Raw genomic sequence first — 57,671 nt, 5'->3', positions numbered from 1 at the left:
AAGAGGGCGATGTGATGGAGCTGACCATCGCGGGGCTTGGCCAACAACGGCAGAAAGTGGGGCAAGATGCCTGATCTATTGCAAATCGGTGGCATCACCGACGAAATGCGTGAACGGCTCGAAGAGGCATTCACCATCCACCAGATCGACGATTTCGACGCAGAGGCGATCACCCATGTGATCACCAACGGCCACGATGGGGTGAGCCCCGATCTGATGGCCAAGCTCACGAACCTCAAGGCGATCAGCGGCTACGGCGTGGGCTATGATGCAGTCGACGCGGAGGAAGCCGCGCGGCGCGGCATCCTCGTGACCCACACACCCAATGTCCTGAACGAAGAGGTCGCGACAACGGCAGTGCTGCTGATGCTTGCGTGCTACCGCGAGCTTTTGCGGGACGACGCGCACGTGCGGTCTGGCAACTGGGAGGCGAGGGGCGGCGCGCCGCTGACGCGCTCGGCGGACAATCAGACCATCGGGATCGTGGGCCTTGGCCGCATCGGGCAAGCGATTGCCGACAAGCTGGCGCCGTGGACCCCCACGATTGTCTACCACACCCGTACACAGAAAGATGTCGCCTACCGCTATTACGACAACCTTGTGGAGATGGCGCAGGCCTGTGACACGCTGATCTGCATCACGCCGGGTGGCCAGGCGACGGAAAAGCTGATCAATGCGGATGTGATCGCCGCCTTGGGGCCGCAGGGCACGCTGATCAACGTCAGCCGTGGCTCTGTCGTGGATGAGGCGGCGATGATTTCCGCGCTGCAAAACGGCACGCTGGGCTGGGCAGGCCTTGACGTGTTCGCGCAGGAGCCGAAGGTGCCGCAGGCGTTGCGCGATCTGCCCAACACGGTATTGCTGCCACACGTCGGCAGCGCCACGCATGAGACGCGGGCGGCCATGGGCGCGCTGACGGTCGACAACCTGCTTCAGCATCTCAAAGACGGCACGGTGCTGACCCCCGTGCCCGAATGCGCGCATCTGTGACCTGTAGGCGGTAACGGATGATTGAATTCGTTATCGCCGTTTTCTTTCTTCTGATCACACCGGGGCCGGGTGTGCTGACGACTGCGGGGATCGGCGCGGCCTACGGGTTTCGCGCAGGTTTCGGGTTTTTGGTCGGGCTGTGTTTGGGCGGTTTCATCACGATGATGGTGGTGGTGTCTGGGCTGGCGGCGGTTGTGTTCTCGGTGCCGTGGTTACGCGGCGCGCTGCTGATCGCCTCGGTGGCCTATCTGCTCTATCTCGCGCTGCGCATCGCCCTTGCGGGATCACGTATCGGCTTTGCGCCCGCACGGCAGCCGCTGGGATTTCGCAACGGGCTGGCGCTGCAATTCGTCAATCCCAAGGCATATGTGGTCGCGACGACGCTTTTTTCCGGCTTTGCCTTTCTGCCGCAGGCGCCGGGGTGGGAGATTACGGTCAAGGTGGTTGTGTTTCATGCGATCTGGGTGCCGGTGCATCTCATCTGGCTGCTGGTCGGTGTGCGGCTGCGACAACTTGATCTTCGCCCGGCGTCACAGCGCGCGATCAACATCGCCATGGCGTTGTCGATGGTGATCGTCGTTGCGGTGGCGCTTCTTGCGCAGACATAAATCGCTTGGCGCAGGGGGTGGTCCGGGCCTAGGATTTGGGCGCAGGGGGAGGAGATCAGGATGAAAGATGCACCGCAAAGTTTTGCAGATCGCTACGCCGAGGCGGGGTTTGTCGCCCCGATTGATATCCTGGACGCCGCCGACGCCCGTGCACTGCGCGACGACTACGAGGCAGCCGAGACGGAACTGGAAGGCGATGCAGAACGGCTTGGCCTGCTGAAATCCTACCCGGACCGTTTGCTGCCTTCCTTCGATGCTATCATCCGTCATCCCGCATTGATTGCCGCCGCATCAGAGGCGCTTGGCCCTGATTTGATGGTGTGGAGCGGCGCATTGTTCATCAAGGAGCCGCAGTCGGAGAAGATCGTATCGTGGCACCAGGACCTGACCTATTGGGGTCTGGATGATGCAGAGGAGACAACGCTGTGGCTGGCCCTGTCACATGCATCCGAACAAAGCGGCTGCATGTCCTTTGTGCCCGGCAGTCACAAACAGCGCATCGTGCCGCACCGCGATACGTTTGACGCAAGAAATCTTTTGTCACGCGGGCAGGAGATCGCCGTGGAGGTGCGTGACGATGAGGCTGTTGCAGCACCGCTGCGGGCCGGACAGGCGTCGATGCATCACGGGCATCTGTTCCACGCCTCCGGCCCGAACCGCACCGATGACCGGCGCATCGGGGCGGCAATCCGGTTTATCAAACCCGCAATGCGTCAGCAAAACGGGGCGAAGTCGCTGGTGACGCTGGTGGCCGGGCGCGATGACTACGGCCATTTTACCCTTGCGGACCGCCCACGGGGGCGCCTGCACCCGGAGGATTTTGCCCTGTGTCGTGAGGATGCGGCGCGGCGCCACGAGATCCTGTTCGAAGGGGTCACGCAGGCGTGAGTGTCCCTCTGCGTCGCATCACTCTACCCTGTGACCGTCTGAAAGAGGAAGTTCGACATGACCGATAAACCCCGCGTGGGCGTTGCAATCCCGAAAATGACCTTTGCCCGTGTGGACGGTTCAAGCCGCGCCATCGGTTCACCGACGGAACGCTGGACGATGCTGTTTGTCTACCGTGGCAAACACTGCCCGCGCTGCAAACGATACCTCAACAAGCTGGACGCGGCGCTGGCCGATTGGACGGCCAAGATGGATGTGATCGTCGTTTCCGCCGACACGCTGGAAAAGGCGCAGGCCGATCTGGCGGAGTTCGGCTGGTCGTTCGATCTGTGCTACGGGCTGACCGAGGACCAGATGCGCAGCCTTGGCCTCTACGTCTCTGATCCGCTGTCTGAGGCCGAGACGACCGACCGCTTTGCGGAGCCGGGCACATTCGCGATCCAGCCCGACGGCACGCTGATGCTGGTCGATATCTCGAACGGTCCGGCCTCACGCCCCGATCTCGAAGAGTTGCTGGACGGCATGATCTTCAACATCGACAACAACCGTCCCGTGCGCGGCACGGCCTGAGCCTGCAAATCGGGCGCCGGATCACCGTCGCCTGCGCGGGCCGTTCAAATTAATTGCAAATGCATCTAAATCTGCCTAGCCTGACCTGATACGCCAAAACGGCACATCAGGGAGAACGGGACATGAGCGCATCGGATATTGTCAGCGGGTTGGGGGCGATGCTGGCCTTGGGCGGGGTGGAGGTTGTGGATTGTTCGGGGGTTCTCGGCCCCGAGACGCCGATCCTGCAACTGCCGCCGGATTTCGCCAAAAACACGCCCAAGGTCGAGATTCACAAGATTTCGGAATACGACGCGGACGGCCCGTTCTTTGCCTGGAACTGGATGAAGCTGGGTGAGCATTCCGGTACCCATTTCGACGCGCCACACCATTGGATCACCGGCAAGGACTACGACGACGGCTATACCGATACGCTTGACGTGCAGCGTCTGGTGGCCCCGGTGAACGTCATCGACTGTTCTGCGCAGGCGGCGGAGGACGAGGATTTCCTACTGACCGCCGATGCCGTGAAGGCGTGGGAGGCCGAGCACGGCGAGATCAACGCCGGCGAGTGGGTCGTGATGCGCACCGATTGGGATGCCCGCGTGAACGATGAGGACAAGTTCCTCAATGCCGATGAGACCGGACCGCACAGCCCCGGCCCCACCCCCGATTGCATCGAATACCTGCTGAGCAAGAAAATCGTCGGGTGGGGGACGCAGTGCATCGGCACCGATGCAGGCCAGGCCGGGGGGATGGAGCCACCGTACCCCGCGCACAATCTGCTGCACCGCGACAATTGCTTTGGCCTCGCCTCGCTTGCCAATCTCGACAAGCTGCCGGCAAAGGGCGCGATCCTGATCGCCGCGCCGCTCAAGATCAAACGCGGCACCGGCTCTCCTATCCGTGCGCTGGCGCTGGTGCCATCGGGCGCATGAACCAGTCCACGCAGATTGATCCGCTGCCGGATCTGGCCGACATCGGGCTGGAGGCTTTTGCCCCCTATCTGATGAACCGGATCATGGGCCGCTATAACGCGGCGCTGCAGGCAGAGATGACCGCGCTGGGGCTGACAACCCCACAGATGCGCGCTTTGGCCGTGCTGTCGGTGGTTGATGGCCCGCTGATCCGCGAATTGGCGGTCTACACGGTTGTGCAACCCTCCACGCTCAGCCGTGCGCTGGATGCGTTGGAGGACGCGGGCCTCATTCGCCGCGATACGGATGCCGCCGACGGGCGCGGGCTGCGCGTGCATCTCACGCGCGACGGGGCGGCGGCCTTTGCCCGGCTCTGGCCGCTGATGTCGGGGGCAGAGGCGCAGATGTTCGCGGGCGTTCCCGAAGCTGAGCGCGCGGCCTTCATCGCCACCTTGCAAACCATCCTGCGCAACGTGCGCAAACATGACTTCTGAGAGGACCGAAGATGGCGGAGCGTTCGTTCAAGGCCGAGGTGGAGCACCTGCGCAAAGGGGACGGGGAGACCTTCACCGGCGAAGGGATTTTGGCGATCACCAAGGCGCTGCTGGAGAACGGTGTCGGCTATGTTGGCGGCTATCAGGGCGCGCCGATCAGCCATCTGATGGACGTGCTCGCCGATGCGCAGGAACTGCTGGGCGAGCTGGGCGTGCGCTATGAGGCCAATGCGTCAGAGGCGGCAGCGGCGGCGATGTTGGCGGCGTCGGTGCATTACCCCATCCGCGGCGCGGTGACGTTCAAGGGGCCGGTGGGCGTCAATGTCGCCTCGGACGCGCTGGCCAATCTGTGCTCATCGGGCGTGAACGGGGGCGCGCTGATCATCGTGGGCGAGGATTACGGTGAGGGATCGTCGATCATGCAGGAACGCTCTCACGGGTTTGCGATGAAATCGCAGTTCTGGATGTTGGACCCGCGCCCCAACCTGCCCTCGATCACCAAGGCCGTGCGCGATGGGTTCGAGCTGTCGGAGGCGTCGAACACGCCGGTGATGCTGATGGTGCGCATTCGCTCGTGCCATGTCACCGGTAGTTTTCAGACCCGCGATAACGTGCCCCCGCCCTTGAGCGTGGCAGAAGCGATTGCCAATCCGCAATCCGATTTCAACCGCGTCGTGCTGCCGCCGATGAGCTATATCCACGAGCGGGACAAGATCGACAATCGCTGGCCCGCGGCTGAGAAATTCATCGTTGAAAACGGGCTGAACGAGGTGTTCGGGCCTCAGAATGCCCCGCTTGGTATCGCGGTGCAGGGTGGCATGTACAACGGTGTGATCCGCGCGCTGCAACGGCTGGGTCTTGCCGATATCTACGGCGATACCGAGATCCCGATTTATTGCCTCAACGTAACCTATCCGCTCGTGCGCTCCGAATTCGACGAATTCACTGCCGGAAAGGATCATCTGTTGGTGGTCGAGGAAGGCCAGCCCGAACATATCGAACAACAGCTTGCCGCCTTCCTCTATCGGGGCGGCGCCAGCCTGAAGCTGCACGGCAAGGGCGTGCTGCCGATGGCTGGGGAGTATACCGGTCAGGTGATGCTCGACGGGGTGACGGCCTTCCTGCGCGAAGCGGCGCCCGATCTGCTGCCCGACCAGATCCGCGCGCCCAATCAAGAGGCGCCGCAGATCCCTGACCTCAGCAACACCGTCCCGATCCGCCCGCCGGGGTTTTGTACGGGCTGCCCCGAACGCCCGATTTTTGCCGGCATGAAGCTGGTCGAACAGGAACTGGGCAAGCACCAGATCACCGCAGACATCGGTTGCCACCTGTTCGGTTCCCTGCCACCGTTCGAGATTGGCGGGGCGACGATGGGCTACGGGCTGGGGCCAGCGGCCAACGCGGCATTTGACGGCGGCGGGGAGCGGCGCGCCATCAGCATTCTTGGCGACGGGGGGTTCTGGCACAACGGGCTGTCGAGCAGCATCGGCAACATGGTGTTCAACAAGTCCGACAACGTGGTGATGATCGTCGACAACTACTATTCCGCTGCCACTGGCGGGCAGGACATCCTGTCGTCCCGCGCTGACAATGCGACCAAGGCCACCAACAACCCGATTGCCAAGGCGCTGGAAGGTGTGGGCGTCGAATGGATCCGCCAGATTGACCGCACCTATGACGTGGCAAAGGTGCGCGATACGCTGCGCGAGGCGCTGACGACGGATTTCAAAGGGCCCAAGGTGATCGTGGCCTCGTCGGAATGTATGCTCAACAAGCAGCGGCGCGAAAAGCCCATTCGCAACGCGGCGATCAAGGAGGGGCGCCGCGTGGATGTGCCACGCTTTGGCATCGATGAGGATATCTGCACCGGCGATCACGCCTGTATTCGGCTGTCTGGCTGCCCGTCGCTGTCGCTCAAGAAACTTGACGATCCGCTGCGCGATGATCCGATCGCCCATATCGATCAGACCTGCGTGGGCTGCGGCAACTGCGGTGAGGTGGCGGATGCCGCCGTGCTGTGCCCGTCGTTCTACCGCGCGGATGTGGTGCATAATCCGGGTGGGTTTGAACGCTGGCGGGCGGGTATGCGCACCCGTGTGGCGGGTTGGCTGCAAACCCGCCGCGACGCACGGCGGATGCGGCTGACGGGGGCGGCGCCATGAATATGATGACGCCAGAGACTCCCGATGCCGCCAGCGCGCAGATCATCAAGCTTGCCGTGATGGCCGTTGGCGGGCAGGGCGGTGGCGTGCTGACCGGCTGGATCGAAGGGCTGGCCCGCGCGCAGGGCTATGCCTGTCAGGCCACCAGCGTCGCGGGTGTCGCACAGCGCACCGGGGCCACCATCTACTATATAGAAATGACGCCGGATACGGGCCGCCAGCCGGTGTTCTCGCTCGCGCCTGCGGGCGGGGATGTCGATATCCTGATCGCGGCCGAGATGATGGAGGTCGGGCGCGCGATCATGCGCGGCTTTGTGACGCCGGACCGTACGGTGCTGATCGGTTCGACCCACCGCGCGCTTGCGGTATCCGAGAAAACCGTGCCCGGCGATGGCACCGCCGACGCAGGCGAGGTCCGCGCCGCGGCAGAGATCGCCGCGCGCCAGTTGATCCTGGGGGATATGGAAGCGCTTGCGGTCAGCGCGGGATCGGTAATCTCTGCAAGCCTCTTCGGCGCGCTTGCGGGATCCGGTGCCCTGCCATTTGAACGACACGCCTTCGAGGACGCTATTCGTGCGGGCGGAAAGGGCGTTGAGGCATCGCTGCGCGCCTTTGCCGTGGGCTTTGACGCGGCGATCAACGGTCCTCCCGCCGCGCCTTTGGCACAAACACAGGCAGCGCCGCGCCTGGTCGGTCCCGCCTCGTTGCAACGCGATTGGGACGCTCTGATCGCGCGCGTCGACACGCTTCCAGCGCCGGCCCAGGATATGATCCGGGCCGGGTTGCGCAAGGTCGTTGATTTTCAGGACCTGGCTTACGGTTCGGTCTACCTTGACCGGGTGGCGCAGGTTGCCAGCCACGACAGCGCCGGGCAGGAATACGCTCTGACCTTTGAGGGCGCAAAACATATCGCGAACGCCATGGCGTATGACGATATCATCCGCGTGGCCGATCTGAAAACGCGTGCCAGCCGTTTCGACAGAATCCACGATCAGATGAACGCCAAAGATGGGCAGATTTTGGCGCTAACAGAGTTCTTTCATCCCCGGGCCGAAGAAATCGCCAGCCTTTTGCCCGCCGCGATGGGCGCCCGTTGGGAAGCCTCACCGCGCCGGATGGCGCTGCTTGGCAGGCTTTTTGGAAAGGGCCGGCGACTGCGCACGCATAGGCTGCGGGCGTTTGCCACTCTTTACCTTCTAGGCGGGCTGAAATCCTACCGGCTGCGCACCCGTCGGCATGAAATTGAGACCGCACACCTCGACGCGTGGCTCACCACCTGTCTCGATACGGCGCAGGCTGACTATAAGCTGGCCGTTGAGCTGGTGCGCAACCGGCGTCTGGTCAAGGGGTATTCCGATACACACGCGCGCGGGCTCAGCAAATTCGCGCGCGTCATGGGGGCGCTTGAATTGCTTGCCGGGCGCGCGGATGCGGCCGAATGGATGGCGCGCTTGCGCGAGGCCGCATTGCAGGACCCCGAAGGCCGCGCGCTGGAGGGGGCTTTGCGCACGATCCGCAGTTTCACGGATTAGGCCGCCGGGGGCTCTGGCGGGCTAAATCATCCTCTGCGGCTGTTTTCGTAGGGTTAGGATTGATCCATGCGGTGAACTGGGCAAGATGGCCGTCAGTCAAAGAAAGAAGGTCACATGATTTTCGTAGAGATCCAGGATAACATCGCGTTCGTGCAGATGGACGACGCAAAGTTGAACGTCGTGAACCCCGCCTTCATTCAGGGCATGAATGCCGCGCTGGATGAGGCTGACGCTGCGAAAGCCAAGGCTGTCGTTCTTGCGGGGCGCGGCGGCGTATTCTCTGCGGGGTTCGATCTGCGCGAATTCAGCAAGGGGGCCGATGCGACCCGGGCGCAGGTGCTGGGCGGGTTCGACCTTTTGCTGCGCTTGATGGCGCACCCACGTCCGACAATTGCCGCCTGTACCGGACATGGCATCGGCATGGGTGCATTTTTGTTGATGGTTTGTGACTATCGGGTCGGGGCAGAGGGTGATTTTAAGTTCAGCATGCCCGAAAGCCGCATCGGTCTCGATCTTGGTGCGTTTCTGATCGCGATTGCACAATCGCGCATCACGCCAAAATATCTGACGCGGATGGCCGTCCTTTCGGAAGAATTGGACATCGCGCAAGCTCGGGAGGCCGGGTTGCTGGACGAAACCGGCGCGGCGGATACTGTCGTTGAATTGGCCATGGCCCACGCAAAGACCTTTGCCGCGATGCCGGCCGTATTCAGCAAGAACAAGCGCGAAATCAAGGCAACGACGTTGGCCCACATGCGCGACGCGCTTGCAGATCTGAAAAGCGCCTGAAGCGCCGGATCGCAATTGAAAACAAGCGACATTTGCGTGACGCGTCGTACTGCGGGGGCGTTCAGAAAATTTGGAACTGCCTTTAGCCGCGACAAGTTCAAAAGGGAGACCCCGCAAGTTCCTTGCCCTCCTGTGCGGGCGGGGCCACAGTCGCGAAAATGAATTGAATATCGAGGACCCCGATGTCTCAACCCACCTTGCGTAAACAGCTGACCACCCAGACCACACCCGACGATCTGATCCGCCTGATCGAGGATATCGCCAGCGCCTGCCGCCGGATCGGTGATGAGGTCCGGCACGGCGCCTTTGCCGGCATTCTGGGTGCTGCGGACAGCAAAAACGTACAGGGTGAGACGCAAAAGGAACTCGACGTGATCTCGGATGAGATCTTTGCCGATATGGTTAGCTCTGGCGTGGCGGCACTCGTGTCGGAGGAGGTCGAGACCGTGAATTGGCTGGTGGACGCGCCCAATGCCGGGCAGTTCATCGTCTACTACGACCCGCTTGATGGATCGTCCAATTTAGATGTGAATCTGTCGGTCGGCACGATTTTTTCCATCGTTCGTCTGACCACGGATGTGGCGCGCGATGACACCACCACACGGATCCCGGGCACCGAACAGATTGCAGCGGGCTACGCCATTTACGGCCCCTCCACACAGTTGGTCGTAACGGTGGGGCAGGGCGTGCAGGCCTATACCCATCATCCCGGAAGCGGGGAATTCCTGCTGACGACCCCGCAGATGCGCATCCCTGAACAGACCAGCGAATTTGCGATCAATGCGTCGCGCTATGATATGTGGGAGCCACCCGTGCGCGCCTATATCGACGATTGCCTGCGCGGTGCCGATGGTCCCCGGGGCCGCAAGTTCAACATGCGGTGGTGCGCCTCCATGGTCGCCGATGTGCACCGGATCCTGACCCGGGGCGGGGTTTTTCTGTATCCCAAGGACAGCGGCAACGCCGAACAGGGTGGCAAGCTGCGGCTGATGTACGAAGCCAATCCGATGGGTCTGCTGGTCGAGGCAGCAGGCGGCGCCGCATCAACCGGCGCGGGGCGTATTCTGGAGGTCGCGCCGACGGGTCATCACCAGCGGGTCGCGGTCATTCTGGGATCGCGTGACGAGGTTGCGCTGATTGACGACTACCACAGCCGCTGACGCCAAGGCGCGTTTTCAGCCAGCTTCCAGCGCGCGGGCGATATGCGCGTGGCCTTGCAGGATATCCTGGTGGATCGCCTCGCCAACCGCCTCTGCATCGCCGTCGCGCAGGGCTGAGATCGCGACCTGATGCATGTCCGGCATGACCTCGGTGCCTTCTTGCGCGCAGACGGCGCGCAGGGACGGGCCGACCCGCAGCCACAGCGCGGCAGCCACGGTCTGCAAGATCTCAGCTTCCGCGTGGCTGTAGAGCGTCATGTGGAACGCGTGATTGTGGCGTAGATAGGCACGAATGTCCCCTGTATCGAGCGCGTCCGTGACGAGCCCATCAATCCGGGCCAGCGTCTCGATATCTTCGGCTGCCATATCGACGCCCGCCAATCGGGCCAGTTGTGGCTCGATCCCGGTGCGGGCGTAGGTCAGTTCCTGCAACTGCTCCATCGTCAAATGAGGGACCAGCACGCGGCGATTGTCCTGCGCTTGCAGGGCGCCCTCTGCGGTCAGGCGGCGGATCGCCTCGCGCGCGGGTGTGACGCCGGCGTCCAGACGATCGACAATGCCCTGAATGGTGACAGCCTCGCCGGGAAGCAACTCTCCGAACAGGACCAGATCACGGGCGCGGCGGTAGGTGATCTCATGGGTGGGCAGGGGGACGGATGCTGACATGGCAGACCTTCGCAGAAAGAACCGACAGGCTTATGACAAGATTCTCTGGGCTTGGCTATGGGCCGTCCATCAATCGATCCACTGCATCGAGGATGGTTCTGGGCTGCGCATAGAACAGGAGTTGGCCTGCATCCTCGACACGGGTAAGGCACGCGCGTGCGCCAAGTGTCTGCGCGAATGCCTCGACAGAAGCGATCGAGACGACCGGATCATGGATGCCGTGCACCAACTCGACCGGGACACTGCTTTGCGTGACCAGTTCGGACCAGTCCCGCACCACATGATAGCTGTCGATTTCGAACGCGCGATGCCCCTGTGCGATGGTAAAGTGGTACCCGGCAATCACCGTCTCGCGCAGCTCGGGATCGCGCAGTGTCGCCATGTCCACCGGGGCATGTTCGTAGAGCGATTGCAGGAACTGTTGCTCACCACGATTATCGAGCTGCTGCATGCCCGCACGGATGACAAAGGGCAGCACGCGGGGCGTATAGCGCGCGGTCAGCGCGACGATGCGCTGGCGCACGGACATGGTCGCGAATTGCGCGGCGGAATGAATCGGAACACCGCCCGCGACATTTACGATTCCACGCACCCGTCTGCCGAGGCGTCCGGCGGCGGCAAAGCTGTAGACCGCGCCGGCCATGTGCCCCATCAACACCGGCGCCTTGATCCTGAGTTGTTTCACCATCGCTTCAATGTCGCCTGCAAGACGTTGGGGGGCATCCTCGATCCCCGCGCCGTCGTCGGGTTCAGCCATACCGAAAAAAGGCCGCACCGGCGCCAGCAGATAAAAACCACGTGCAACCAGTTCGGCGCGCATTTCTCGTGTCATGGTGTTCCCGTCGAGCATTCCGTGGAAGAAAATGATCGGCCGCCCCTTGGGGTCTCCGAAGGTTTCAACCGGCATCCGCCGTTCGGCAAGCTGTACGTTGATGACGCTGTCGGGGATGCGGGCCTGCGGCTGCGCGGGGGGGGCTTCGTTTTCGGCCAACCGCATCGTCGCATGCAACAGTCCCACAAGTTCGACCTGTGTGGCGGAGCCGGTTTTATGCAGGATTCGTTTGATCTGCGTGCGCACCGTTCCCAGGGCAGCCCCGCGCGCGCTGGCGATGTCAGAGGCGGCATGCCCTTCGACGATATGCGAGCAGATATCGATTTCGGCCTCGGTTAGCGCGAACCCTTTTGCCAGAAGCGCGCCTGTGCTTTCGGGCCAGCGTTGACGCACTTCGGTGGCCATGAAAAGTGCTTCGCCGCCGTCGTGCGGGCTGGGTTGAAACGCGATGGGCAGCGGCGGGCTATCCGTGCCGTGCGCCAGTTTGACCAGCACGACCCGCGACGGCGATTGCCCGGAGAACAGCGCGTCAAGCTGGGCGCGGTGCGGGACCGACATGGTGAAATCGTCCAGCATCCGGCCGGGCCGCAGATCGAACGCGGTGCGCGCGGCGTTGTTATGCCAGACGACTGCACCGCTTCCCGAAAACATCATCTGTGGCAAACGGGTACGGTGTGCCGGATCGACCTGTCGGGCCTCGGGTCGGCCCGCCTGCTCCAAGAGCCGCAGGGCGATGCCGAAATGGTTCTCGATCTCCGTATTCTCGACGGTATTTTTCCGCGCGGTATTTGTGTGCAACTGGTGCAACCGGTCGATCTGGCCCTGGATGAAGTCGTCCCACTGGCCCATGAAATCATCGTAGGTTTGCGGCTCCAGTGCGATACGGTAGATGCTTTCAATCAGCTCCGACGTGTCAGAGCTATTTTGATCCGGGGCAGGAGGGACAGGGCCGGACATGCGATCACTCGGGTGAAACGGGCGTATCACGCAGCCGCTCAAGGGCCGCAATGACGGTTTCGGGATGCGTATAGCAGATCAACTGCCCCGATTCGGGCATCGTTGTCAGTTGCGCCCGCCCGCCCAGCCGGTCGTGAAATGCCTTGACCGAGGCGTAGCTGATGACCGGGTCGTGCACCCCGTGCACCAGTTCAATCGGCTGGGCGCTGGCGGAAACGCTGGCGGACCAGTCGCGGACCACGTGATAGCTATCGGTCTCAAACGCGCGGTGCCCCTGTGCGACGGTAAAGCGATAGCCGGAAAAGAGCAGATCGCCGATGTCGGGATCGGCGGCGACGTTCAGATCCGCAGGGCAGGTCTGGTAGAGCGAATTCATGAATTGCCGTTCGCCCTTGTTGTCGAGCTGGCTGATACCCGCGCGGACCACAAAGGGCAGCAATTGTGGGGTGTAGCGCGCGGTCAGCGCGACAACCCGCTGGCGGGCGGACATGGCGCGAAACTGCGCACCCGAAACCAGCGGCACGGCACCTGCAACAGATAGGACGCCCCGCGCGCGGGTGCCCAGGTGTGCCGCGGCAGCGTAGGCGTAGATCGCCCCGCCCATGTGGCCCAGCAGGATAGGGTCACGCTGTCCGGTCTGGTCCAGCAGCGTGGCGATGTCGCGGGCAAAACGCGTGGGCGCTGTCTGGATCGGGCCGCTGTTGTCCGGTGCAGCGGTGCCGAAATGGGGGCGCACGGGACAGATCAGGCAGAAGCCATGCCGTTCAAGCAGGGCGCGCATGGCGTGGGTCATCGTGTTGCCGTCCAGCATCCCGTGAAAGAAAATCACCGGGGTTCCATCGGGATCGCCAAAGGTCTCAACGGGCATGGTGCGGCCAGGCAGATCAATTGACAGAACCCTGTCGGGAATGCGCGCCGTGGGCACGGTGCGGATCGTCTCCCGTTCGGCAAGGCGCATGGTGGCGTACAAAAGCCCGACAAGCTCGACCTGACCCGCGCAGCCGGTTTTTTGCAGGATGCGTTTGATCTGGGTACGCACGGTGCCCACCGCGCTGTCACGCTGGGTGGCGATTTCAGACGCGCCGCGTCCAGCGGCGATATGCGCGCAGATCGCAGTTTCCGAGGGGCTAAGACCAAATCCCTGCTCCAACAGGGCATCGGTCGCCTTTGGCCAGTGCTGGCGCATCTGGCGCGCCTCGATAAGCCGGTCCGTCCCCCTTCCAGACGTGCAGCGAAAGGCCATCGGCAACTGCGCGCCCTTCCGCGTTGGCATTTGCACGATCCTGACAGCGTCATCGGTCTTTTTCGGAAGGGACAGAATATCGGTGCAGGCTTGCGCCCCGAGTTTGAGATCCTCAATCGACATGCCGCTGCGCGCGCCGAGCTGGCGCTCGGCGGAGGCATTGCTCCACAACAGCGTGCCGTCTCCCGCCACCATCATGCGCGGATGCGTGCCGGTGTCGGCATCCCGAATCTCGGGCCGACCTGCCTGCTCAAGCAGCTGCATCGCGAGGGTGAAATGCCCCGCCACCTCATCTGTGTCGAGTGCCCCTTCCTCGGTGCTGGCGCGCAGCGTGGTCAGATCGTCGAGCCGCTTGCGGATGAAGGTGTCCCATTCGCCGATGAAATCATCGTAGCTCTGCGGCTCAAGCGCGATGCGATAGATGCTTTCGATCAAATGCTGACGGTTATGCGGGTCTTTCTGGGTCATGGGGTCCGCTTGGTTGGTGGGGTGGGCAAAGCCTAGGGCGCGCGGGCGTCTGCGTCCAGTTACAGCCCGGCGGATGCCAGCAGCCGGGCCATATGAGCGTGATGATCGGGGTCGCGAAAACACGGCGCCCAGGCCCATGTTTCGGCGGTGAAATCGGGCTCAAGCTCAAGGATCCGTCGGGCGTGGCGACGCGCGAGCGAGGTGTTTCCGGCCTCGGCCGAAAGGGCGCAAAGAACCATACGCGCACGTACGTTTCCGGCGTCATTGCGTAGAACGTTGTGCGCATGATGCCAGGCGGCCTTGTCCCCCACCTGCGCCATGGAGATCGCCAGATTTGATTCGATCCAGATCGGTGGGTGCGGCGTCAGGGCGAGGGCCTTTCGGCAGACCGCGATTTCGGCCTCATAGCGCCCGTCGTATCCCAAAAGCGTCCCGTAGTATCCCAGCAATTCGGGACTGTTCCGCCAGCGGTCGATCACGGGGCGCATCAGTTCGCAGGCTTCCTCGGTGTGCCCTGCGACGTTATGCGTGAACGCCTCGAGGGCGATGCAATAGGCGTCATCGGGATGCTCCGCCCGAAGGCGCGCCGATAGTGTCTGCACTTCCGAGAGAAAACTGTCGGGATCGCGGGCCATGCCAAGGCGGATGAGGTCCAGCTTGCAAAACCCGATCGCGACCTGCGCGGGCAGATATTCGGGGTCATGTGTCAGACAGTGTTCGTAGTGCCTGATCGCCGTGGAGAGCCCGTCGTAGGTGGTATGACCTTCCTTGACACGGCCGCGCTGGAATTCGGTCCAGGCTTCGGTCGATGTGGCGCGCGCGGACCAGATGTCGGCCCAGTGCCCGTCGCGCAGACGCAGTTGTAGCGCTGCGACAAGCTCCATCGCGATTTCTTCGACGGCGTCGAAACTGTCACCCTGCCGGAAGCGGAAGCGGCCATTCCACAGACAACTGTCATCGGCGGTTGACGTCAGCTGCGCGCCCACCCGCAGCGTATCTGCCCCCACCACGCTGCCGCTGAGGATATAGCCTTCGACGGGGGCGGTCTGGCGGCGGGCATCGCGGAGTTCGATTACGTCCGAAAGCGTGCCCAGCAGGAACATCAGCTCGTCGTGGATGGCGGCGGCGGTGATGGCGACGTCCGCAGTGTCGCCCACCGTCTCCATCGGCTCCAGCACGAGGATGGGGCGCTGGCGGCCCCAATGGGCGGGGCGTTGTGCGGGAATCGGGGTGTCGTCGCCTTCGCCTGTGTCGACGCTCCAGAAGGCCTGCCGCTCGATGGCGAGCCAGTCCTCGAACTCGGGATCCCCTACGTCGAGCCCTTCGAGCAGCTCGGCCCGGTCGGGGGGGAGGTCAGTGTCAAATATGTCGACCTCGACCGCGCCCAGATCAATACTGACGGTATCGCGTGCGATGGTGAACCAGGACAGATCTTGCGCCCCGAAAAACTTACTCAGACGGCTGAGTTCCTTTCGCAGGGAGGCCGCCCCCTGCGCGGGGGCGCTGGTGCTCCACAGGTGGTCTTGCAACCATGCGCGGCTGCGTACCGCGTTTTTGGAAAGGACGACGAGCGCAAGCAGCGCCTTGGCCTTGGTGCCAGGCGGCGTTGCGTCGCGCCCGTCGTCGCAGATAATTTGCAGCGGGCCGGACAGAAATATCTTGGTTTTTGCCGCGGCCATGCGGTGTCTCTAGGAGACGCGTTTACCGGCCGCAGCCGTAGACCACGATCTGGCCCATCGCCTCGCCCGCAAGCTCGTCCGCGTAGCTGCCCGCACCGCCGCCATCGGGCAGATAGGGGATCACGATATGGATAAGGTCCTTGGTATCGCGCACGAATTTGATCGTGGGCCTGCGCTTTTCTTCGGGGAACATGCCCGTGATACGTTCCTCGGCCTCTTCCGCGATACTGATGTCGCCCGCCGCGGCTGCGCGGCCAGCATTCAGGACCTCCTTGCCAAGGTCCTTGAGTTTGAATTCTGGATTTAGCTCTAGTCTCGCCATCTGGCGTTCCCCCTCTTGGTGTTGTGCCCCGTGGTACTATAGGGCGGTGTATGTCATTTATGAAAGTGAAATGACGGATGATTGGATTGATCTGGCCGAGCAGCGCGGGCTGATTTCCGGCGCGCAGGCCCTCGCTGTGCCGCCCAATGCGCCGTTGAGTGCTGCGGTGCGCATCGTGCATCTGCGCGCAGGCGCGCGGCCGCCCGAGGATGCGGTGGGCCTGCGCGTCGCGTTTGGCTGTGGTGCCACGGCGCCGGCTGCAGCGCGGCTCGCCGGGTTTGAGGCAATCGAACGCTATGCCCTGCAATTCAGCAGCGATGCCAGCGAAACGCTCGAAAGTGTGATGGCGTCCGATGGCGAGATCTACAGGATGCCGCGTACTGCGCTTGCGCTGGGGGCTCCGGGGACGGCGGGAACTGTGTCCTCCAAAGGGGCGGCAGCCGGTCCCTCGCCGGAAGCGGCGGCGATGTGGGCGGTATTGGAATGTCTCGAACACGGGCTGGAGGCACGGGGGCTCACCCACCGGCTGACGGGCTGGCAAAGCCCGCTCGCCGATTGGCTTAAGACGCATTTGCGCGGGATTGATCTGCACGTAACGCCGTATGCGGGGGTCGGGGTACTGGTGCGCGCGGTTTGCGCGGATTTCGACGGCGGGCGTCCGACCTACGGCAGTGCCTTTGGGGGTGCCCTTGAAGAAACCGTGCGCCGCGCAATCGAGGAGGCGATCGTGTCCTGGCGCAACATGGCCGCGCTGGAGCATCGCGGCGTGTTGGCACAGGGCCTGGCCCAAACCGAAGCGCGGCTTTTTGCCCTTTACCGTGGGGCCCGTGCGGATCGCCCAGCCTGCCCCGATGCGGACACTGAGGCGAGCGGGATTAGCCCTGCCAATCCGAGCCTTGGTGATGCGCTGCGCGCGGCTGCGGATGTGCTTGGCCAACCCGTGGCGGTGTTTGACATGACGGCACAGGAGCTGCCGTTGCCGGTGTTCAAGGCCGTACCGGTCGAACAGAGGACGCTCAGCCAACCCGAAGCACTCCGTTGAGGTGGTTCCAATCGGGTGGCATCTCGAACAGATCGGCAAAAGCCGCGAGTGTCCGGCTGCGCGGGCTGTCGGGCAGGCCGCAAACCAGCGTGCCGGGCGCGCAGGCGGGTACGTGGGTGCGCGGCGCCTCTTGGCAGGCGCGCCCTTCGACGCACAGGATGGGCCCAACGGAGATTGCAGCGGCCAGATCGTAGCCGCGCAGCGGTGGTGCTCCGGTTTGCGTGCCCACGCGAATATCATCCAAGAAGAGAGGTTCGGCATCCGTCGGCCCGAATTCGAGACGCATGAACCGCCCGTCGCGCCCCCGGCTAAAGCGTGTCCAGCTTCCGGGCAGGGGGGCGCCGCCGAGCGTAAAGCGCTGGGTATCGATCCCGTGCATATAAATGCCGAACGGTTCGGCCATCGCCGCGCGGCGTGCAGGCCCAGTTGGGTCCGGGAGGATCAGATCACGGATCCCGCGTGTCAGGGCCGCCGGGGCAGCCCGGCAATAGGCGTCGGCCCGGTCGGTCGCGGCGAAAACTTCCTCGATGCGCGCGCGGCGCGGGCGGTCTGCAGTGCCACTCACGAAGGCGCGCGCGCCCGCATGCACCATTTCGAGAAAAGCGATCAGCGAATTTGCCGGATTGCTCAGAAACAGGGCGTGCTGCACGTTCAGCGGATGTTCAGGTGGCTGATGTGGCCCGCGCCCGATCAGCCGCCGGTCAAAAAGCGCGGTCCGGCGGTCGATTGACAGACCACGCCAGCAATCGGCACTGATCCCGAAAAGTGCTGCACAGCTGTAGCGCTGGCGCAGGGTGCGGTGAATGCTGCGCAGAAATCCGTCGATGTCGTGCAGCGCCATCAGCCGCCACCACTCAGCCAGCTCGGTCGTGGCGACAAATCTTTTCGGGCGCAGGGTGCCGGAGGCATCAGGGCGCATCAGCAGGGTATACTCCAGATGCTCGTTTTGCAGTTCGGCCCGGCCCGGCCATCCGCAATCCGCAAGCTCTGCTGCGAGCGTGTCGCCGAGGCAGTCGCGCGCGTCGCGTGGGCTGCCGGACCATGTGACAGGAATTGCGGGACCCCGCGCCTCGAGGTCGTGCGGATCGACGCAGAGCAATGGATTGGGGGCCGCAGCGTCCAGCTGCGCGAGCGTCCGCGTGATCTGGCCCTGCCAAGCAGCAAGCGTATCCGGGTTTATGCCGGGATCGGCCTGACCGGGAGAGAAGGAGTAGGGCATGTAGCGTTCCGGTTCTATGATGGAAAAAGAGGGACCGCGGAGGGGAGTGCACCGCGGTCCCCCAGTGGCAGGGCAGCGTCAGGTGTGAGGGAAGAAGCTCACACCCAGTCTTGCCCCGTCATGGGAATACGTGCGCAAAAGGTCGGGAACGCACGAAATGAGGTAGAGGATGACAAGGGCAATCAGCCCCATCATCATGAGGATCAGCACGGTTGAGAGCGCATGCCCCAGCGACCGGACAGTCGGCGCCTCGACACGTAGGGGCAGGCGGGTGGGCAGAACCTTGAGCATCGATTACACTCCCGCGGGGGATTGCGGCACGTGGCGCAGCCGCCAGCTGTCGTAATCGCCCCCAGCCACGTCGACGCCAAACCCGCCCAGCCCGTCACCGTGGATCTTGAGTGCGTCCCCGTCAAAACTGTCGAGCGAGAGGGTCACACCTTCGGTATAGGTTACCATCTGCTCTGCCAGGATGCCGACGGCGATACGCTCGCCCAGCCGCAGACTGTCGAAATAGTCGCTGTAGAAGTGCACACCGGCCATGTTGCGCCCGATGGAGATGTTGGCGGCGAGCTTGTTGAGTTCTCCCTCCAACGTAAGCGCTTGCGTGGTGTCGCCCTGCCGCGTGCATTCGCTCAGCGCCAGACCGCCCGGCGCGGGCACGAACACCGCAGGCGCGCCAGCCTGTTCGAGCGTCAGCGCGCTGCCGTCGGTGGCGCGTGTGGCAAAAAACGCCTTGAGCACCGTGACGCAAGCGCCCGCCACCGTCGCGTGACCGGCCCCGTAGGAAGGATGCATGGGCGAGCCTTCGGGGTAGGCCATGGGGAGCAACAGATTGCAACCGTTGTCGGGCAAACCGCCCCACGCCCCTTCGCTTTGGGCAAATTGCGGGGATTCGTCAGCCTGTGCGATGGCGTGCAGCAGGTCGAAATCGTGGTGCTTTGCCGCACCCAGCTTTTCCAGGTGTGCCTGCGCCGGATCACTCGCCAGCCCCAGCGTGTCGCCGTGACCGTTGGCGACAAGGCTTGCTACCTGACCCAGCTTTTCCGGGCGGGCACGGTTGTGGATCTGAAATTTCTGACGGCGCACGGCGCGCAGCGCGCGGGTGGCGACCTCTGTCACCAGCGTCAGGATATGTGGCCCGCCCCATGTGGCAAAGGGTGTGCGGCTGAGCGATGTGTTCGGCTCGGGCAAGCCCGGATCCATCGGCGTGCCCCAGCTGAGCATCAGCAGGCAGGCGTTGAGATAGGCCTGATAAAGCGCATCGAAATGCACGTAGCTTGCCAGATCGCGTGGCGTTTCAATGAACTTGAGCGGGATATCGGGATCGAACGCCTGTTCGTTCTTGGTGTTGGCGCCGTTCTGGACGTCGAGCCATTCGGCCCAGTCGCGCAGATAGTCGACGCCGGGCGTCTGCGGCTCGATCCGCTGATCAATGCGCTGCGCGCCAAACAGGATCATCCCGTCGCGGGCGCTGATGCGGGTGCCGTCACTGCGCCGGGCGCGGCCGTGGATTTGCTGCACAGCTTCCATTTGTGCCCGACCGCCGCCGCGGCTGTCGTGGCCCTGCAGTATGAATTGCGACAGATACGGCCCCGCCGCACAGCCGGGGCTGGAACCGCGAAAAAGCGTTTGTGTGCACAGTGGGCCACCGTCGCGGGCCCGCCGCGCGGTCGAGACAGGATCAAGCGGTGCGCCATCCGCGTCGCGCGCATCGCCGCCGGGCTGGAACCAGGGCAATTTGCACAGCGCATCGGTGACAACACCGGCATCACCCGCCCCGTCGCGCATATCCTCGAACGACAGATCGCGCAGATGCGCCATGGCATAAAGCTCGGCCATCTCGCCCGCAAGCTCATCCGAGCCAAGGCGCGGCGCGGGTGCCATGCCGACGGCGGCAGGGCCGGGACCTTCGAGCGTGAACTGATGGCCTGCGAGTGGGCTTTCCCAGCCGCGCCAGTCAAATGGGGTCTCGCCGCGGGTGGGTGCCGTGCGGAACGAGCCCGTGTAGCGCGGCACATCGAACGCGGCGCGGCGTTGCCCGTTCGGGCTCGTGTAGGTCGGCCGCGCAACCTCGCGAAAGAACGTGGCATAGGCCGTCGGGTCGACATTGCCGTAGCAATCGTGCGGCAGCCCTTTGGTAAAATTCGTAGGCCAGCTTTGGGCAAAATCCTCGGCCTCGCCGTTGTGCGCCGACACCAGCGGTGTGGCGGCGTGATCTGCCGCCTGTGCGCGCCGTGCGTGACCTTCGGCCACATGCGCGCGTGCATCAGGCGAGGGTGTCGGCTGGCTATAGGGGCAGTGATCTTTCATGGCGTCCTCCTGTCTTTGGTCTAAAAGACAGGAGCGGCGTGACCGGATCGTGACCGCTGAGGCAGGGCCGCGTTAACTATTTGTTAAGGTGCAAGAATTGCATCCGGATCGCGCGGCGAATCAGCGGTATGGGATCGGAAATGTGACCGCCAGGGCCGCAATCTGTGTGGTCAGAGGGTCAGATTGACCTTGATCGCCTGTGTGCGGTCCGATGCCATGGCGAAGGCGGCCTGCGCCTCGTCGATGGAATAGCGGTGCGTGATCAGTGGCGCCGTGTTCAGCCTGCCGCGACGCATCATCTCGACCCCCGTGAAAAACTCCGCGTGAAAGCGGAACGAGCCCTTAAGCTGAAGTTCCTTGGCGGTCATGGCTTGCAGGGGCAGTGTCATGTCTCCGCCAAGGCCAAGCTGCGCGATCGTCGCACCGGGGCGCAGGACGGGTACCGCGGCGGCAAGCGCGGAGGCCACGCCAGAACATTCGAACAGCGTATCGAAATACCCTTTGCCCGCGCTGAATCGATCCAGGCTTTGATCCTCGCGCGCCACGTTTACTGTCGCATCCGCCCCGACCTCGCGCGCTTTGGCAAGCGTGAAGTCTGAAATATCGGTCGCCACGATCTCGACCGCGCCTGCGGCGCGCGCGACCAGTACGGCGAGCAGGCCAATCGGCCCGCAGCCCGTCACCAGCACCCGACGCCCCATCAGATCACCGACTTGCCGCGCGGCGTGCAGCACGACGGCGAGGGGCTCGGCCATTGCGGCCTCACCGGGCGTCAGCGCGCCCGCATCCGCACATTGCGCCGCATCCGCCACGATGTACTCCCGAAACGCACCCTGAATATGCGGGAACGGCATCGCGGAGCCGTAAAAGCGCATGTTCAGGCAGTGGTTCTGACGACCCTCGTTGCAAAAGCTGCAGCTGCCGCAAGGTCGCGAGGGCGAGACGGCGACAAGCGTGCCGGGCATCAGATCCGCGACGCCCGCGCCCACGCTTTCAATATGGCCCGCAACTTCGTGGCCGAGGATCATCGGCTCGCGTAGCCGCACGGTGCCGAAGCCACCGTGATTGACGTAATGCAGATCTGATCCGCAGATCCCGCCTGCCGCCAGCTTGACCAACACCTGACCGGGGCCGGGTTTGGGCATCTCGCGGGTCTCAACACGCAAATCCCGCGCGGCATGGACAACGACGACTTTCATGGCAGACCTTTCAGGGCCAGGAAGGCTGCCGGGTGAGTTGACAGCATGGGGGGGCGTGACCAAGGTATCGACAACTGTCCGGCGGTCAATCCCGCTACCTCATTCCGGAGCCGTCCATGTCCAGCCTTTTTGATCTCACCGGGCGTCGCGCCCTGATCACCGGATCCTCGCAGGGGATCGGGTATGCGCTGGCGCGCGGTCTTTCGGAGGCGGGCGCGGAAATCGTTTTGAACGGGCGTGACGCCGAAAAGCTGACGGATGCGGCAGAGACTTTGCGGGCGGATGGGGCGACGGTGCATGAACTTGCCTTCGATGCGACCGATCACGCGGCGGTGCGTGCCGCCGTGGACCGCTTTGAGGCTGAGACAGGCGCGATCGACATCCTGATCAACAATGCCGGGATGCAGCACCGCAGCACGCTTGAGGATTTTCCAGCCGACGCTTTCGAGCGTTTGTTGCAAACCAATGTCGCAAGTGTTTTCCACGTGGGACAGGCCGTCGCGCGTCACATGATCGGGCGCGGGGCGGGCAAGATCATCAACATCGCGTCGGTGCAGACCGCGCTCGCGCGGCCGGGCATCGCGCCCTATACCGCCACCAAAGGGGCTGTCGCGAACCTGACCAAGGGGATGGCGACGGATTGGGCGCGCCATGGGCTGCAGTGCAATGCCATCGCGCCGGGCTATTTCGAGACGCCGCTGAACGCGGCTCTCGTCGCCGATCCCGAATTTACCAACTGGCTGGAAAAACGAACCCCTGCGGGCCGTTGGGGCAAGGTTGAAGAGCTGGTTGGTGCGGCGGTTTTCCTGTCGGGTCCGTCATCGAGCTTTGTCAACGGGCACACCCTTTTTGTCGACGGTGGGATCACCGCGTCTCTCTAGACTTTGCGAGGAACACTTATTTCGACGGGCCGCAACGGGCCGCCGGTCAGGGCAGGGGGCCCTGCAAAACGCAAGATCCGGTAGCGATTGGATGATCCAGCCGCTATCTCGCGACCTGAACCGGCGTGTCGGGCATCGCAAGCGGCGCAAAGGCAAGGGTCCCTGCGGCTGTTAATTTGCGGATTTCGTGACGGGCGAGGATCGGTGCGGCCCGCGGCCCGTATCCCGTCTCCCCGGCACCTGGCCGCACCGTCGGGACGGCCCGCAGGAGGCGGCCAAGATCGGGCTCTGGCAAGCTGCGCAGCGCCCAGCGGCCGGGATAAAAGCTCTCACTCGGGCGGCCCTCGCAAATCAGGATGTCATGCCGCGCGAGACAAAGATGCACGTAGCTTACGCGCGGGCGGCTCAGGGCATAGGAGGCCAGTTTGGTTTCTTCGGCCAGGTGTCGCGCGCGTGCGAAAGCCTCGCTGCCGTCGGAGAGGGTCATGAGCATGCAGTGCTGCGGTGAGACAAGAAGGGCGCGATTGCCGCCGCCGGAAACAGGCTTGATACGAACCGGGGTACGGCGCGGGTCGCGGTGACCTGATTGCAGGGCCAGCTCCGTTTTCCCGGTCCAGACCAACGGCAGCAGGGCGCCGCTGTGGGTGCAGACGACATCTCCAGCCTCAAGGCTTTCGACCGCGCGCGGACCTCTGGGCGTGGCAATCCGCATGCCTTTGGCGAAGCAGACTACGCCGGTATTGTCGGCGGTAAAGCTGTCGCGGCTCGCCCCCTGGAACGTGAGGTTATTGCTCGCGTCCATCTGGGCGTTATCCGAATAATCAACATCACCCCCGTTGGCTGTGCTGTTTGATTGGTTGAGAACGCCGTCGTCATCGAAATCTTCGCGCAGTTCACCTACCCGGTCATAGAATCCGGACAGATCGATAAAATCGTTGTTGGTCGTATCGCCGTCCCCGATGGCACCGGAGTTGCCAAAGTTGAAATCAGTGATGGTGTCGGCGCCTTCGGCCTGGGCGTAGACAAAGACATCATCACCGTCGCCGCCTGAAAGACTGTCGTTCCCTGCGCCCCCTTCGACCGTGTCACGGCCCGTGCCGCCGGTGATCGTATCATCGCCGTCGCCGCCCCAGATGTCGTCGTCATCGGCGCCGCCGTCGAAGCTTTCGTTCCCCGCGTCTCCGACAATCGTGTCGTTGCCCGCATCGCCGAAGACCGTGTCATTCGCGCCGTAGGTGACGATGCTGTCGTTGCCATCGCCACCCCGCAGCACGGCGTCGTCATCGCCTGGCGCAAATCCGCCGTAAATTGTGTCGCTCCCGGCCCCGCCGTCAACTGTGTCACCTCCGACCGCGTGGCGGATGAAATCATTGCCGCCGCCACCCTCGATGCTGTCAGCCCCGGCCCCACCGTCGATGGTATCGCCACCTGCACCGCCCTGAATCGTGTCTTGTCCGTCGCCGCCCTCAATGCTGTCGGCATTGCCGCCGCCATTCAGGCTGTCATCGCCAGCACCGCCGATGAGTGTATCGCTCCCGCCGCCGCCCGATACGGTATCGGCGCCCGCGCCGCCCTCGACCCTGTCCGCGCCGGAGCCACCATCGACGTTGTCATCCCCGTCGCCCGCGACGATCGTATCGTCGCCATTCCCGCCAGTGATGGTGTCGTTGCCCGAGCGGGTGTCGACACTGATCCCACCTGTGCCGGCCTTGCCGGTCGCATCGACGATATCCGCCTGATCGGTGGTGATGACCTGCTCGATCTCGGAAAAGGTGATCGTATCGGTGCCATCAGTGATCGTGCCCGCCTCGTCACCGGTAAAGCTGACGGTGACGGGGCCCGTCATTGCGCTGAGATCAATTACGTCGTCATCGATGCCGCCTTCGCCACCCGAGATGGTGTCGTTGCCAAAATTGTCATGAATTACGAAGGTGTCGGCATCATCGCCCCCCGACAAGCTGTCGGCACCACGCCCCCCCGCAATGGTATCTGCGCCTGTCCCTCCTTCAATCGTATCGGCTGCTCCATCATCTATCGCGACATCGGTTGAGCCCCCGCCGAGATTTGCGGCATCATAGCCCACCAAAAGGTCATCACCGGCGCCGCCCTGAATGTTGTCGGCGCCATCGCCCCCTCGATACTGTCGTTACCCGTCCCCCGTCGAATGTATCATTGCCGGACCAACCGCCAATAATGTCATCGCCCGAACCGGCATCAACTGAGTCGTCGCCCTCTCCGTCAGAGATCGTATCCCGGCCAGATCCGCCAAGGATTGTGTCGTTGCCCTGACCGCCCCTAATTTCGTCGTCGCCACCCCTTGCGTCCAGAAAGCTCCCTGAGGTGTCATCGACAGCATTGATGCTGTCGTTCTGATCGGTGGTGATGATCTGCTCGATCTCGGAAAAGGTGATTGTATGGGTGCCATCAGTGATCGTGCCCGCCTCGTCACCGGTGTAGGTTACGGTGACGGGACCCGTCAGCGCTGTCAGATCGATGATGTCGAAATCCCGGTCCGTACCGTCCGTGGTTCCTTCGCCGCCGATAATGACGTCGTTGCCGAAGTTGTCCTCGATGATAAAGGTGTCGGCATCGTCGCCACCCTCCATCGTATCGGCCCCGGTACCGCCGCGCAGGGTATCTTCGCCACCGGTGGCAACGATACTGTCGTCACCCGCGCCGCCATCGAGGCTGTCGTCGCCGTCAGAGTTCAGCAGCGTGTCATTGCCGTCGCCGCCCAACAGCGTGTCCTGACCTAGGCCAGTGGTCAGAAAGTCATCGCCTGCGCCGCCTTCGATATAGTCGTCCCCGTCGCCGCCCGCGATGGTGTCGGCCCCGTCTCCGCCAAGCAGAATGTCGTTGCCACCGTTGCCAATGAGGATGTTGTCATCGGACGTGCCGAGGAAGGTATCATCGCCGGACCCGCCGGTCACATTCTCGAAGTTAAGATAAGTGTTCCCGTAGCTTCCCGCACCGGTTTCGAGGTTGATCGAATAGCTGAAGCCGTCCGTCCCGGTGCCGCCGATGGTGAATGTGTCAACGCCGCTGCCACCGTCGTAGACGTCGTCAGTGCTGCCGTCGAAGCTGCTGAAGTTACTCAGAACCGTGTCATCGCCCGCCCCGGCGTTGACGATATCATCCCCCTCGCCGCCGTCCAAAAGGTCGTTGCCATCCCCACCCTCGAGTGTGTCGTTTCCTGACCCGCCTGACAGAACATCGTCGCCGCCAAAGCCCTGCAGGCTGTCATTGCCTGCCTGACCCGACAATGTGTCCCCTGCGCTCAGGCTGCCGTCGATAGCGTCGTTGCCCGCCCCTGCCGAGACATTCAGCGACCCGCTGCCGAACCCGAAAACCTGATCATCAAAGTTCGAGCCGACAACTGTATCCGTCCCGTCGTAGGCAAAAAAGGAAATCCCCTGACCTGCGCCGGACGCATCGACGAAGCTCGCTGTTCCGTAGGCGTCGAAGGAATACACATCCGTGAGCGTAAGCGTGTAGGTGCCATCGCTGGAGATCGCATTCTGGCCGTCGGAAAAGCTGAGATTCCAGTTCTCGTCCAGCCCGACGAATCCTCCGCCCGTCCCGGCAATGATCGTGTCATTCCCGGCTTCACCTTCGACATACACGGTCTCGACATCGACGAGCAGATCATCGCCCTGCCCACCAAAAAGAGTGGCGCGGTCATTTCCAGCGCCGCCGTAAATGGTATCGTTGCCCTGACCATCGCGGATTGAATCGTTGCCCGCTCCTGTGTCGAGATTGACGCCACGGGTTTCGGCGCGCGCATCGACAGTATCGGTGTTGGAGCCGAGGGTGATCCGTTCAATTTCGGAAAAGGTGAGTGTGTCGGAGCCGCTGATGATTGTGCCTGCTTCGGCGCCGGTCCAGTCGACGGAAAGTGTCGCAGAAACCGAACTCAGGTCGATGATGTCAAAATCCGTACCGCCCTCTCCGCCTACAATCGTAGCTGCCCTGAAGCCAAAGATGGCGCGGAAAATGTCGTCGTCATCACCGCCGTCCTGCAAACCGACAGAGATATTGAACAGATCATTGCCGCCCTCACCGAAAGCGGCGGTACCTGTGCTGGAGCCCGACTGGAGATAATCATCTCCATCCCCGCCGTACATGGTATCGTTGCCAAGGTTGGAATAAAGCGCATCGTCGCCGCCCCCGCCGTAGAGCACATCGTCGCCGGACCCACCCTCAAGGGTGTCGTTTGAGGTATCGGTATCGCCAGGCAGGGCATAGTTACCGTCCATCCGGGTGGCAGACACATTGGTATAGTTGACAGAAACCGCATCCAGTGTAACGGATTCAATCGGCTTGCTGGTCAGAAGCGCGTGATCGGCGTTGTTCGTGGTTTCAGGCATCATGTAGAGATGCCCGTCAGTCGTCTGAAGGACGACAGTGTTGAAATTGCCTGTGGTTCCGTCGGTGAAGGTAACGGTCGCGTCGTAGAATGAAGCGACGTCAATCTCACGGGCGGTGCCGTCAATCGTGATCGTCTCGGCCGTTTCGGTATCGCCGATGTTTATCCAGGTATTGCCGTCCGTATCGGAGGCAACGGCGGTTTGCAGGCTGTGGTAAAGCGCGTTTTGCGCGCTGCCGAATGTGCCGAGGATCGCGGCGGCGTTCTCATTGACAGTGTTGCCGTCAGTGGTGTCCATTTCGGGGGCGTAGCCCAGATGAAAGACGCCGAAGCTCAGCGAGGGCGCGTCGCTGCCGCCAGATGAGGTTGCACTGTCCTGACCACCAAAGAGTGTATCATTGCCGCTCCCGCCCTTGATAAAGTCGGCACCACCGTCGCCAGTGATAAGGTCGGCATTGGCGCCGCCATCCACGCTGTCGGCACCTTCCCCGGCAAAGATGCGGTCCACCCCCGCACCGCCGTCGAGCGTATCATCCCCCAGCCCGCCAAGGACCGTATCATCGCCCGACCCGGCATTGATGATGTCATTCCCCGCGGTTCCGAGCAGCGTATCATCGCCGAGCGTGCCGCTCAGGATCGTGAAGAAATCGAATAGCGTTGCACCGCCAAGATTGGCATCCACACCGCTGACCCCGGATTCTCCAACCACAAAGGTCGTGGTGCCATCCGACAGCGTCAACTTACCGGTCGCCTGATCAAGATTGACCGTGAAATTGCTGGGCAGGCTGTCAAAATCAAGGGTGTGCCCCGCGGTCGACTGATTGATCCCAGACCAGAACGCCGGATTATTCCAATTTGACGATGTAACGATATGCGTTGCCACGTTTTTCACCCAAGCCACTTTTTCAGGGCTTTGGCAGCTATCAGAGGTTTGTTAGTTTTCCCTGAAGCCACACGGTGAATAGGCAAAAGTCGATGTAAGCTGTTGCCACCCTTTAACTGGGAAGAGGTAGGTCGCTACGGTTCCTCGAGACGCTTTGCGCCGGGCTTTCGCCAAACGGGGCGCGAAGTTCTAACAAGGTTTCCAACCTAACGCTTGACGGGGGCGACATCCCTGCGATTCCTTGATAGATTGATCACGAAACCATGCCCTTTAATTCGGAGATACCGAATGAACGTCCCTTTTATTCAGGAAAACCGCCGCGCGCGATTGACCACGTCACTGGCGATCAACACGCTGGTATTGCTTCGTATGGATGGGCACGAGGAGTTGTCGGGCGATTTTACCTGGACGGTTGAAGCGTTATCCGCCGATCCCGATGTCGATCTCAACGCATTGCTCGGCACACACGCAACGATCGAGATGGATGTTGCGGGTGGGCAGCGCTATTTCGACGGGATTGTCACCGCCGCGCAATGGTGCGGGATGGACGAAAACGGCAACCGCTACGACATTGTTCTTCGGCCATGGTTGCATGTGGCGGGCCTGCGCCGCAATCAGCGGATTTTTCACCGGATGAGCGTAGATCAGATCCTCAAGGAGCTTCTTGGCGTCTATGCCGAGTTGGGGAATCCTCATCTTGAGCTGGAATTGACCGATGACTATCCGACCCTCGAATATACCGTTCAATACAACGAAAGCGACGCGGATTTTGCCCGCCGCCAGATGGAGCGGTTTGGCATCACCTGGCACTGGGTGCATGAGAACGGCAATCACAAGCTTGTCCTGACGGACCGTGTGAGCCAGCAGCCCGATGTTTCCGGCGGCAACCGACCCTACTACGGCGTCGAAGGCTATCACATGCACGATGAGGAGCATTTTGACGGCTTCCGCGGCGGTTCGCGCCTGACCACGGGTGCAGTACGGCTGACAGAATATAACTTCAAATCACCACACGCTGCGCAAGAGGTCGATCAGGTCGGTGAGGCAACGCACGCACAGGGCCAGATCGAAAGCTTCGACTGGCCGGGCGACTACCTCAAGCAAAGCGAGGGGCGCGGCGTCGTCAATACCCGCGTGCAGGCTGAAACAGGACAGGCGATTCGCTATCTTGCGAAAGGTGATGTTGCGAGCCTTGGCGCGGGTTGGTGTGTCACGCCGACGGGTGACACGATCCCGGGCGTGACAGGACAGCGTATGTTGTGTCTGCGGGCGCAGCATATCTACCGCGCACAGGCCTACGGCTCGGGCGATGCGAAAGGTGGCGAAGAGGCATACGAAGGATCCTATGTGCTGATGCCCGATACTGCGCCGATGCGCCCCGAACGGCGCACCCGTGTGCCGCTGGTGCACGGCCCGCAAACGGCTGTCGTCGTGGGCTCCGGTGAGATCGACTGCGATGAATACGGTAGGATTCTCGTGCAGTTTCATTGGGATCTTGACGGTGCTTATTCGATGCGCTGCCGTGTCAGCCAGAATTGGGCCGGGCGCGGCTGGGGCGGAATGGTGATCCCTCGCATCGGCATGGAGGTCGTGGTCGAGTTTCTTGAGGGGGATCCCGACAAACCGCTGGTCACGGGCTGTGTCTACAACGGCGCGAACCCGGTGCCCTATGATCTACCGGCCAACAAGACACGTTCGACCTTCAAGACCGATACACACGAAGGCAGCGGTTTCAATGAGCTGATGTTCGAGGATCTACGCGATGAAGAGCTGATCTATATGCACGGCCAAAAGGATCAGGAGATCGAAATCCTGAACGATCGTCGCAAATCCATCGGCAGGGACGAAAGTAACACCATCGCACGCGACCGCAGTCAGGTCGTGGGCCAGGATGAAACGATGAACGTGGGCCGTGACCAGCGCGAGACCGTCGGCCAGGACGTCTATTACGAGGTCAAGCGCAACCAGCAGGAAAAATACGGCAAGGACCACGTGCACAATGTGGGCAACATCCACAAACAGGATATCTTTGCCGACCATATCGTGCAGGTCGGACGCAACCGTGAAGAGACCGTTTTGGGTAAATCCACGCTCGACGTGACGCAGTCCATCACCAACAACACCGGCAAGCATACGCTGATGGCCTTTGAAAAGTTTACGATCAAGGGTCCGGGTGGCAAGATCACCATCGACGGCAGCGGCATCACGCTTGAGGCTGCGCGGATCAATCTCAAGGGCTCGGTATCGATGGGCGGGGGCGGCAGCGCCCAGGTTCCGACGTTGCAGGGCGCCGCGCGCGATGCGTTGCCTCTGGTCGAGGAATGCCTGACCCAGAAAGAGGAGTAGCGCCATGCTGCCCGTTGCCCGCGTGACTGACAAACACGTCTGTCCCCGTTGCAAGATCGTGACGCCTATCATCAAGGGCAGCCCGCAATCCACGTGCGATCAGCTCCCCGTGGCGCGGGTGGGGGACAAGACCGCCTGCGGAGCGACCATCGTGAAAGGGTCATCAATGGCGACTGCGGATGGAAAGCCGGTGGCCTACCTTGGATCGACCACATCGCATGGCGGCGTTATCATTACCGGGTCCCCGACCGCCAAGGTCTTGCCCTGAGCCGCGTGGCGTCGGCGGTGGCGCGCGATGGTCATTCCGGGAGTATTGGACCCTTTGCCATGACGCGGGCCAGCAAGAGCCATTGATTTACCGTGCCACGTGCGCCCAGCATGATGGCCAATAAAAGCCCCCATAAGAGTGGCGCAATAAGGCCACGCTGACCAAAATCCGTGGCGATGGCGACAGGCACCAGCGCAAACCCGGTGGCCGCCACCAGCGCAACCCCTGCGAATTCCAAGACCGTTGCAAAGGGGCTGCGCAATCCGTCAAAGGCAGTTGCGATCCTGCCGCCGCCCGGCACCATTGCGGCCAGAACGAATTCGGGGTGTCCATCGGCTCCGACGCGGAGCCTTTCTGCCCGCAGCGCCTCAAGCGTGTGTGCGCTGACGCCAGCGTTGACCCGAAAGAGCGCGCGGACGGACCACGCGATCACCAACGTCGTTCCGGCAAGCAGTGTCAGCGATCCGATGGGGACAAGGGCGATCAGGAGGGCCGCAATCATTGGCCCCACATACAGCATCATCGCGACCATCGCACCGATGCCGATTGCGCGCCGGGCGAGCACGAGGGCCCACGCTATCACTCCCCCGATCGTCAACAAGACAGTGCCCATCACGGATGCCGCCCGGATAATCGGCGGCGCTGCATCGGTGAATACTGCGAATGGCTGGGCCAGTTGCGTCAGTGAGGCAAGGAAATAGCACGGCAGGATCAGCACCATGACCAAAACCTGCCAGCGAAAGATCGGGGGGATCGCTTCCGGCGGGTCGCCAAGCGCGAAACGTGTCCTGAGAAGGTGCCGAAGCGGCATCGCTAGAATAATCCGCTGCCGCGCCCGCTCATCAGATTTCGTCTGACCTGGCCCCAGCCGCTGTTCCACTCGCGCCGAATTTCGCCACCGGTTTCGCGCAGGTCATCGGCGATCTGGCCGAGCGTATCCGCAAATCTGCCGGTAATCTCGACCGCGCCCTGGGCCACTGCCCCCAGTCCGCTGCTGACTTTTCCCATCAGCTTGTAAAACTGATCTTCGAGACCGAAGTGTCGGGCCACGGCGGTCACGATCGCCCCGACAACAAGCCCGGCGACCAGTCCCGCACCGACAACCAGCAGGCCCGTGCCAACGGTCAACATCGCGGCGCCCCCCAGCATTGTGATCAAGCCACCGATGACCATGTTCGCAGCCACGGTCGAGATCACCAATGCAGTCCCGTCGACCACCAGCATGCTGAACAAACGGTTCCAATCCCCGCGAGAGCTGGGATTTTCGTACCATTGCAAAAAGTTGATGGTCCCCACGATCACAAACCCCACGACGGGCACCCGCGACATGGCGGGTGCGGTGCCGGGTGCACCTATCTGCCCGCGCGTGCCCGCAACGACTGTCGACAACCGTGACCGCGCCAGGCCGGCGGCAACACCGACCGCCAATTGGCGCGAAATGCCTGAATTCAGTCGGGCGACGATGACCAGCGACCCGATGCCGTTGCGCATCACGCGCAGCGCACCCTGACCGCCCTGCACGATGGCACGCAGCGCCGCGCGTCCGTTGCGTCCGGCAAGGGCCTGAACCGCCTCGGCCACCGCAGGCGCGCCGTCCGTCCCGGTCATGCGCAGATCGACATAGCCATCGGTTGCATCAAAAAGCGATTGCGTCAGCGTGGCCTCATCAACGACTTCGAGGACAATCAGAATAGCGGAGGCGACGCGCAGCAACACGTCATTTGGCGCCGTGTCGATGTCGATATCGCCCTCTTGCGTGATCATGCTTTCCAGGGATGCCGGAATTTCGCAGACGAGCAGATCCTCTTCTGTCCCGCCGCCGCCACCGCCGCGCGTGTTTGGACCGACTTCGCTGATCAAAACGCCGACATCCTGCGGGGATGTAATGTTGAAATCATTCAGATTGCATATGTTATGCGTGGTCCCGCGCAGTCGGACCGCCAGTGTATTGGTTGTTCCGGCAAGGGTATTGGGCAGGATCATTCGCTCCCCGTGGGGCAGTGGACCGGTCGATTGTCCGTTCACCAAACCCTCTACGGTGAAATTCGCGTCTTCGCCGTTAAAGCGAAAAAGGTTGCCCTCTGCGCAGCGGGCTTCGCTGTCGTCGCAATTGATTGCATTCATCCGCTTTCCCCCGTGAGGTCAATGGCAAGTTTGAGCGTCAAGCGCGAGCGGTCAAGTTCGTGTTTGTCGCTGTTGAGGACCTTGTCGAAACGCGGATCCTGCTGGGGCAGTGTGCCCAGCAGGATCGCGGCAAGGCAATAGCGCTCAACCGATTTTTCCGAACGCCATCCCATTTGCCGGGCCGCCATGACCAGATCCGTCACTGTTTCAAGCCGCTCGGATTTATCAATATCGCCCAGCGGGGGACGCGTTCGCCCAGCTCATCGGTCAGGGTCTCGCAGTAGATCTGAAGCCGGATCCGATCCAGATCCTCTCGCAGATGAGGCCAGTGGCGCGGCCTCTCCGCGGCAACGCGCGCTTGCGCGTGTACGGCGATATCGTTCCACCAATCCACGCAGATGATCTCTCCCTCCCCCATCAGGGCCAGCAGATTTTCACGGGCTGTGTCGTGATGATTGAACAGGTAGCGCGCCATGACCCGTGGCTCCCAGAAACGGAAAAAGACGGGCTTGGGACCATCGAGCCTGACCTGAGTAAAGTGGCGAAGATGGGCGTAGAGTGCGTCGAGCGGCATCGCGCTGCGCAGCACCGTTCCCCAACCACGCCCCCAAAGCGCCCAAGGGGCGTCGCCCACGGTGAAAAGGCTGCGTACAAAGGGCGTGCCATCGTGGAGTTCGACAAGCCAGGGGGCTACATCCTGCAAACCGCTGTCTTTGGTGTACAGGCAGCGATGCGGCAGGCCCGATGTCTCAAGCAATTCGGCAAGGCCGTCGATCTTGGCCCCGTCTATCACGGCAAAGCTGAAGCGCGCCGCTGTGCGTGTTCCAAAAATCGCGTCTTGAAGCGCAACCGGCACGCAAGCCTGCGTGCGCGTTGCGTCTGCGAGGGCGATGGGTTCGACATCCGGAACCACCCGCACGTCGAGGTCCGGCGCGTCAGTGGCCGTCTCCTTACGGCGGGCCTCGGGATCCCAGGGATCTGTGTTGTAATCCATCACTGCCTCAGGCTGGACGCTGTCGTCTGACATTATGCGGTAATAGGACCGGGCCGCAAACGACAAACGCATTCCAACCCGTTGCGCCGGGGTCGCTTTTTCGGCAGGCTGCGCGGATGGTTAAGCAAGCTGACGGGAATGAGCGCGGATGAGCCGACTGGAGATTTCATCGGAACCGGTCACCCTGCCGCTGCCGGCGGGCCCCGGTGTCGAGAAAACGCTGCCGCCCGCGCTTGAACAGGTGTTGTTCGGCGAATGCGATACGATCTTTGCCGTGCTTGACGCCGGGCGGATCGACGGGCTGCGCGAACGTCTTGCCGCGCTGGGTGTCGCGCATCACTCGTTATTCTCGGAACGCATGACCGAGGAGGCGGGGGATAGCGCGCCCTGGCTTGTGGCGTTTGATGCGAAGAATCCATTGCTTTACCGGATGCTGTGCGATGTTGAAGGCGACCACGCCGGGGTTCACGGCGTGTTGCGGCGCGGGGCAGGGATCCTGCTGCGCTCGGAGCTTGAGATCGCGGTCTTGCGTCAACATCTGCGCCGTTTCATGCGGGTAAAGGACGCGCACGAGCGAAACTTCTTCTTTCGGTTTTGGGAGCCTGAAGCGGCGGCGGTCTATTTCCGTACCGTCGCTGAGCGGTCTGAGACTGTCGTGCGGTGGATGTGTCCGCACGGCGCACCGGCGGGGATCGACGCGTTTTTCTTTCCGGTCTGGCTGGACGGGCCAGAGTTGTTGTGCGCAGTGCCCGTCGATCTGCCAGACCCGCCGCCGCCGCCGCGCGGCCGTTTTGCGCTTACCGAAGAGGAGGTTGAGGCGTTCGGTGCGCTGCAATGGCGCCGCGACCGACAAGCGCTTGCAGAGCGGCTGGCACAAACCTTTCCTCACAAGGCCAAAGCCGCGGGAGATGATTTGCGTCCGATCGTGCACGAAACGGTTGATGCCTGCGTCGGTGCCGGGTTTTGGCGGCGCGATATGCTTTTCACCTTTTGCGCGTGGGCGCTGCATTTCGGTGTGGATTTCATCGCGCGCGATCCCAAAGGCGAGGTTGCGCGCCTGATGGCGCTGCCGCTATCGGTGGAGGAACGCTTTGAATTGATAACCGAGCGTATGGATACGCTCGAGCGGGATCACTTCGCCTTGCCCGGCTCGTTGGGATAGATAACGCGCTGAAAGCCTACGTCCGGCGCGAAACCCAGCCTGTCGATGAATGAATCGCGCCGGGAAGAAATATGCCCCCACCCCTGCAAGAGCGCGCGGCGCTCTGCCTCTGTGGGTTCACCCCCCGAAATCATCCGCGCGGCCACGCCAGCGGGCATATCCGAAGGGGGCGCATACAGGCTTCCCGATGGGAAGGATTTGAACGGCACCTTCTGCGCGATTGCCTTGTTGTACATGATCCGAAGCGGAATTGTGTTGAGGCCGGCCTTCACATGGTCGCGCTGCATGCGCAGGGAATTCGTGTAGGTGTAGGTATGCGCGCCCAGCATCAACCCGGTCACGCCCCGCACGCGCCGCTCGACGATTTCTGTGGGCATGTTCTGCAAGGCGCCAGACGGATTGCCGGGCTCGATCCAGCCCTCGCTGACCCAAAAGCTGGTTTGCGCGGTCTGGGCCTTCCGGGCGGCGGCGATATCGACGGACCGTGCGGCCTCCGCTTGGGCGCGACTGTGAAAAGTACGATCTTGTGCGCTTTCCAAAAGCACGTTTTCCGGCCCGGCCCTATAGCCTCCACCAACGTCCGAATGCGCTCCCGGAAGCTCGCGCGTCTGCCCGCCGCCCGGTTTGTTGTGATTGAGACGGAAGTTCTCGCGGTATTCGTTTGCCGCCGTGAGGTGATAGATCATTTCGGCCTGTGCGCTGCTGCAGTGCACATTCACGGGGCCGTTGTCGTCGTTGGTGCCCAAACCGATGGCTGCGACCGTGTCAAAGATACCGACGAAGCGAAAGACGACATTGCGCCCCTCGGGCACTGACGCCTCGTTTTCGTCGATGTGTATGCCGCGCCAGATACTCCAGTCGACGGCGTTGTATTTGATAAACCCCTGGCGGAAACAATTGACAAAATAACGTGCCGCCGCAGCACCCCGGCTAAAACCAAAGACGTCCACGGTGATTTCTTCGGGTTCATTGCCGCCTGATAGCTGGGTGATGAGATGACCCAGATCCAGACAGGCCTGAAACACGCGTGCTTCCACCCCCGAAGGTCCGGTGCCAAAGGTGGCGCCGGCTATATTGTCGGGCCGGTAATCGCTCACGTTATCCGTGGTGCCGATGCCCGAGACGTAAATCCGGCCGAATTTCTTGCAGTATCCCGTCCCGTCCTGTTCCCAGTCATCGGATTTGCGTTTGTACAGATCGCTGAGCAGCGAGACGTTCGAGCGACCGTTGTCATAGCTGGCGCCTCCCGCGCCCTCGCCGCGCTCACCAGCGGCGACGTTTGCGGTGTTGTTGTTCGTCCCGTCAAAAAAGACGCCGATTTCCAGCTTGGTAGCGGGGCAGGTCGCGGCAGTATTGCCCGCCGTCCCGGCCGCACCCGAGGATTGGTTTGATGCGGCGGCTTGCTGGCTGACGGATGGTGTGCTCATGCGCGCGGCTCCGGGCAGTGGGTCTGGGGGGATACGGGCGGATAAGTGTCCGAGTAAGCTTCGAACAATCCCGCGAATTCGCGCGGGTTTTTGGAGTAGTCACGGTCATTGGCGGGGCTGCGCGCCCCGCAGATCATTTCCAGATCGATCGGTTGGGGGTTCGCCTCGGTGCGCTCCCCGCCGATCACCAACAAACCGTGCGGCCCGAAGATCACCTTGAGCTCGACCGTCTCCCCCAGTGATGCCGTGCGGGGCAGGTCACCTGCATCCAGCGTGACATCTGCCCGATACGCGCGATTGCTCAAAAGCTCGACCCAGACCGCCTCCACACGCGCTGTCCTGCCCCCGGGCCACGCCCCAAGATTTCTGCCCGAAGTCCGGATTTGCCGCTGATCCGCCTTGCTGGAGTGCACCGATGGCAAAGAGGCACCGCCGGTGCTGTCGTTGATCCGAAAATCGACCAGCATCACGGGGACCGCGCTGTACGTGCCAAAAGACAAAACCAGGTTATCGGGCGTCTTTGCCAGACACCCAGACAGGATAAACGCCAAGGCAAATACCGCGGCCCGGATCATGGGCGCAGCTTTCGCGCGCCGATCGGTCGCACATCGAACCGACCTGTTGCGAGATCCACGAGGGTGAAGCGTTTTGTCATGATGCGCTCCTCCAGCCATTCGGGGTAGGGGGCTGGGAAGAGGTCGTCGACGTCTGGGATGGGATCGCCCGTGGCGGCGGGCCCCGGTGCATAGATGAACATCCGTTTCATGGGCCCGAATTTGGTCACCGCGCGGTCGAACATCGGCTGCTGATCCCGGTCGTCCATATCGAGAATGAAGGGATCGGCGCCAAGGATGAAATCGAGGGCCGCGCGGTCGGGCGCGGGGGCCGCTTCCGGATTAAAGAGAAAGGGGGCCTCGACCAGGCCCTGCACGATATCAACATGCACAAGCCCGTGTCGCTCACTCCAGAGCAGCAGGTTTCCGAAAGCGGTATGCGCCAGCGCGTGGACATCGGTAATGCGCGGTTCGGTATCGGCCTGTGTCTCCTCTTTCTCGACGCCTTCCGGCAGGATCGGGAAGCCGAAATCAGGGTCATTACGAAAGAGCTGGGCAATTTCGGTCTCCAACTCGCGTGGCAGGCACAGGCGCAGCATCCCGTCCGCCAGATCACCAACACCGGCTTTTGCCCAGAAATCGAGCATGATGGCGGGGACCCGCCCCAAGTTTGGCGTGATGAATTTCTCCGGCACCTCAAGCGCCTGGGCCAGCGGACCCCGCTCGGACAGGATCCTGTCGATCGACGCCTCGGCGTCGGGCATTGCGCTGTAAGTTGCCATGAATAACCCCGCTATGCATCGACGCTAGCACGGTTTTCTGGGTGCGAAAAGCCGACAGATCGGATCCGTGTCTCGCAAGGTTGCACGCACGGATACCGCAAGACACAGGGCCGTTTGCGGCGAATGCGCTTGGGTTCTGCCCCGAATTCAGTACACTTCACGCAACCGTTTCAGAGCGATGAAGTTTTACCCATGTCCGGCATGCCGCCCTCAGATCAAAGGCACGATATCTGGACGCAGGAACAGAAGGCGGCCAGCCCGTCCACGGCGCCCGTCTTTGTGGTGCGAAAAATTGGCGGTATCACTCCCTTGGCCGCCAATGCACCGCTGAGCGGGCGGGTGTGCGCACCGGACGCGTTGATGGCCCCCCTGTTCGACCAGCCCAAGCCTCTGCCAGCCGAAACTGGGGAAATTGGAGGGGATAGCGTGCCGCCTCTGGGCACTTTTGCTGTGCTTGACGCGGCGCGGATCCCGGATCTGCCGGAACTGCTCGAAACATCGGGTCTGCCGCATCTGTGCCTCTTCACGGGTGAGATTTTTGACGAGATGAACGGGGTCGCCCCCTGGCTTGTGGCGCTGGACGAAACCAGCAGCTTCACCGCGAAATTATTCACCGCTTCCGACGCGTCCTGGCATTTGTGGGGTCTGGACGGTGGCATTTTTCTGCGCGCACGGGGGCGCCTTGAGGACGTCCACAAGCACCTGCGTCGCTATACCCGCATCCGGGGTGAGCAGGGGGCTGGTTTTATCAGCGATTTTGGGAGCCTGCGGCCGTTGAAACTATGCTCGGCACGGATGCCTCTCCTTTCTTCTGGCGGGGCCATCGTGTCTGCGCCGGGTTGTGGCGCCGGTGGGCGACGCGGCCACGATCATCGATCTTGAGCCTGTCCCGCAGGGGCCGTCGCAACCGTCCTTGCGCGCGCAGGACCGAACGTCGCTCGACAAGGTGGTGGAGCGGCGGTTCGTTCGGGATTTTGCCAGAACGCTGCGTGAGACCGCACCGGCGCAACAGCGTCGGCTGGGAGACCCCGACGCGGATGCCGTAAGTGCCAGCGTCGAGGCAATCCTTGAGGATGTTGCGGGGGTCGGATTCCGTCGCAAGAGCGATATCGCGCGCCTTGCGACGATTGCCTTCTTTTACGGGCGGTGGGTCATGTGGGATCCGCGCAACGTGGCGCTCGCGCGCAGCACGCTGGGTGCGGAAGACCGCAGTCCGGCCCTGCGCGCGCTTCGGTTCGAAGAAGGTCTCAAGGCGCGGGCCGACCACGGTGCGATCACCGAAGATGCGGGTCTGGCGCGGGTCCTCGCGAACCTGCGCGCCCACGTGCGCCGCGGACACGACGCGGATGCGGGTTGGCATTTTGAAGATGCGCGAACGCGTGCGCGGTTTCGCCGGGTGTGCGAGGATCAGCAGGATCATCACGGTCTGCCAGCGGCGGGTACGACGTATCACCGTGCGGCGCACACTGCCATCGCCTGTCTGTGGACCCCGTTTTTCCTGGACGACCCTGCGCATGCTCAGCTCCTCGCCCTCTTTCAGGATGCTTCGGAGGGTATCGAGGCACGGTTGATCGAAACGCTTTCCGGGCGGTTGGGCGAAGGGGTCCTGAAGCAGCCGGGCGGCTGACGTAAGATATGACCGGGCGCAGGTCGCAAAGGCCCCGCAAAGCGGAAATGATGTGCATAGCTGCTGTGCGATATTGGCAATTTTGGATAGTTGCGCCGCGAATGCACCGATGGCAATTCAGTCACAGACGCGGTCTTATCTGATGCAGACACTGCGGAACCGCCAACCGGACGGCACGGTTCTCGCCGAAGGAGTAACCTTGATCGGGCCGAATGCGCAGCACGAATTTGTGTACGATGCTCCGACAGGGCCCGTCGCCTGTATTAAGGAGCAATCCGGTAGGATGACCGCACCTGTATCAAACGCCCAGCGATTGCCGTTACCGACGGTGGTGGCGCTCGCAAAAGCGGTGCTGAACCGGGCCGACCGGGGACGAGCCGCGTCGCAAATCGTGGGGAATGTGATCCGTGATCAGTTTTGAAGAAAGGGTGGCGGCATTCAATGGGGTGCTCGCACTCAGTGATCCATACGCGCGAAGGATCCAACAATTTTCCCACGATGTCGTTTTACGTCTGACAGAAAAGCGTCCGCTGGCGGTATCCCAACGCGCGCGTCTTCTGACGCAGGATCCTGATGTGATCGCGCCTGCGCTTGAGGAATACGCAAAAGTCGTGCGCTTGTCGGCAATACGCTTGCGAGAGTTGCTTGCGCAGGAACAGATCATTCCGGCAGTTCTCGCCGCGCGCGGCTGGCCTGATGTTTACTGGCGCAGTATTGAGCACGTGCTGAACGATTTTGCGACACCGGTTGATCCCGTCTTGCCCCATCCGCATGAATTTTCCCGTGTGCAAATAGCCGAGATCAAGCGTGTCTTTCCAATATCCTCCACGGCAAAGGATCCCATGCAGGGACATGGGGAAACCTTTCTCGCAAACCTGCGGGACCAGGGGAATCCCTGGCGTTAGAAAACCGTCGGGAATAAAAAAAGGGCCTACTGATCCAGCAGGCCCCCTTTTTCGTTTCTGTGCCGGGGCTAGAATTGCAGGCGAACCTGGCCAGTGACACCCCAGCTTTCGACATTGCTGCCCGTGCGGGCATCAATCCGGATTGCCGCGTTCAGTTGTCGCGGCGATACGGTGCCGACGGGATCGAGCAGGCGGACATAGTTCAGGCCCGCGCTCAGCTCTCCGTAGCTACCAAGGTTCGACAGCGCAATTTCGTTCGCACGGCCCTGATTGTCGGTAAAGACCGCCGACGGATCATCACCAAAATCGTTGTAGTAGGTTGCTGTCGCGAAATAGTTGATCAGGCTGACTTCGTCGGGCAGGAATTTGGTTTGCGAAACCGTTCCGCTGATGAAGCCCAGACGCGCTTCGCCATCGGCCAGCTCCAGCCTGCCGTCCGTTCCCAGGTCGATTTCGTCTGTCTCGTAATTCGAGAAAGAGAAACCGGCCGACCCGACAAAGCTCATCCCTTCGAATGCCTTGATCGGCCAGGAGTAGGAGACCGCTCCCGATAGGGTCTGCCCCTTGGTTTCGTATCGCTGATCGTCCAGATCAAAGGCAGCGCCGGGGATAAGCTCAATGTTCGACGAGTCGTATTTCGTTGTCTCGAGCCGGTACTGCAAATCGACGAACAGCGGTCCACGCGATGCGGTGGCGTAGATCCCGCCGTAGGTTTGGGTGAAGTCCGTGTTCGTCACCGATCCAAGCGGGCCGGTGGCCTGACCCGTCAGCGGATCAAGCGTGCGCACTTCGTTGACGCTCGACCCGCGGTTATAGCCGCCGACCGCGCCGAATGCCATGTCGAAGCCATTGAAATAGCGGTCATCAAAGCAAGCAAAATCCCCGCCAAGCTGGATGCCCTGATAGCTCAGATCGACCGGTGTCCGGCCACCGGACCCACGGCGTACGTCGCGGAAATCCCCTTCCGCGTTTGCCTGGCCGCCGGTCAGACGCGCCCACCCGCCGCCGCCGCAGGGGCTTTCACCCGGATCGTCCGCAAGCCCGGTAACAAAGGGTGGCGTGGGCCGGTTGATCACCGCACCGACCAGTGTCTGGGTCAGGCCAACCGTCGCCGCGAGGCTCGCGATGCCCGAATTGACCTGGCTTTGCAACGTGATGCTGCCAGCCCCGTTGTCCTGAACGAAATACTCAAATCGGCCGAACTCTGGCGTTCCCTCAATCGTGCCGAAGGACAACGTATTGTCGCCCTCGTAATTGAACAGGACCAAGCCGTCGATGTCGCCCGAATCCCCGCCAATGTTGGCAAAGCTGAGCGTAACGTTCTCGCCAGACAGGTCGCCGCCCACGTCAATCCGGTCGCTTGAGACTGAGCCTGTCGAAAGATCGGCGTCAAACGCGATGGTCCCGGCAAAGCGCGCGTCGCCCGCAATGCGTACCACGGTACCCACCGTTCCGTCCTGCAACGAGAATGTGCCGCCGCCGCTGTCGAGCCCTCCCAGAACCGCACCGTCGCCAAGTTGCGTCAGCGAACCACCGGTTGTGGCAAGGGTCCCCAACACGGTACCGTTAATCGCAAAGACGTCGGCGCCAGCGTTGACAACGCGCTGCCCGGCACTGCCCAAAATCCCGTCTGCCCCCAGGCGCAAGGTTGATCCGGCGTTTGCACGCACCGCCCCGCTGAGGGTGCCATCGATCGTATTGGTGCTGCCGTTTTGCAGGAATGTGCCGCCACCAACATCCAGGGTCTGCCCGGCAGTCACCGTCAAATCGCCGTTGGTGTCAAAAGCACCGGTGATGGCCGCGTCACTATCGCCAAGCGTGACAGTCCCAAAGTTCTCGACAGCGCCGTCGAGCCCTCCAGAAAGCACGAGCGTTGCCTCGGCAAGATTGGCAAGTCCACCATCGACGGCGAATGGTTCACCGTCGGCGACATTGACCGTGCCCAGATTGCGCAGCGCGCCCGCAATTCGGCCGCCAGCTCCGGTCAGCGTGGCCGAGGCCAGGTTGTCGACATTTCCCGTGACCGTACCAGCCAGGGTTGCGGTGGCGCCGGCGCGGTTCAACAATCCGCTTCCCAGTGTGCCATCCCGTGCCACGGTCAATGCCGCGCCGGAGAGGTTTGTGACCGGGCCCTCTGTCACCGTAAGCGTGCCTCCGGTGACATCAAGTTGGCCCGCATTCACAACAGAACCTTGGACGGTCGTATCTGCACTGACGTCAGTCGTCCCGCCAACCGCGTTGGATAGTGTTCCCGTGCGACCACCGGCAAGGTCCAGATCCGCATCATTCGTGATCTGGCCGGAAACATCGGCCCCCTGAAGGGTCACAAGCTGGCCACCGTTCCGGTTGAAGACGCCGGAGTCGGTTGTGAGGGCACCTGTGATGCGCAGTACGGAACCCGCGCCATCGTTAATCGTGCTGCCGGTCGCGATGCTGCCTCCGGCTGCGATGTCCACCTGTCCACCGTCACGATTGGTCAGAACCGAAACGCCGGAAATGCGGCCATTTTCCGCGACGCTCAGGGCACCGGTATTGTCCAGAGCATCGTTCGTCAGCGTAAGACTTCCCGAGACACCGGTCTGCCCTGTGTTGGAAAGACTTTGGGTGACGGTCACGTCGCCCGCGATGGTGGAATTTGTCGCAAGCGTCGTTGCACCATCAAGGACAAGCGTTCCGTCGATTGACTGTGCGCCACCAAAGGTGGCTCCCTCCGCAATGGTAATCGTCTCGGAAATAATGGTCAGCCCAGTTTCCGCATCGTTGCGAATGTCGCCGCTGCTCGTAAAGGCGCCGCCGACGTTCAGGGTGTCCGCGCCCGGAGTTGTCGCATCAAGCGTTCCTGCATTGCTGAAATCGCCCGACACGCTGCGCGTTCCCGCGATCGAAAAGGCCCCGAAATTGTCGACCGTTCCAACAGAACCACCATCGAAAAGCACCGTACCGGCGTTGCTCAACCTGCCAACGACTGCTCCGTCGTTCAGGTCGAGCGTTCCGCCGCTCACCGTAACATCACCGACGACGGCGCTACCAAGGGCCAGCGCGCCGCCGGTTTGCGACAAGGCACCTTCGACCGTTCCGCCGGTCGTCGTGACGTCGCCGCTGGCGATTTCCAGATCACCACCGATCGTGCCGCCAGCGATATTCGCTGACCCTGCGACGATACGGACGCCCTGCATCACCGTTCCCGCCGACATGACAAACGCCCCAGAGGTGTTGTCGAGGCTGGCAACCGTCCCGCCGCCGATCTCCACGGTGCCGCCGGTGTTCTCGACTGCCGCTGTGCTCCCGCCGTCAATGTCGAGCGTGCCACCCGATACGGTCGACGCTCCGTTCAGCGCGCCTGTCCCATCGACGATCAACTCGCCGCCGGTGACGGTGGTGGCGCCCGCGACTGCGGTGCCGGAGTTCGTCACTTCGCCTGCATCCACGTTCAATGCGCCAGCGATATTCCCCGCCGTGAGCGTGCCGGTGCCCGAGGTATTGTCCAGGCTGGCAACCGTCCCGCCGCCGATCTCCACGGCCCCACCCGTGTTCTCGATCGCCGCCGTGCTCCCGCCGTTGATGTCGAGCGTGCCACCCGATACGGTCGACGCCCCGTTCAGTGCGCCCGTCCCATCGACGATCAACTCGCCGCCGGTGACGGTGGTGGCGCCCGCGACTGCGGTGCCGGAGTTCGTCACTTCACCCGCATCCACGTTCAATGCGCCAGCGATATTCCCCGCCGTGAGCGTCCCAGTCCCGGAAGTGTTGTCGAGGCTGGCAACCTTCCCGCCGCCGATCTCGACCGTGCCGCCGGTGTTCTCAATCACGGCCGTAGTCCCGCCGTCGATGTCGAGCGTCCCGCCCGAGACGGTGGCGGCCCCGTTCAGCGCGCCAGCGTTGTTCACGATCAACTCGCCGCCGGTGACGGTCGTAGCGCCCGCGACTGCGGTTCCGGAGTTGGTGACTTCGCCCGCATCCACGTTCAACGCACCCGAGATATTCCCCGCCGTCAGCGTGCCGGTGCCCGAGGTATTGTCGAGGCTGGCGACAGTCCCCCGCCGATCTCCACGGTGCCGCCGGTGTTCTCAATCGCGGCCGTAGTCCCGCCGTCAATGTCGAGCGTGCCGCCGGAAACGGTGGACGCCCCGTTCAGCGCGCCTGTCCCATCGACGATCAACTCGCCGCCGGTGACGGTCGTGGCGCCTGCGACTGCCGTGCCGGAGTTCGTCACCTCGCCCGCGTCCACGTTCAATGCGCCAGCGATAGTCCCCGCCGTGAGCGTCCCAGTCCCGGAAGTGTTGTCGAGGCTGGCGATCGTCCCGCCGCCAATCTCGACCGTGCCGCCAGTGTTCTCAATCGCGGCCGTAGTCCCGCCGTCAATGTCGAGCGTACCGCCCGAAACCGTAGAGGCTCCGTTCAGCGAACCCGTCCCATCGACAATCAACTCGCCACCGGTGACCGTTGTAGCCCCAGTGATCGCCGTACCAGAGTTCGTCACCTCGCCCGCGTCCACGTTCAGCGTGCCCGAGATGATCCCCGCCGTCAGCGTCCCAGTCCCGGAAGTGTTGTCCAGGCTGGCAACCGTCCCGCCGCCGACCTCCACGGTGCCGCCGGTGTTCTCGACCGCGGCCGTACTCCCGCCGTCGATGTCGAGCGTCCCGCCCGAGACGGTGGACGCCCCGTTCAGCGCGCCAGTGTTGTTCACGATCAACTCGCCGCCGGTGACGGTGGTGGCGCCCGCGACTGCGGTGCCGGAGTTGGTGACTTCGCCCGCATCCACATTCAGCGTGCCGGAGATGGTCCCCGCCGTAAGCGTCCCAGTCCCGGAAGTGTTGTCCAGGCTGGCAACCGTTCCGCCACCGATCTCCACAGTGCCGCCGGTATTCTCAATCGCCGCCGTAGTCCCGCCGTTGATGTCGAGCGTGCCACCCGATACGGTCGACGCCCCGTTCAGTGCGCCCGTCCCATCGACGATCAACTCGCCGCCGGTGACGGTCGTGGCGCCCGCGACTGCGGTGCCGGAGTTGGTGACTTCGCCCGCATCCACATTCAGCGTGCCCGAGATGGCCCCCGCCGTGAGCGTCCCGGTGCCCGAAGTGTTGTCCAGGCTGGCAACCGTTCCGCCACCGATCTCCACAGTGCCGCCGGTGTTCTCAATCGCGGCCGTAGTCCCGCCGTCGATGTCGAGCGTCCCGCCGGAGACCGTAGAGGCTCCGTTCAGCGAACCCGTCCCATCGACGATTAACTCGCCGCCGGTAACGGTGGTGGCGCCCGCGACTGCGGTACCGGAGTTGGTGACTTCGCCCGCGTCCACGTTCAGCGTGCCGGAGATGGCCCCCGCCGTGAGCGTCCCTGTGCCCGAAGTGTTGTCCAGGCTGGCAACCGTTCCGCCACCGATCTCCACAGTGCCGCCGGTGTTCTCGACCGCGGCCGTAGCCCCGCCGTCGATGTCGAGCGTCCCGCCGGAGACCGTAGAGGCTCCGTTCAGCGAACCCGTCCCATCGACGATTAACTCGCCGCCGGTAACGGTGGTGGCGCCCGCGACTGCGGTGCCGGAGTTGGTGACTTCGCCCGCATCCACATTCAGCGTGCCGGAGATGGCCCCCGCCGTGAGCGTCCCGGTGCCCGAAGTGTTGTCCAGGCTGGCAACCGTTCCGCCACCGATCTCCACAGTGCCGCCGGTGTTCTCGACCGCGGCCGTAGCCCCGCCGTCGATGTCGAGCGTCCCGCCGGAGACCGTAGAGGCTCCGTTCAGCGAACCCGTCCCATCGACGATTAACTCGCCGCCGGTAACGGTGGTGGCGCCCGCGACTGCGGTACCGGAGTTGGTGACTTCGCCCGCGTCCACGTTCAGCGTGCCGGAGATGGCCCCCGCCGTGAGCGTCCCTGTGCCCGAAGTGTTGTCCAGGCTGGCAACCGTCCCGCCGCCGATCTCCACGGTGCCGCCGGTGTTCTCGATCGCCGCCGTAGTCCCACCGTCGATGTCAAGCGTGCCGCCCGATACTGTGGAGGCGCCGTTCAGCGCAGCCGCGCCCGTAACAAGCAGCTCGCCGCCGGTAATCGTTGTCGCCCCGGTCACTGCGGTGCCGGAGTTGGTGACTTCGCCCGCATCCACGTTCAGCGTGCCGGAGATGGTCCCCGCCGTGAGCGTCCCTGTGCCCGAGGTATTGTCCAGGCTGGCAACCGTCCCGCCGCCAATCTCGACCGTGCCGCCGGTGTTCTCGACTGCAGCGACTGAGCCCGCGTTGATGTCGAGCGTGCCGCCCGAAACGGTGGAGGCGCCGTTCAGCGCGCCTGTCCCATCGACGATCAACTCGCCGCCGGTGACAGTGGTGGCGCCCGCGACTGCGGTGCCGGAGTTTGTCACCTCGCCCGCGTCTACATTCAATGTGCCAGCGATATTCCCCGCCGTCAGCGTCCCGGTGCCCGAGGTGTTATCGAGGCTTGCAACCGTCCCGCCGCCAATCTCGACGGTGCCGCCGGTGTTCTCGATCGCCGCCGTAGTCCCGCCGTCGATGTCGAGCGTGCCGCCCGAGACGGCGGAGGCCCCGTTCAGCGCGCCTGCGTTGTTGACGATCAACTCGCCGCCGGTGACGGTGGTGGCGCCCGCGACTGCGGTGCCGGAGTTCGTCACTTCACCCGCATCCACGTTCAATGCGCCAGCGATATTCCCCGCCGTCAGCGTGCCGGTGCCCGAGGTATTGTCCAGGCTGGCAACCGTCCCGCCACCGATCTCCACGGTGCCGCCGGTGTTCTCGACCGCCGCCGTGCTCCCAGCGTCGATGTCGAGCGTGCCACCCGATACGGTCGACGCCCCGTTCAGTGCGCCCGTCCCATCGACGATCAACTCGCCGCCGGTGACGGTGGTGGCGCCCGCGACTGCGGTGCCGGAGTTCGTCACTTCGCCTGCATCCACATTCAGCGTGCCGGAGATGGTCCCCGCCGTAAGCGTCCCAGTCCCGGAAGTGTTGTCCAGGCTGGCAACCGTTCCGCCACCGATCTCCACGGTGCCGCCGGTGTTCTCGATCGCCGCAACTGTGCCCGCGTTGATGTCGAGCGTGCCGCCCGATACGATAGAGGCGCCATTCAGCGCGCCTGTCCCGTTGACGCGTATTTCCCCGCCTTCCAAGGCGATGCCATTCGCAGCAGTCAGAGTCCCATCGACTGTCAACAGAGACCCGGGATCCTGGCTGGTCAAATTCTGGACGTTTACGCTGGTTGTCGCGCCAATGGAAAACTGGCCGCCGTTTTCGTTCGTGAGGGTATTAACACCCTGAATGACGCCCCCAGGGATTATGTTGAAAGTCCCTCCATCATTTGTCAGATCGTTCCCACCGCCTGTCAGAACCGCGCTTAGGTCAACTTGATTGATGTTGATCAGATCATTGCTCAGCGTTCGATCATTGGCGATGTCGATATCGGCGTCATTGATTAGTGTCCCGTCGAGAATGACGTTTGTTCCCAGCGTCGCGCTGCCATCAAAGGTAGCGCCCATCTGGAGGGTGATCGTCGTACCGGTGAGCGTAACGGTGTCGGTATCGTTTGTATCGACATCGCCGGCGAGGGTGAAATCTCCGGCGGTGACCGTAGTTGGGGCGCTTGCAGAGCTGAGGTTCAACGTACCGTTATTTGTGAAACGCCCGGCGATCGAAAAAGAATTGCTGGCTTCAAAAGCGCCGTCGTTAGTGACGTCCGCCAGAGTGCCGCCCGAATAGGAAACAGTTGCCGAATTTGTTAGAAGCCCGCCAATCTGTGCGCCTGCATTGAGGTTGAGTGTACCCCCAGTGACAGTTGTTGATGTGCCGACTGATGTGGAGAGGTTCACAATCCCGCCTGTTTGCGTGAGCGAACCTTCCAAGATACCTCCGGAAAGAGTTGCGGTGCCGTTGTCGACGTTCACGGTGCCTGAAATGCGACCGCCTGTAACGGTGCTGGTCCCAGAGGTGTTGTCGAGGCTCGCAACCGTCCCGCCGCCGATCTCGACCGTTCCGCCGGTGTTCTCGATCGCGGCCGTAGTCCCCCCGTCGATGTCGAGCGTGCCACCCGATACGGTGGATGCGCCGTTCAGTGCGCCAGCGTTGTTGACGATCAACTCGCCGCCGGTGACAGTGGTGGCGCCCGCGACTGCGGTGCCGGAGTTTGTCACCTCGCCCGCGTCTACATTCAATGTGCCAGCGATATTCCCCGCCGTCAGCGTCCCGGTGCCCGAGGTGTTATCGAGGCTTGCAACCGTCCCGCCGCCAATCTCGACGGTGCCGCCGGTGTTCTCGATCGCCGCCGTAGTCCCGCCGTCGATGTCGAGCGTGCCGCCCGAGACTGTGGACGCCCCGTTCAGCGCGCCTGCGTTGTTGACGATCAACTCGCCACCGGTGACCGTTGTAGCCCCAGTGACCGCCGTACCGGAGTTGGTCACTTCGCCCGCATCCACGTTCAGCGTGCCGGAGATGGTTCCCGCCGTCAGCGTCCCGGTGCCCGAGGTGTTGTCCAGGCTTGCAACCGTCCCGCCGCCAATCTCCACCGTGCCGCCGGTGTTCTCGACTGCAGCGACTGAGCCTGCGTCGATGTCGAGCGTGCCACCCGATACGGTGGCGGCCCCGTTCAGCGCGCCTGCGTTGTTCACGATCAACTCGCCGCCGGCAACCGTTGTCGCCCCAGTGACCGCCGTACCGGAGTTCGTCACCTCGCCCGCATCCACGTTCAGCGTGCCCGAGATGGTCCCCGCCGTGAGCGTCCCGGTGCCCGAGGTGTTGTCCAGGCTGGCGACAGTCCCGCCGCCGATTTCGACCGTGCCGCCGGTGTTCTCGACTGCAGCGACTGAGCCTGCGTCGATGTCGAGCGTCCCACCCGAGACGGTGGACGTCCCGTTTAGCGCGCCAGCGTTGTTGACGATCAACTCGCCACCGGTGACCGTTGTAGCCCCAGTGACCGCCGTACCGGAGTTGGTCACTTCGCCCGCATCCACGTTCAGCGTGCCGGAGATGGTTCCCGCCGTAAGCGTCCCGGTGCCTGAAGTGTTATCCAGGCTGGCAACCGTCCCGCCGCCGATCTCCACCGTTCCGCCGGTGTTCTCGACTGCAGCGACTGAGCCCGCGTTGATGTCGAGCGTGCCGCCCGAAACGGTGGAGGCGCCGTTCAGCGCAGCCGCGCCCGTAACAAGAAGCTCGCCGCCGGTAATCGTTGTCGCCCCGGTCACTGCTGTGCCGGAGTTGGTCACGCCGCCCGCATCCACATTCAGCGTGCCGGAGATGGTCCCCGCCGTGAGCATCCCGGTGCCCGAGGTGTTGTCCAGGCTGGCGACAGTCCCGCCGCCGATTTCGACCGTGCCGCCGGTGTTCTCGACTGCAGCGACTGAGCCTGCGTCGATGTCGAGCGTGCCGCCGGAGACGGTGGACGCCCCGTTCAGCGCGCCAGCGTTGTTCACGATCAACTCGCCGCCGGTGACGGTGGTGGCGCCCGCGACTGCGGTGCCGGAGTTCGTCACTTCACCCGCATCCACGTTCAATGCGCCAGCGATATTCCCCGCCGTCAGCGTCCCGGTGCCCGAGGTGTTGTCGAGGCTGGCGACCGTGCCGCCGCCAATCTCCACCGTGCCGCCGGCGTTCTCGACTGCAGCGACTGAGCCCGCGTTGATGTCGAGCGTGCCGCCCGAAACGGTGGAGGCGCCGTTCAGCGCAGCCGCGCCCGTAACAAGAAGCTCGCCGCCGGTGATCGTTGTCGCCCCGGTCACTGCTGTGCCGGTGTTGGTGACGCCGCCCGCATCCACGTTCAGCGTGCCGGAGATGGTCCCCGCCGTAAACGTGCCGGTGCCCGAGGTGTTGTCGAGGCTGGCAACCGTCCCGCCGCCGATCTCGACCGTGCCGCCGGTATTCTCAATCGCCGCTGTGCTCCCGCCGTCGATGTCGAGCGTCCCGCCCGATACTGTGGACGCCCCGTTCAGTGCGCCAGCGTTGTTCACGATCAACTCGCCGCCGGTGACGGTGGTGGCGCCCGCGACTGCGGTGCCGGAGTTCGTCACTTCACCCGCATCCACGTTCAATGCGCCAGCGATATTCCCCGCCGTCAGCGTCCCGGTGCCCGAGGTGTTGTCGAGGCTGGCGACCGTGCCGCCGCCAATCTCCACCGTGCCGCCGGCGTTCTCGACTGCAGCGACTGAGCCCGCGTTGATGTCGAGCGTGCCGCCCGAAACGGTGGAGGCGCCGTTCAGCGCAGCCGCGCCCGTAACAAGAAGCTCGCCGCCGGTGATCGTTGTCGCCCCGGTCACTGCTGTGCCGGTGTTGGTGACGCCGCCCGCATCCACGTTCAGCGTGCCGGAGATGGTCCCCGCCGTAAACGTGCCGGTGCCCGAGGTGTTGTCGAGGCTGGCAACCGTCCCGCCGCCGATCTCGACCGTGCCGCCGGTATTCTCAATCGCCGCTGTGCTCCCGCCGTCGATGTCGAGCGTCCCGCCCGATACTGTGGACGCCCCGTTCAGTGCGCCAGCGTTGTTCACGATCAACTCGCCGCCGGTGACGGTGGTGGCGCCCGCGACTGCGGTGCCGGAGTTCGTCACTTCACCCGCATCCACGTTCAATGCGCCAGCGATATTCCCCGCCGTCAGCGTCCCGGTGCCCGAGGTGTTGTCGAGGCTGGCGACCGTGCCGCCGCCAATCTCCACCGTGCCGCCGGCGTTCTCGACTGCAGCGACTGAGCCCGCGTTGATGTCGAGCGTGCCGCCGGAGACTGTGGAGGCACCATTCAGTGCAGCCGCACCGGTAACAAGCAGCTCGCCGCCGGTAATCGTTGTCGCCCCGGTCACTGCTGTGCCGGAGTTGGTCACGCCGCCCGCGTCCACGTTCAGCGTGCCGGAGATGGTCCCCGCCGTGAGCGTCCCGGTGCCCGAGGTGTTGTCGAGGCTGGCGACCGTGCCGCCGCCGATCTCCACGGTGCCGCCGGTGTTCTCGACCGCCGCAACTGTGCCCGCGTCGATGTCGAGCGTGCCGCCTGAGACGGTGGAGGCGCCGTTCAGCGCGCCACCCGTTACGGTCACTTCGCCATTTGAGACGTCGGTCGCGCCGGTCACTATACCTCCGGTCGTGACATCGGTGGTGCCCGACTGGTTACTGAGGCTGCCGACAGTGCTTGAAATCGTGGCTGTTCCCGTGCCAGCCATCGTGACGGCGCCGGTCACACCGCCTTGAAGGCTGAAATTCCCCGCCCCGGCCAAGGACGCACCGGTTCCCAGCAGATTGCCGAAGCTGAGCGTCTCGCCCGTATTCTGGGCGGTGATTGTCCCCGCCACATTCAATGTGTCGCCGGTGAACGTCAGGGTGTTCCCGCCGCCAAGATTGCCCAAGATGCTCGCAGCGTTTACGGCGCCCCCAACGGTAACGGTGTAGGGCGCCGCCGGGAGGGCCGCCCCGAAGACCGCATCATCGCCCGAGGCAAAGTCTTGGTTGGTGTTCGGAAGTGCCCCTGGTATCCAGAGATTTGTTCCGCCGCCTTCCTGCCAGATGCCGTTACCCCCCAGAGCAAGAGGGCCTACGCCGCCGCCGGCATCCCAAAACAGCGTCTCGGCCATGCTCGCGCCCGAGATCACCATTGCCCCCCTGTCGCCAGAACAAAGACAAGCTGTGTTGCGCGACCGAGCCGGCAGTGCTTGCGCAGGCTGCGTTGACGAATACCGAGCTGGACAGGCGTGGCGGCAGAGGGGGCGTGGGGCGTCATGGCAAATTCCGATGGGTTAAAATTACTGCAACAAGACAGAACATTTTTTCCGCGCGCGCGTAAACCTTTTCTCGTCGCACGCGAACTTCCAGCAGTGCAACGTGGTCGATTTGCATTGTTTTCGGCAGTGAATGGGTGACCGGAAATGCGTTGCGCGGTCGGCGCGCAACTTGACCGCCCGGCGACTTAATCGCAAGGTTTGCGGGCAGCGTTCGAATTGCGGGCGCAAACAGCCGGGGAATTTCAATAGCATGTCGCGTTTCAGCAAGGTCGCCTGGAAGGAAGGTCTGTTCCTCAAGCCGCAGCATTTTCAGCAGGCAGATCGCTATATGGAGCGGTTTCTGACAGCGCGCACGATGCATTTGACGCCTTTTCCGTGGGGGATTTCCGAAATGACGTTCGACCAGAGCCAACTGCGCCAAGGCAAGCTGGAGCTGGAGATTGTGGCGGGCATCATGCCCGATGGCACGCCATTTGATGCACCTCACACCGGCCCGCTGCCGCGAGAAATCGACGTGCCCGAAGAGGCAATTGGAAAGCTTATCTGGCTGACTCTCCCCAACGCCGCGCAGAACGACCGTGAAGTCGGATTGGAGGATGAGGCAAGCCTGCGCTACGCGCTTGAGGAAGAGCGTGGCGTTGCCGATACCGCGTCAGCCTCGCGAATCGAAGAATCATTGGAGATAGCCGTCCCGCGCCTGGAGCTGACACTTCGGGACAAGGCGCGCGAGGGCTATCAGTGCATCTGCCTTGGCCGGGTGGCGGATGTAAGCGATGGCACGATTGTGACGCTCGACCAATCCATGCCGCCCACCGGTCTGGTTCTGGCTGCCCACCGTGCATTCGAAGGGTATCTCAAGGCGGTGACCGGGTCGGTCGAAGCCCGCTTGGAGGTTCTTGAACGCTACGCCGCCGATCCGACGTCTGGCGGGGGCATGCAGGACAAGGACTATCTGATGTTGATGGTATTGAATCGGAACCTGCCCATTCTGAGGCATCTTGCGCGGATGCCATCCGTCCATCCCGAACGGTTGTTCGAAACGCTGGCAGCACTTGCGGGGGAACTGGCGACCTTCGAGGACCGCGAGCGTCGGGTGCGTGATTATGGCCGATATCGCCATGATCAGCCAAAAGAGACCTTCAAACCGCTGGTTGACGACATCCGCCGACTATTGAGCCGTGACGTGGGTCGCGCGTTGCGACTGCCGCTGGAGCAACGCCGGGAGAATTCCTTTGCCGCGATTGTCGAGGATCCGAACCTCTACGCGAATTCGACCTTTGTGATTGAGGTTGCTGCGGCGCTGCCGCTCACACAAATCCAGCAGCAGTTCCCGCAGCTGTGCAAGGTTGGCCCCTCGACCCGGATGAAGGAAATCATCGTCAACAACATGCCCGGCATCACGTTGGTGCATACGCCCAATCCGCCTCCCCAGATCCGGGTCGTCGCGAATCACGTGTATTTCGTGATTGACAAGATGAGCCCGCTTTGGCGCGAATTCTCGGTGGCGCCCGCATTGGGGATGCATTTTGCGGGGGCATGGCCGGGATTGGAACTTGAACTTTGGGCCATTCCGGAGGGACGTTGAGCCATGTCATCTGACGACGACGACGACCGCACGGTCTTTGGCCAGAAACTTCCGCCGCAGGGGCAGGCGCCACGCCGCGCGCAACCCCCAAGGTCCAGCGAAGAGGGGGAGCGCACCGTTTTCGGGCAACCTTTGCCGGGCGGGCAGGGGCAGCGCCCCCCGCGCAGCAGCCGCCGCCGCGTCACCAAAATCCGTACCCGCCGCAGCAGCCGTACCAACCGCCCCCAGCCCCCAGCACCTCCCTGAACGGGGTGGTCCGCCCCCGGGCGCTGAGGATACCTGGCTTGGCGGTCGGTTGACGCCCCAGGGGGGCGACAGGCGAGGGTATCCCGCGGCACCGTCGCATCCGGCGCCGGCACCCTATCCACCGCAGAACCCGCAGGGCTACCAACAGCAGCCCCCCTATCAACCTGCGCCACCTTACGGCCAGCCACCGGCCTATCCCGGCTACCCGCCGCAGGATCCGCAGCACGGATGGCAACCACCGCTCGACGGACAATTCCCCGCGGCGCAGCAGCCCGCGACCGAAGAGGTCGTGCCAGTGCCGCGCATCGCGTTCGGCGATGCTTTGCGGGGCTCCGGTCTTGATATCGGGGTCTCATCCAATCCGATCCTTGCGGCGGCGTCCGATCTGCTTGTGCTGTTGGGCCGGTTGCGCACCGGAATGGTCGAGATGCAGGCCATCCCGCTACGTGACCACGTCGTGCGCGAAGTCTCTCGCGTCGTTGAGAAATGCACCGAAGCGGGTGTGCCGCGTGAGGATATCGAATTGGCGCGCTATGCGCTTGCCGCGACCGCGGACGATATCGTGCAGACGATCCCCGGGAACGACCCGCAATACTGGCAACAGTTCTCTATGGCGGCGGAACTGCTGAATGACCGTTCGGCGGGTATCGGATTTTTTGCGCGGCTCGAGCAGGTGATGGGCTACCCGTCGCAACACGCCGATGTTCTTGAGTTGATGCTGGTTTGCCTGATGCTTGGTTTTGAGGGTAAATACCGCAGTGCCGTGCCCAACGGTCCGGTGCAGTTGTCGCGCCTTCGGCTCGAGGCGTATCGACGCTTCCGAAGCGTCAGCGAACGACCCAGCGAAGGGCTTTCGCACAAGTGGCTCCCCGTTATTCTGGGCGGCCGTCGCAGCGGCGGAGCGATGCCGCTTTGGATGGTGGCCAGCGTCGGTGCTGCGATGGTGGTCGGTCTTTTTGCCACTTTGTCGTGGCTGCTTTCGGGGGATGCGCAGGCGGCGCAGAATCGGATCCTTTCCCTGCATCAGGGTTATGGCGAGGTCTCTATCGAACGCTCGGGTGATACATTCGTTGAATACCAGGCCGCTGATACCGGTCAGCTCGAACGTATCCGCGAAAAACTAGCGCCCGAGATCGAGGCCGGATCGGTCGCGGTGACAGATGCGGCGGATGCCATCGCTGTGCGCCTGGGCGATGCGCTGCGCTTTGGCTCCGGGTCGGCAGATCTGACCAATGACCTGACAGCGCTTGCCACCCGCATCGGAGAGGTTCTGGAGGCCGAGCCGGGCGAAATCGTGATCGAAGGCCACAGCGACAATATCCCGCTGCGCGGAACCGGGCGCTACAAAACCAACGAAGCCCTTTCCGAGGCGCGCGCCAATACGGTGCGTGATCTGCTTGTCCCCCACCTGAGCGACCCCGGTAGGCTGAGCGTGGTGGGCGTTGGCCCGGCAAAACCGCTCAACACCGATAATACCGCCGCCGCCCGTGCGCAAAACCGGCGGGTCGAGATCCTGTTGCGCAAGGAAGAACGGCTATGAGACTTTTTTCATTCGGCATGTTCCGGCGCATGTGGCGAATTACCTGGCTGCGCTGGCCGCTGATCGTTATCGGTTTCGCCTGCCTCTTTGCGGCCGTCTGGTTCGGCTTGCCCATGACGGGTCAGGACTGGGCGCAGAGCGTCTGGCTTCGGGCCGGTCTGATTGCACTGCTTGTTCTGCCGATACTTGTGACAATGTTGATACGCTGGCGGCGTCGGCGCCGGGCCGCGGCCGAGCTTGAGGAGCAATTGGTTGCAACGCCCGTGGGCGACGGTGCCGTTCTCGCGGAGCGGATGCAGGAGACACTTGCAAAGCTCAAGAAGTCGGGCGGGTCCACCTATCTGTATGATCTGCCGTGGTACGTGATTATCGGCCCCCCCGGCGCCGGCAAGACGACGGCACTGGTACATTCCGGCCTTGAATTTCCCGGTACGGACAAGGCGGCGATCGCGGGCTTTGGGGGTACCAAGAATTGCGATTTCTGGTTCGCCGAAGAGGCGGTGATGATCGACACCGCGGGGCGTTACACGACGCAGGACAGTGATGTAGAGGCAGACAGCCTCAGCTGGCAGGCGTTCCTGCAAACGCTCAAACGGGCCCGACCGAACCAGCCGATCAATGGCGTGATCCTCGCATTCTCCTGCGAAGACATGATGACTGCTACCGAGGAAAGCCTTGAGGCAAACGCGCTTGCCGTGCGGGCGCGTCTGGCTGAATTGAACGAGACGCTTCGGATCTCGGTGCCGGTCTACACGATCTTTACCAAGGCAGACATGATTTCGGGTTTCCGCGATTTCTTTGGCACATTGCCGGAGGACAAGCGGCGGGCCGTCTGGGGGACTACGTTCCAGACCAAGGACCGCACCGAAGAGACATACCGCGCCGTTCCCGAGGAATTTGACAAGCTGATCGCGCGCCTGTCCGACGAGGTCACCGACCGGATGAACGAAGAGCCCGATACCGTCGCGCGCATCGCGATGTTCGGCTTTCCCGGGCAATTGGCGCTGTTGCAGCGCAATGTCTCTGACTTTCTGCGCCGTGTGTTCCAGAAGGGCCACGATACAAAGGCGATTCTGCGCGGGTTCTATTTTACATCCGGCACCCAGGAAGGCACACCCATCGATCAGGTTCTGGGCGCGATGTCCGAGGAAACCGGCGCGATCCAGTCCGGTTTTATGTCAGGGCGCGGGCGCAGCTACTTCCTGCACGATCTCCTCAAGCGGGTGATCTTTGAGGAACGCGACTGGGTTGGTTACGATTTGCGCACGATGCGCAGGCGGGCCATCGCCCGCAGTGCATTGACGTCCGTGATCGTGGCTGCAGTGATCGCGGGCTTCGGCATCTTTGGGTACAGTTACTGGCAGAACGCTACTCTTGTGCGCGAAGCCGCCCTTGCCAGTGATGATTACCGGGCCCGGTCGCAGGATCTTCTGGCGCAGGTCATCATCACCGATCCATCCACACGACCCATTCTTGACGCGCTGGCGGCGGCCCGTGACATGCCTGCCGGGTGGGCATTCCCGCGCGAGCAGACAGCGATCGAACGTGTGGGCCTGTCGCGTCGTGAGTCTTTGCGCAACGCCGCCCTGCAAACCTATTCGGACAGTCTTGAGCGGTTGTTGCGCCCGCGCATGATGCTTCATCTCGAAAACCGCCTGCCGACCCTTCTTGCGCGCGGTGACATTCAGGAGGCCTATCTGGCGCTCAAGGTCTATATCCTGCTTGCTAAACAGCAAAGTGGGCGCGAGGACGATCAGGCCATTCAGGCGTATTTTGCGCGCGCGTGGGCGCCCGAATACGCGGAGCCCGGCCTTGACGTCGCTTACGGCGAATTGAACGATCATCTGGAAGCCATGCTTGAGCTGGACGCCCGGGTACAGCCCCGCCTGCTTCCGAATGAAGCGCTTGTGGAGCGCACCCAACAGCAAATCGCGACCCTGTCGCTGGCGCAGCAGGCTTACGGATCAATCGTAAGTGATGCCGCAGCGCTGCGCCCTTTCAACCTGAGCGAAGAGCTTGAGGGCGTTCAGGCTGATCTGGTTTTCCGGACGAGCGACGGCCGCCCGCTGAATACCCTCGAGGTGCCGGCCTTGTATACCTTCACCGGCTACTGGAGCTTTTTCCAGGACGCGATGGCGAACGCCGAACAGCGTTTGAAGGATGATGCCTGGGTGCTGGGGGCATCGGCGGAAAAGGTGGATTATTCGGGTCAGATCGCCGGTTTGAACCGGGATCTGCACGCGATGTACCGTTCGGATTTCACCCG

General features: G+C 62.9%; 42 protein-coding genes and 1 pseudogene (2 of these 43 only partly in view). 22 read left to right on the top strand and 21 right to left on the bottom strand.

Going from position 1 to position 57,671, the window contains the following annotated elements:
- The 11 genes from KDD17_RS17620 to KDD17_RS17570 form a co-directional block, all read left to right on the top strand.
- On the top strand, positions 1 to 74 hold the end of the coding sequence (locus KDD17_RS17620) for a fumarylacetoacetate hydrolase family protein (RefSeq protein WP_212706353.1). 775 nt of this gene lie to the left of the window's left edge; the window shows 74 of its 849 coding nt (coding positions 776-849); the start codon falls outside the window, past its left edge; it ends in the stop codon at positions 72 to 74.
- Positions 67 to 990: a 2-hydroxyacid dehydrogenase gene (locus KDD17_RS17615; protein WP_212706352.1), complete on the top strand. Its 924-nt coding sequence runs from the start codon at positions 67 to 69 to the stop codon at positions 988 to 990. Before KDD17_RS17620 ends, KDD17_RS17615 begins: the two co-directional genes overlap by 8 nt.
- Before the next feature lie 17 nt (positions 991 to 1,007).
- Positions 1,008 to 1,598 (top strand): LysE family translocator, encoded by a 591-nt coding sequence (locus KDD17_RS17610; protein ID WP_212706351.1) that lies wholly within the window; start codon positions 1,008 to 1,010, stop codon positions 1,596 to 1,598.
- A 60-nt stretch (positions 1,599 to 1,658) separates the two neighbouring features.
- A complete protein-coding gene (locus tag KDD17_RS17605) occupies positions 1,659 to 2,486 on the top strand; it encodes a phytanoyl-CoA dioxygenase family protein (protein WP_212706350.1) in 828 nt (275 codons plus the stop codon).
- A 57-nt stretch (positions 2,487 to 2,543) separates the two neighbouring features.
- Positions 2,544 to 3,056 carry a redoxin domain-containing protein gene (locus KDD17_RS17600; RefSeq protein WP_212706349.1) on the top strand — a complete coding sequence of 171 codons (513 nt, stop codon included), beginning with the start codon at positions 2,544 to 2,546 and terminating at the stop codon, positions 3,054 to 3,056.
- A 122-nt stretch (positions 3,057 to 3,178) separates the two neighbouring features.
- Entirely contained in the window at positions 3,179 to 3,973 is a 795-nt protein-coding gene (locus KDD17_RS17595) for a cyclase family protein (protein WP_212706348.1), read from the top strand.
- Positions 3,970 to 4,446: a MarR family winged helix-turn-helix transcriptional regulator gene (locus KDD17_RS17590; protein ID WP_212706347.1), complete on the top strand. Its 477-nt coding sequence runs from the start codon at positions 3,970 to 3,972 to the stop codon at positions 4,444 to 4,446. The genes KDD17_RS17595 and KDD17_RS17590 overlap by 4 nt, the downstream gene beginning before the upstream one ends.
- Positions 4,447 to 4,457: 11 nt before the next feature.
- Positions 4,458 to 6,608, top strand: a complete 2,151-nt coding sequence (locus tag KDD17_RS17585) for a thiamine pyrophosphate-dependent enzyme (RefSeq protein ID WP_212706346.1) — start codon at positions 4,458 to 4,460, stop codon at positions 6,606 to 6,608.
- Positions 6,605 to 8,140, top strand: a complete 1,536-nt coding sequence (locus KDD17_RS17580) for an indolepyruvate oxidoreductase subunit beta family protein (protein ID WP_212706345.1) — start codon at positions 6,605 to 6,607, stop codon at positions 8,138 to 8,140. Before KDD17_RS17585 ends, KDD17_RS17580 begins: the two co-directional genes overlap by 4 nt.
- A 114-nt stretch (positions 8,141 to 8,254) precedes the next feature.
- The gene (locus KDD17_RS17575) at positions 8,255 to 8,929 is read left to right on the top strand and encodes a crotonase/enoyl-CoA hydratase family protein (RefSeq protein ID WP_212706344.1); all 675 of its coding nucleotides are present in this window, start codon (positions 8,255 to 8,257) and stop codon (positions 8,927 to 8,929) included.
- 182 nt (positions 8,930 to 9,111) lie between these two features.
- Positions 9,112 to 10,089 (top strand): class 1 fructose-bisphosphatase, encoded by a 978-nt coding sequence (locus tag KDD17_RS17570; protein WP_212706343.1) that lies wholly within the window; start codon positions 9,112 to 9,114, stop codon positions 10,087 to 10,089.
- 15 nt (positions 10,090 to 10,104) lie between these two features.
- Here the strand turns inward: KDD17_RS17570 and KDD17_RS17565 are convergent, their stop codons facing one another.
- The 5 genes from KDD17_RS17565 to KDD17_RS17545 are packed head-to-tail and all read right to left on the bottom strand — an operon-like array spanning position 10,105 to position 16,256.
- Positions 10,105 to 10,755: a GntR family transcriptional regulator gene (locus KDD17_RS17565; protein ID WP_212706342.1), complete on the bottom strand. Its 651-nt coding sequence runs from the start codon at positions 10,753 to 10,755 to the stop codon at positions 10,105 to 10,107.
- A gap of 55 nt (positions 10,756 to 10,810) precedes the next feature.
- Positions 10,811 to 12,544 carry a bifunctional helix-turn-helix transcriptional regulator/alpha/beta hydrolase gene (locus tag KDD17_RS17560; protein ID WP_212706341.1) on the bottom strand — a complete coding sequence of 578 codons (1,734 nt, stop codon included), beginning with the start codon at positions 12,542 to 12,544 and terminating at the stop codon, positions 10,811 to 10,813.
- Between the two features lie 4 nt (positions 12,545 to 12,548).
- Positions 12,549 to 14,255 (bottom strand): bifunctional helix-turn-helix transcriptional regulator/alpha/beta hydrolase, encoded by a 1,707-nt coding sequence (locus tag KDD17_RS17555; protein ID WP_212706340.1) that lies wholly within the window; start codon positions 14,253 to 14,255, stop codon positions 12,549 to 12,551.
- Between the two features lie 59 nt (positions 14,256 to 14,314).
- Complete coding sequence (locus tag KDD17_RS17550; protein ID WP_212706339.1) at positions 14,315 to 15,934, bottom strand: hypothetical protein; 1,620 nt, start codon at positions 15,932 to 15,934, stop codon at positions 14,315 to 14,317.
- Between the two features lie 22 nt (positions 15,935 to 15,956).
- Positions 15,957 to 16,256, bottom strand: a complete 300-nt coding sequence (locus KDD17_RS17545) for a hypothetical protein (protein WP_212706338.1) — start codon at positions 16,254 to 16,256, stop codon at positions 15,957 to 15,959.
- 70 nt (positions 16,257 to 16,326) lie between these two features.
- On the opposite strand from KDD17_RS17545, the gene KDD17_RS17540 reads away from it, so the two are divergent.
- The gene (locus KDD17_RS17540) at positions 16,327 to 17,298 is read left to right on the top strand and encodes a YcaO-like family protein (protein ID WP_212706337.1); all 972 of its coding nucleotides are present in this window, start codon (positions 16,327 to 16,329) and stop codon (positions 17,296 to 17,298) included.
- On the opposite strand, the gene KDD17_RS17535 is transcribed toward KDD17_RS17540, so the two are convergent.
- The 4 genes from KDD17_RS17535 to KDD17_RS17520 form a co-directional block, all read right to left on the bottom strand.
- A complete protein-coding gene (locus KDD17_RS17535; protein ID WP_212706336.1) occupies positions 17,273 to 18,517 on the bottom strand; it encodes a hypothetical protein in 1,245 nt (414 codons plus the stop codon). The two genes, KDD17_RS17540 and KDD17_RS17535, sit on opposite strands and share 26 nt — an antisense overlap.
- 78 nt (positions 18,518 to 18,595) lie before the next feature.
- On the bottom strand, positions 18,596 to 18,808 hold the full coding sequence (locus tag KDD17_RS17530) for a hypothetical protein (RefSeq protein WP_212706335.1): 213 nt from the start codon (positions 18,806 to 18,808) through the stop codon (positions 18,596 to 18,598).
- A gap of 3 nt (positions 18,809 to 18,811) precedes the next feature.
- Complete coding sequence (locus KDD17_RS17525) at positions 18,812 to 20,830, bottom strand: phosphatase PAP2 family protein (RefSeq protein ID WP_212706334.1); 2,019 nt, start codon at positions 20,828 to 20,830, stop codon at positions 18,812 to 18,814.
- A 170-nt stretch (positions 20,831 to 21,000) separates the two neighbouring features.
- Positions 21,001 to 22,029 carry an L-idonate 5-dehydrogenase gene (locus KDD17_RS17520; protein ID WP_212706333.1) on the bottom strand — a complete coding sequence of 343 codons (1,029 nt, stop codon included), beginning with the start codon at positions 22,027 to 22,029 and terminating at the stop codon, positions 21,001 to 21,003.
- Positions 22,030 to 22,145: 116 nt separating this feature from the next.
- On the opposite strand from KDD17_RS17520, the gene KDD17_RS17515 reads away from it, so the two are divergent.
- Positions 22,146 to 22,910 carry an SDR family oxidoreductase gene (locus tag KDD17_RS17515; protein ID WP_212706332.1) on the top strand — a complete coding sequence of 255 codons (765 nt, stop codon included), beginning with the start codon at positions 22,146 to 22,148 and terminating at the stop codon, positions 22,908 to 22,910.
- Between the two features lie 103 nt (positions 22,911 to 23,013).
- Here the strand turns inward: KDD17_RS17515 and KDD17_RS17510 are convergent, their stop codons facing one another.
- The 3 genes and pseudogenes from KDD17_RS17510 to KDD17_RS17505 form a co-directional block, all read right to left on the bottom strand.
- The gene (locus KDD17_RS17510) at positions 23,014 to 24,867 is read right to left on the bottom strand and encodes a Hint domain-containing protein (RefSeq protein WP_254796979.1); all 1,854 of its coding nucleotides are present in this window, start codon (positions 24,865 to 24,867) and stop codon (positions 23,014 to 23,016) included.
- Positions 24,868 to 24,885: 18 nt separating this feature from the next.
- A pseudogene (locus KDD17_RS19300) lies at positions 24,886 to 25,023 on the bottom strand (calcium-binding protein); the annotation flags it as partial.
- A complete protein-coding gene (locus tag KDD17_RS17505) occupies positions 25,004 to 28,168 on the bottom strand; it encodes a calcium-binding protein (RefSeq protein ID WP_212706330.1) in 3,165 nt (1,054 codons plus the stop codon). The pseudogene KDD17_RS19300 and the gene KDD17_RS17505, both read right to left, overlap by 20 nt.
- A 279-nt stretch (positions 28,169 to 28,447) precedes the next feature.
- Between KDD17_RS17505 and KDD17_RS17500 the strand changes: the two genes are divergently transcribed.
- Complete coding sequence (locus tag KDD17_RS17500) at positions 28,448 to 30,505, top strand: type VI secretion system Vgr family protein (RefSeq protein WP_212706329.1); 2,058 nt, start codon at positions 28,448 to 28,450, stop codon at positions 30,503 to 30,505.
- Positions 30,506 to 30,509: 4 nt separating this feature from the next.
- Positions 30,510 to 30,773, top strand: coding sequence for a PAAR domain-containing protein (locus tag KDD17_RS19295; RefSeq protein WP_212706328.1), 264 nt, complete (start codon positions 30,510 to 30,512; stop codon positions 30,771 to 30,773).
- 31 nt (positions 30,774 to 30,804) lie between these two features.
- Here KDD17_RS19295 and KDD17_RS17490 read toward each other — a convergent pair whose 3' ends face one another.
- The 4 genes from KDD17_RS17490 to KDD17_RS17475 are packed head-to-tail and all read right to left on the bottom strand — an operon-like array spanning position 30,805 to position 33,924.
- Positions 30,805 to 31,584, bottom strand: coding sequence for a hypothetical protein (locus KDD17_RS17490; protein WP_212706327.1), 780 nt, complete (start codon positions 31,582 to 31,584; stop codon positions 30,805 to 30,807).
- 2 nt (positions 31,585 to 31,586) lie between these two features.
- A complete protein-coding gene (locus tag KDD17_RS17485) occupies positions 31,587 to 32,897 on the bottom strand; it encodes a hypothetical protein (RefSeq protein ID WP_212706326.1) in 1,311 nt (436 codons plus the stop codon).
- The gene (locus tag KDD17_RS17480) at positions 32,894 to 33,085 is read right to left on the bottom strand and encodes a hypothetical protein (protein WP_212706325.1); all 192 of its coding nucleotides are present in this window, start codon (positions 33,083 to 33,085) and stop codon (positions 32,894 to 32,896) included. The genes KDD17_RS17485 and KDD17_RS17480 overlap by 4 nt, the downstream gene beginning before the upstream one ends.
- 11 nt (positions 33,086 to 33,096) lie before the next feature.
- Positions 33,097 to 33,924 carry a DUF4123 domain-containing protein gene (locus tag KDD17_RS17475; protein ID WP_212706324.1) on the bottom strand — a complete coding sequence of 276 codons (828 nt, stop codon included), beginning with the start codon at positions 33,922 to 33,924 and terminating at the stop codon, positions 33,097 to 33,099.
- A gap of 115 nt (positions 33,925 to 34,039) precedes the next feature.
- Between KDD17_RS17475 and KDD17_RS17470 the strand changes: the two genes are divergently transcribed.
- The gene (locus tag KDD17_RS17470) at positions 34,040 to 35,053 is read left to right on the top strand and encodes a DUF4123 domain-containing protein (protein ID WP_212706323.1); all 1,014 of its coding nucleotides are present in this window, start codon (positions 34,040 to 34,042) and stop codon (positions 35,051 to 35,053) included.
- Here KDD17_RS17470 and KDD17_RS17465 read toward each other — a convergent pair.
- From KDD17_RS17465 to KDD17_RS17455, 3 genes are all read right to left on the bottom strand, one after another.
- Complete coding sequence (locus KDD17_RS17465) at positions 35,023 to 36,480, bottom strand: T6SS phospholipase effector Tle1-like catalytic domain-containing protein (protein WP_212706322.1); 1,458 nt, start codon at positions 36,478 to 36,480, stop codon at positions 35,023 to 35,025. The genes KDD17_RS17470 and KDD17_RS17465 overlap by 31 nt on opposite strands.
- Positions 36,477 to 36,809 (bottom strand): hypothetical protein, encoded by a 333-nt coding sequence (locus KDD17_RS17460; RefSeq protein ID WP_212706321.1) that lies wholly within the window; start codon positions 36,807 to 36,809, stop codon positions 36,477 to 36,479. Before KDD17_RS17460 ends, KDD17_RS17465 begins: the two co-directional genes overlap by 4 nt.
- A 242-nt stretch (positions 36,810 to 37,051) precedes the next feature.
- Positions 37,052 to 37,816 carry a GAD-like domain-containing protein gene (locus KDD17_RS17455; protein ID WP_212706320.1) on the bottom strand — a complete coding sequence of 255 codons (765 nt, stop codon included), beginning with the start codon at positions 37,814 to 37,816 and terminating at the stop codon, positions 37,052 to 37,054.
- Between the two features lie 192 nt (positions 37,817 to 38,008).
- Between KDD17_RS17455 and KDD17_RS17450 the strand changes: the two genes are divergently transcribed.
- From KDD17_RS17450 to KDD17_RS17440, 3 genes are all read left to right on the top strand, one after another.
- Positions 38,009 to 38,698 carry a DUF4123 domain-containing protein gene (locus KDD17_RS17450; protein ID WP_212706319.1) on the top strand — a complete coding sequence of 230 codons (690 nt, stop codon included), beginning with the start codon at positions 38,009 to 38,011 and terminating at the stop codon, positions 38,696 to 38,698.
- Positions 38,658 to 39,443, top strand: a complete 786-nt coding sequence (locus KDD17_RS17445) for a hypothetical protein (protein ID WP_212706318.1) — start codon at positions 38,658 to 38,660, stop codon at positions 39,441 to 39,443. Before KDD17_RS17450 ends, KDD17_RS17445 begins: the two co-directional genes overlap by 41 nt.
- Before the next feature lie 407 nt (positions 39,444 to 39,850).
- On the top strand, positions 39,851 to 40,348 hold the full coding sequence (locus KDD17_RS17440; protein WP_212706317.1) for a hypothetical protein: 498 nt from the start codon (positions 39,851 to 39,853) through the stop codon (positions 40,346 to 40,348).
- A gap of 68 nt (positions 40,349 to 40,416) precedes the next feature.
- On the opposite strand, the gene KDD17_RS17435 is transcribed toward KDD17_RS17440, so the two are convergent.
- Entirely contained in the window at positions 40,417 to 44,316 is a 3,900-nt protein-coding gene (locus KDD17_RS17435) for a beta strand repeat-containing protein (RefSeq protein WP_212706316.1), read from the bottom strand.
- A 23-nt stretch (positions 44,317 to 44,339) separates the two neighbouring features.
- On the bottom strand, positions 44,340 to 51,908 hold the full coding sequence (locus tag KDD17_RS17430; protein WP_212706315.1) for a beta strand repeat-containing protein: 7,569 nt from the start codon (positions 51,906 to 51,908) through the stop codon (positions 44,340 to 44,342).
- A 376-nt stretch (positions 51,909 to 52,284) separates the two neighbouring features.
- Here KDD17_RS17430 and tssK point away from each other — a divergent pair, with 376 nt between their 5' ends.
- The 3 genes from tssK to tssM form a co-directional block, all read left to right on the top strand.
- Complete coding sequence (tssK, locus tag KDD17_RS17425) at positions 52,285 to 53,619, top strand: type VI secretion system baseplate subunit TssK (protein WP_212706314.1); 1,335 nt, start codon at positions 52,285 to 52,287, stop codon at positions 53,617 to 53,619.
- A gap of 295 nt (positions 53,620 to 53,914) precedes the next feature.
- Positions 53,915 to 55,405, top strand: a complete 1,491-nt coding sequence (icmH, locus tag KDD17_RS17420) for a type IVB secretion system protein IcmH/DotU (protein WP_212706313.1) — start codon at positions 53,915 to 53,917, stop codon at positions 55,403 to 55,405.
- Positions 55,402 to 57,671: the 5' portion of a type VI secretion system membrane subunit TssM gene (gene tssM, locus KDD17_RS17415; RefSeq protein WP_212706312.1), read on the top strand. It continues 1,336 nt past the right edge of the window; 2,270 of the gene's 3,606 nt are visible here — the first part of the coding sequence; it begins with the start codon at positions 55,402 to 55,404; the stop codon falls past the right edge of the window. The genes icmH and tssM overlap by 4 nt, the downstream gene beginning before the upstream one ends.

The organism is Sulfitobacter albidus (assembly GCF_018200035.1).
Taxonomy (GTDB): Bacteria; Pseudomonadota; Alphaproteobacteria; order Rhodobacterales; family Rhodobacteraceae; genus Sulfitobacter; species Sulfitobacter albidus.
The sequence above is the reverse complement of the archived record's forward strand: the minus strand, read 5'-3'. Positions and strand labels throughout refer to the sequence as shown.

Coding starts and splice junctions, on each gene's coding strand:
- KDD17_RS17480 (WP_212706325.1), bottom strand. CDS start 33,085: ATGGCGGCCCGGCAAATGGGATGGCGTTCGGAAAAATCGGTTGAGCGC.
- KDD17_RS17575 (WP_212706344.1), top strand. CDS start 8,255: ATGATTTTCGTAGAGATCCAGGATAACATCGCGTTCGTGCAGATGGAC.
- KDD17_RS17610 (WP_212706351.1), top strand. CDS start 1,008: ATGATTGAATTCGTTATCGCCGTTTTCTTTCTTCTGATCACACCGGGG.
- KDD17_RS17465 (WP_212706322.1), bottom strand. CDS start 36,480: ATGAGCACACCATCCGTCAGCCAGCAAGCCGCCGCATCAAACCAATCC.
- KDD17_RS17515 (WP_212706332.1), top strand. CDS start 22,146: ATGTCCAGCCTTTTTGATCTCACCGGGCGTCGCGCCCTGATCACCGGA.
- KDD17_RS17545 (WP_212706338.1), bottom strand. CDS start 16,256: ATGGCGAGACTAGAGCTAAATCCAGAATTCAAACTCAAGGACCTTGGC.
- KDD17_RS17470 (WP_212706323.1), top strand. CDS start 34,040: ATGAGCCGACTGGAGATTTCATCGGAACCGGTCACCCTGCCGCTGCCG.
- KDD17_RS17455 (WP_212706320.1), bottom strand. CDS start 37,816: ATGGCAACTTACAGCGCAATGCCCGACGCCGAGGCGTCGATCGACAGG.
- KDD17_RS17430 (WP_212706315.1), bottom strand. CDS start 51,908: ATGGTGATCTCGGGCGCGAGCATGGCCGAGACGCTGTTTTGGGATGCC.
- KDD17_RS17565 (WP_212706342.1), bottom strand. CDS start 10,755: ATGTCAGCATCCGTCCCCCTGCCCACCCATGAGATCACCTACCGCCGC.
- KDD17_RS17595 (WP_212706348.1), top strand. CDS start 3,179: ATGAGCGCATCGGATATTGTCAGCGGGTTGGGGGCGATGCTGGCCTTG.
- KDD17_RS17585 (WP_212706346.1), top strand. CDS start 4,458: ATGGCGGAGCGTTCGTTCAAGGCCGAGGTGGAGCACCTGCGCAAAGGG.
- KDD17_RS17535 (WP_212706336.1), bottom strand. CDS start 18,517: ATGCCCTACTCCTTCTCTCCCGGTCAGGCCGATCCCGGCATAAACCCG.
- KDD17_RS17615 (WP_212706352.1), top strand. CDS start 67: ATGCCTGATCTATTGCAAATCGGTGGCATCACCGACGAAATGCGTGAA.
- KDD17_RS17475 (WP_212706324.1), bottom strand. CDS start 33,924: ATGTCAGACGACAGCGTCCAGCCTGAGGCAGTGATGGATTACAACACA.
- KDD17_RS17580 (WP_212706345.1), top strand. CDS start 6,605: ATGAATATGATGACGCCAGAGACTCCCGATGCCGCCAGCGCGCAGATC.
- KDD17_RS17540 (WP_212706337.1), top strand. CDS start 16,327: ATGACGGATGATTGGATTGATCTGGCCGAGCAGCGCGGGCTGATTTCC.
- KDD17_RS17570 (WP_212706343.1), top strand. CDS start 9,112: ATGTCTCAACCCACCTTGCGTAAACAGCTGACCACCCAGACCACACCC.
- KDD17_RS17500 (WP_212706329.1), top strand. CDS start 28,448: ATGAACGTCCCTTTTATTCAGGAAAACCGCCGCGCGCGATTGACCACG.
- KDD17_RS17555 (WP_212706340.1), bottom strand. CDS start 14,255: ATGACCCAGAAAGACCCGCATAACCGTCAGCATTTGATCGAAAGCATC.
- KDD17_RS17530 (WP_212706335.1), bottom strand. CDS start 18,808: ATGCTCAAGGTTCTGCCCACCCGCCTGCCCCTACGTGTCGAGGCGCCG.
- KDD17_RS17560 (WP_212706341.1), bottom strand. CDS start 12,544: ATGTCCGGCCCTGTCCCTCCTGCCCCGGATCAAAATAGCTCTGACACG.
- KDD17_RS17450 (WP_212706319.1), top strand. CDS start 38,009: ATGTCCGGCATGCCGCCCTCAGATCAAAGGCACGATATCTGGACGCAG.
- KDD17_RS17590 (WP_212706347.1), top strand. CDS start 3,970: ATGAACCAGTCCACGCAGATTGATCCGCTGCCGGATCTGGCCGACATC.
- KDD17_RS17600 (WP_212706349.1), top strand. CDS start 2,544: ATGACCGATAAACCCCGCGTGGGCGTTGCAATCCCGAAAATGACCTTT.
- KDD17_RS17490 (WP_212706327.1), bottom strand. CDS start 31,584: ATGCCGCTTCGGCACCTTCTCAGGACACGTTTCGCGCTTGGCGACCCG.
- KDD17_RS17520 (WP_212706333.1), bottom strand. CDS start 22,029: ATGAAAGTCGTCGTTGTCCATGCCGCGCGGGATTTGCGTGTTGAGACC.
- KDD17_RS17550 (WP_212706339.1), bottom strand. CDS start 15,934: ATGGCCGCGGCAAAAACCAAGATATTTCTGTCCGGCCCGCTGCAAATT.
- tssK (WP_212706314.1), top strand. CDS start 52,285: ATGTCGCGTTTCAGCAAGGTCGCCTGGAAGGAAGGTCTGTTCCTCAAG.
- KDD17_RS17605 (WP_212706350.1), top strand. CDS start 1,659: ATGAAAGATGCACCGCAAAGTTTTGCAGATCGCTACGCCGAGGCGGGG.
- KDD17_RS17525 (WP_212706334.1), bottom strand. CDS start 20,830: ATGAAAGATCACTGCCCCTATAGCCAGCCGACACCCTCGCCTGATGCA.
- KDD17_RS19295 (WP_212706328.1), top strand. CDS start 30,510: ATGCTGCCCGTTGCCCGCGTGACTGACAAACACGTCTGTCCCCGTTGC.
- KDD17_RS17485 (WP_212706326.1), bottom strand. CDS start 32,897: ATGAATGCAATCAATTGCGACGACAGCGAAGCCCGCTGCGCAGAGGGC.